The 57,671-nt window shown below is 55.2% G+C and carries 49 protein-coding genes and 3 tRNA genes (1 of these 52 cut by a window edge); 28 read left to right on the forward strand and 24 right to left on the reverse strand.

Going from position 1 to position 57,671, the window contains the following annotated elements:
• Positions 1-282 precede the first annotated feature (282 nt).
• Positions 283-1,803 carry a glycosyltransferase family 39 protein gene (locus tag B9A13_RS11795; protein ID WP_084235368.1) on the forward strand — a complete coding sequence of 507 codons (1,521 nt, stop codon included), beginning with the start codon at positions 283-285 and terminating at the stop codon, positions 1,801-1,803.
• A gap of 79 nt (positions 1,804-1,882) precedes the next feature.
• The gene (locus tag B9A13_RS11800) at positions 1,883-2,311 is read left to right on the forward strand and encodes a DMT family transporter (RefSeq protein ID WP_143806996.1); all 429 of its coding nucleotides are present in this window, start codon (positions 1,883-1,885) and stop codon (positions 2,309-2,311) included.
• Positions 2,312-2,643: 332 nt separating this feature from the next.
• Here B9A13_RS11800 and B9A13_RS11805 read toward each other — a convergent pair whose 3' ends face one another.
• Both B9A13_RS11805 and B9A13_RS11810 read right to left on the reverse strand, forming a co-directional pair.
• Positions 2,644-4,239 (reverse strand): ABC-F family ATP-binding cassette domain-containing protein, encoded by a 1,596-nt coding sequence (locus tag B9A13_RS11805; protein WP_084235370.1) that lies wholly within the window; start codon positions 4,237-4,239, stop codon positions 2,644-2,646.
• Between the two features lie 42 nt (positions 4,240-4,281).
• Positions 4,282-5,487, reverse strand: coding sequence for an MFS transporter (locus B9A13_RS11810; RefSeq protein WP_084235371.1), 1,206 nt, complete (start codon positions 5,485-5,487; stop codon positions 4,282-4,284).
• Positions 5,488-5,703: 216 nt separating this feature from the next.
• Between B9A13_RS11810 and typA the strand changes: the two genes are divergently transcribed.
• A complete protein-coding gene (gene typA / locus B9A13_RS11815) occupies positions 5,704-7,527 on the forward strand; it encodes a translational GTPase TypA (protein WP_084235372.1) in 1,824 nt (607 codons plus the stop codon).
• 145 nt (positions 7,528-7,672) lie between these two features.
• Here the strand turns inward: typA and B9A13_RS11820 are convergent, their stop codons facing one another.
• The 7 genes from B9A13_RS11820 to B9A13_RS11850 form a co-directional block, all read right to left on the reverse strand.
• Positions 7,673-8,242 (reverse strand): helix-turn-helix domain-containing protein, encoded by a 570-nt coding sequence (locus B9A13_RS11820; protein ID WP_084235373.1) that lies wholly within the window; start codon positions 8,240-8,242, stop codon positions 7,673-7,675.
• 198 nt (positions 8,243-8,440) lie between these two features.
• A complete protein-coding gene (locus B9A13_RS11825) occupies positions 8,441-9,481 on the reverse strand; it encodes a DUF7973 family transport facilitator (protein ID WP_084235374.1) in 1,041 nt (346 codons plus the stop codon).
• A gap of 122 nt (positions 9,482-9,603) precedes the next feature.
• Positions 9,604-10,620, reverse strand: a complete 1,017-nt coding sequence (locus B9A13_RS11830; RefSeq protein ID WP_084235375.1) for a beta-keto acid cleavage family enzyme — start codon at positions 10,618-10,620, stop codon at positions 9,604-9,606.
• 55 nt (positions 10,621-10,675) lie between these two features.
• On the reverse strand, positions 10,676-11,509 hold the full coding sequence (locus tag B9A13_RS11835) for an SDR family NAD(P)-dependent oxidoreductase (protein WP_084235376.1): 834 nt from the start codon (positions 11,507-11,509) through the stop codon (positions 10,676-10,678).
• 235 nt (positions 11,510-11,744) lie between these two features.
• Positions 11,745-12,593: an MBL fold metallo-hydrolase gene (locus tag B9A13_RS11840; RefSeq protein ID WP_084235377.1), complete on the reverse strand. Its 849-nt coding sequence runs from the start codon at positions 12,591-12,593 to the stop codon at positions 11,745-11,747.
• 21 nt (positions 12,594-12,614) lie between these two features.
• Positions 12,615-13,745 carry a cysteine desulfurase family protein gene (locus tag B9A13_RS11845; RefSeq protein WP_143806999.1) on the reverse strand — a complete coding sequence of 377 codons (1,131 nt, stop codon included), beginning with the start codon at positions 13,743-13,745 and terminating at the stop codon, positions 12,615-12,617.
• A 101-nt stretch (positions 13,746-13,846) separates the two neighbouring features.
• Positions 13,847-14,104, reverse strand: coding sequence for an HPr family phosphocarrier protein (locus tag B9A13_RS11850; protein ID WP_084235378.1), 258 nt, complete (start codon positions 14,102-14,104; stop codon positions 13,847-13,849).
• Between the two features lie 165 nt (positions 14,105-14,269).
• On the opposite strand from B9A13_RS11850, the gene mtaB reads away from it, so the two are divergent.
• A complete protein-coding gene (mtaB, locus tag B9A13_RS11855; protein WP_084235379.1) occupies positions 14,270-15,556 on the forward strand; it encodes a tRNA (N(6)-L-threonylcarbamoyladenosine(37)-C(2))-methylthiotransferase MtaB in 1,287 nt (428 codons plus the stop codon).
• Between the two features lie 222 nt (positions 15,557-15,778).
• On the opposite strand, the gene B9A13_RS11860 is transcribed toward mtaB, so the two are convergent.
• Together B9A13_RS11860 and B9A13_RS11865 are read right to left on the reverse strand one after the other, a co-directional pair.
• Positions 15,779-16,741, reverse strand: a complete 963-nt coding sequence (locus B9A13_RS11860) for a 3-hydroxyacyl-CoA dehydrogenase family protein (RefSeq protein ID WP_084235380.1) — start codon at positions 16,739-16,741, stop codon at positions 15,779-15,781.
• A gap of 261 nt (positions 16,742-17,002) precedes the next feature.
• Entirely contained in the window at positions 17,003-18,964 is a 1,962-nt protein-coding gene (locus tag B9A13_RS11865) for a sigma-54-dependent Fis family transcriptional regulator (protein ID WP_084235381.1), read from the reverse strand.
• Positions 18,965-19,449: 485 nt separating this feature from the next.
• Here B9A13_RS11865 and B9A13_RS11870 point away from each other — a divergent pair, with 485 nt between their 5' ends.
• From B9A13_RS11870 to B9A13_RS11925, 12 genes are all read left to right on the forward strand, one after another.
• Positions 19,450-21,828: a 3-hydroxyacyl-CoA dehydrogenase/enoyl-CoA hydratase family protein gene (locus tag B9A13_RS11870; RefSeq protein ID WP_159448131.1), complete on the forward strand. Its 2,379-nt coding sequence runs from the start codon at positions 19,450-19,452 to the stop codon at positions 21,826-21,828.
• 93 nt (positions 21,829-21,921) lie between these two features.
• Positions 21,922-23,106 (forward strand): thiolase family protein, encoded by a 1,185-nt coding sequence (locus B9A13_RS11875; protein ID WP_084235383.1) that lies wholly within the window; start codon positions 21,922-21,924, stop codon positions 23,104-23,106.
• Between the two features lie 48 nt (positions 23,107-23,154).
• A complete protein-coding gene (locus tag B9A13_RS11880; RefSeq protein ID WP_084235384.1) occupies positions 23,155-24,483 on the forward strand; it encodes a 2-hydroxyacyl-CoA dehydratase family protein in 1,329 nt (442 codons plus the stop codon).
• An 18-nt stretch (positions 24,484-24,501) separates the two neighbouring features.
• Entirely contained in the window at positions 24,502-25,653 is a 1,152-nt protein-coding gene (locus B9A13_RS11885) for a 2-hydroxyacyl-CoA dehydratase subunit D (RefSeq protein ID WP_143807001.1), read from the forward strand.
• A 6-nt stretch (positions 25,654-25,659) separates the two neighbouring features.
• A complete protein-coding gene (locus B9A13_RS11890; RefSeq protein WP_084235386.1) occupies positions 25,660-26,451 on the forward strand; it encodes an acyl-CoA dehydratase activase in 792 nt (263 codons plus the stop codon).
• Positions 26,442-27,221 (forward strand): acyl-CoA dehydratase activase, encoded by a 780-nt coding sequence (locus B9A13_RS11895; protein WP_084235387.1) that lies wholly within the window; start codon positions 26,442-26,444, stop codon positions 27,219-27,221. Before B9A13_RS11890 ends, B9A13_RS11895 begins: the two co-directional genes overlap by 10 nt.
• 108 nt (positions 27,222-27,329) lie before the next feature.
• The gene (locus B9A13_RS11900; RefSeq protein ID WP_084235388.1) at positions 27,330-28,340 is read left to right on the forward strand and encodes a ketopantoate reductase family protein; all 1,011 of its coding nucleotides are present in this window, start codon (positions 27,330-27,332) and stop codon (positions 28,338-28,340) included.
• An 18-nt stretch (positions 28,341-28,358) separates the two neighbouring features.
• Entirely contained in the window at positions 28,359-29,357 is a 999-nt protein-coding gene (locus B9A13_RS11905; protein ID WP_084235389.1) for a beta-keto acid cleavage family enzyme, read from the forward strand.
• Between the two features lie 127 nt (positions 29,358-29,484).
• The gene (locus tag B9A13_RS11910; RefSeq protein ID WP_242942854.1) at positions 29,485-30,657 is read left to right on the forward strand and encodes a CaiB/BaiF CoA transferase family protein; all 1,173 of its coding nucleotides are present in this window, start codon (positions 29,485-29,487) and stop codon (positions 30,655-30,657) included.
• Between the two features lie 79 nt (positions 30,658-30,736).
• Positions 30,737-31,519 (forward strand): enoyl-CoA hydratase/isomerase family protein, encoded by a 783-nt coding sequence (locus tag B9A13_RS11915; RefSeq protein WP_084235391.1) that lies wholly within the window; start codon positions 30,737-30,739, stop codon positions 31,517-31,519.
• A gap of 246 nt (positions 31,520-31,765) precedes the next feature.
• A tRNA-Arg gene (locus B9A13_RS11920) sits at positions 31,766-31,842 on the forward strand.
• Between the two features lie 104 nt (positions 31,843-31,946).
• On the forward strand, positions 31,947-32,708 hold the full coding sequence (locus B9A13_RS11925) for a pentapeptide repeat-containing protein (RefSeq protein ID WP_242942855.1): 762 nt from the start codon (positions 31,947-31,949) through the stop codon (positions 32,706-32,708).
• A gap of 106 nt (positions 32,709-32,814) precedes the next feature.
• On the opposite strand, the gene B9A13_RS11930 is transcribed toward B9A13_RS11925, so the two are convergent.
• The 4 genes from B9A13_RS11930 to B9A13_RS11945 form a co-directional block, all read right to left on the reverse strand.
• The gene (locus tag B9A13_RS11930) at positions 32,815-33,120 is read right to left on the reverse strand and encodes a hypothetical protein (protein ID WP_084235392.1); all 306 of its coding nucleotides are present in this window, start codon (positions 33,118-33,120) and stop codon (positions 32,815-32,817) included.
• A 9-nt stretch (positions 33,121-33,129) separates the two neighbouring features.
• Complete coding sequence (locus tag B9A13_RS11935) at positions 33,130-33,726, reverse strand: TetR/AcrR family transcriptional regulator (RefSeq protein ID WP_084235393.1); 597 nt, start codon at positions 33,724-33,726, stop codon at positions 33,130-33,132.
• Positions 33,723-34,316 (reverse strand): translation elongation factor Ts, encoded by a 594-nt coding sequence (locus tag B9A13_RS11940; RefSeq protein WP_242942856.1) that lies wholly within the window; start codon positions 34,314-34,316, stop codon positions 33,723-33,725. The genes B9A13_RS11935 and B9A13_RS11940 overlap by 4 nt, the downstream gene beginning before the upstream one ends.
• 269 nt (positions 34,317-34,585) lie before the next feature.
• Entirely contained in the window at positions 34,586-35,449 is an 864-nt protein-coding gene (locus B9A13_RS11945; protein ID WP_084235395.1) for a DMT family transporter, read from the reverse strand.
• Between the two features lie 255 nt (positions 35,450-35,704).
• On the opposite strand from B9A13_RS11945, the gene B9A13_RS11950 reads away from it, so the two are divergent.
• Positions 35,705-35,792: transfer RNA gene (locus tag B9A13_RS11950), tRNA-Leu, on the forward strand.
• A 53-nt stretch (positions 35,793-35,845) separates the two neighbouring features.
• Positions 35,846-35,922: transfer RNA gene (locus tag B9A13_RS11955), tRNA-Met, on the forward strand.
• Between the two features lie 295 nt (positions 35,923-36,217).
• Here the strand turns inward: B9A13_RS11955 and B9A13_RS11960 are convergent.
• The 5 genes from B9A13_RS11960 to B9A13_RS11980 all read right to left on the reverse strand — a co-directional run bounded on the left by B9A13_RS11960 (position 36,218) and on the right by B9A13_RS11980 (position 42,004).
• Positions 36,218-37,150 (reverse strand): L-lactate dehydrogenase, encoded by a 933-nt coding sequence (locus tag B9A13_RS11960; RefSeq protein WP_084235430.1) that lies wholly within the window; start codon positions 37,148-37,150, stop codon positions 36,218-36,220.
• Between the two features lie 601 nt (positions 37,151-37,751).
• Positions 37,752-38,738 (reverse strand): ABC transporter substrate-binding protein, encoded by a 987-nt coding sequence (locus tag B9A13_RS11965; RefSeq protein ID WP_084235396.1) that lies wholly within the window; start codon positions 38,736-38,738, stop codon positions 37,752-37,754.
• Complete coding sequence (locus B9A13_RS11970) at positions 38,735-39,550, reverse strand: ABC transporter permease (protein ID WP_084235397.1); 816 nt, start codon at positions 39,548-39,550, stop codon at positions 38,735-38,737. The genes B9A13_RS11965 and B9A13_RS11970 overlap by 4 nt, the downstream gene beginning before the upstream one ends.
• On the reverse strand, positions 39,543-40,301 hold the full coding sequence (locus tag B9A13_RS11975; protein ID WP_084235398.1) for an ABC transporter ATP-binding protein: 759 nt from the start codon (positions 40,299-40,301) through the stop codon (positions 39,543-39,545). Before B9A13_RS11975 ends, B9A13_RS11970 begins: the two co-directional genes overlap by 8 nt.
• Before the next feature lie 674 nt (positions 40,302-40,975).
• Positions 40,976-42,004 (reverse strand): ketopantoate reductase family protein, encoded by a 1,029-nt coding sequence (locus tag B9A13_RS11980; protein WP_159448132.1) that lies wholly within the window; start codon positions 42,002-42,004, stop codon positions 40,976-40,978.
• 289 nt (positions 42,005-42,293) lie between these two features.
• Between B9A13_RS11980 and B9A13_RS14155 the strand changes: the two genes are divergently transcribed.
• From B9A13_RS14155 to B9A13_RS12015, 8 genes are all read left to right on the forward strand, one after another.
• Positions 42,294-42,437 carry a hypothetical protein gene (locus B9A13_RS14155; protein WP_159448133.1) on the forward strand — a complete coding sequence of 48 codons (144 nt, stop codon included), beginning with the start codon at positions 42,294-42,296 and terminating at the stop codon, positions 42,435-42,437.
• A 387-nt stretch (positions 42,438-42,824) separates the two neighbouring features.
• Positions 42,825-44,036, forward strand: coding sequence for a CaiB/BaiF CoA transferase family protein (locus B9A13_RS11985; RefSeq protein ID WP_084235400.1), 1,212 nt, complete (start codon positions 42,825-42,827; stop codon positions 44,034-44,036).
• 122 nt (positions 44,037-44,158) lie between these two features.
• Positions 44,159-45,295 carry an acyl-CoA dehydrogenase family protein gene (locus B9A13_RS11990; RefSeq protein ID WP_084235401.1) on the forward strand — a complete coding sequence of 379 codons (1,137 nt, stop codon included), beginning with the start codon at positions 44,159-44,161 and terminating at the stop codon, positions 45,293-45,295.
• A gap of 45 nt (positions 45,296-45,340) precedes the next feature.
• Complete coding sequence (locus tag B9A13_RS11995) at positions 45,341-45,805, forward strand: MaoC/PaaZ C-terminal domain-containing protein (protein ID WP_084235402.1); 465 nt, start codon at positions 45,341-45,343, stop codon at positions 45,803-45,805.
• Positions 45,806-45,815: 10 nt separating this feature from the next.
• Positions 45,816-46,613 (forward strand): enoyl-CoA hydratase/isomerase family protein, encoded by a 798-nt coding sequence (locus tag B9A13_RS12000; RefSeq protein WP_084235403.1) that lies wholly within the window; start codon positions 45,816-45,818, stop codon positions 46,611-46,613.
• 492 nt (positions 46,614-47,105) lie between these two features.
• Positions 47,106-47,741, forward strand: coding sequence for a TetR/AcrR family transcriptional regulator (locus B9A13_RS12005; RefSeq protein ID WP_084235404.1), 636 nt, complete (start codon positions 47,106-47,108; stop codon positions 47,739-47,741).
• A gap of 372 nt (positions 47,742-48,113) precedes the next feature.
• Entirely contained in the window at positions 48,114-50,213 is a 2,100-nt protein-coding gene (locus B9A13_RS12010) for an acetate--CoA ligase family protein (RefSeq protein WP_084235405.1), read from the forward strand.
• 559 nt (positions 50,214-50,772) lie between these two features.
• Positions 50,773-52,191, forward strand: a complete 1,419-nt coding sequence (locus tag B9A13_RS12015; RefSeq protein WP_084235406.1) for a radical SAM protein — start codon at positions 50,773-50,775, stop codon at positions 52,189-52,191.
• Positions 52,192-52,307: 116 nt separating this feature from the next.
• Here the strand turns inward: B9A13_RS12015 and glf are convergent, their stop codons facing one another.
• From glf to B9A13_RS14490, 4 genes are all read right to left on the reverse strand, one after another.
• Positions 52,308-53,480: a UDP-galactopyranose mutase gene (gene glf, locus B9A13_RS12020; RefSeq protein WP_084235407.1), complete on the reverse strand. Its 1,173-nt coding sequence runs from the start codon at positions 53,478-53,480 to the stop codon at positions 52,308-52,310.
• Positions 53,477-54,391, reverse strand: coding sequence for an NAD-dependent epimerase/dehydratase family protein (locus B9A13_RS12025; RefSeq protein WP_084235408.1), 915 nt, complete (start codon positions 54,389-54,391; stop codon positions 53,477-53,479). Before B9A13_RS12025 ends, glf begins: the two co-directional genes overlap by 4 nt.
• 38 nt (positions 54,392-54,429) lie before the next feature.
• Entirely contained in the window at positions 54,430-55,521 is a 1,092-nt protein-coding gene (locus B9A13_RS12030; RefSeq protein WP_084235409.1) for an NAD-dependent epimerase/dehydratase family protein, read from the reverse strand.
• Positions 55,522-55,660: 139 nt separating this feature from the next.
• On the reverse strand, positions 55,661-56,596 hold the full coding sequence (locus B9A13_RS14490) for a L,D-transpeptidase family protein (protein ID WP_084235410.1): 936 nt from the start codon (positions 56,594-56,596) through the stop codon (positions 55,661-55,663).
• Between the two features lie 144 nt (positions 56,597-56,740).
• Here B9A13_RS14490 and B9A13_RS12040 point away from each other — a divergent pair, with 144 nt between their 5' ends.
• Positions 56,741-57,226 (forward strand): GNAT family N-acetyltransferase, encoded by a 486-nt coding sequence (locus B9A13_RS12040; RefSeq protein ID WP_084235411.1) that lies wholly within the window; start codon positions 56,741-56,743, stop codon positions 57,224-57,226.
• A 341-nt stretch (positions 57,227-57,567) separates the two neighbouring features.
• Positions 57,568-57,671, forward strand: partial view of a DUF7973 family transport facilitator gene (locus B9A13_RS12045; RefSeq protein WP_143807003.1) — the 5' portion only. It continues 1,000 nt past the right edge of the window; 104 of the gene's 1,104 nt are visible here — the first part of the coding sequence; its start codon is at positions 57,568-57,570; the stop codon falls past the right edge of the window.

Below are 57,671 nucleotides of genomic sequence, written 5' to 3' on the forward strand. Positions count from 1 at the left end.
CCTTTGGGCGGAACCGCAAGCGATGCCATATACCACGAAACGCTTCGCGTTTGTGGTATAATAACCCCGGGCAACTGAGGGCGGTTTTGCTCTTTTAGCCGTGTTTCGTCTTTTTTCATCGGAATGAACTGCGGTTATAGTATAATAACCTCACGGTGCGGATTCTATCATAAAACAGCAGCCGTTTATGATGGAATCCGCCGGCCGGCCGGTCCGCGGTAAATTTTTTCGCTTTATCCGGGGAAAGGAAGTGTTCGCGCGTTGCAACCGCATCGGAGGTATATGGACTTCCTGCTCCCCGCCGGGCTCATTTTGCTCGGGGTACTGGTGCGCTGCCTGTTTTTCGGGAGCGTACCCGTGGGCTTCAACCAGGACGAAGCTTCGGCGGGATACGAGGCCTTCGCCCTGCTGACTTCTGGAATGGACCGGGTCGGCAATCCCTGGCCTGTGCTTCTTACCGCGTGGGGCAGCGGGCAGAACGCGCTGTATACCTATCTCTCCATTCCCATCGTCGCCCTTCTGGGCCTGAATGTCTTTTCTGTAAGGCTCCTGGCCCTGATCGCAGGCTGCGCCTCCCTTCCCCTGTTTTACCTCGTGACGAGACGCCTGGGCGGAGCCGGTCTCGGCCTCGCGGCCCTTTTCCTTCTGGCCATAAATCCCTGGCACATCCTGATCAGCCGTTGGGCGCTGGAGTCCAATCTGTTCCCCTTCTTTCTCCTTCTGGGTCTCTGGCTTCTGGTGAAAGGCTGGGACGAGCCCAGGATTCTTCCTTTTGCGGCTTTTGTCTTCGCCCTGTCTTTGTATTCTTACGGAACCGCTTTTTTCTTCGTTCCGCTCTTTCTTCTTTTTTGTCTGCCCTTTTTCCGGAGAGCGGGCAGGCTGCCCGCCGGAGTCTTCTGGCTTTCCGCCGCCGTCTTTGCCGTCGTCGCCTTTCCCATCGCGGCCTGCAACGTCATCAATCTGTTTTCCCTGGATTCGGTGAGGATCCTGGGCTTTACCCTGCCCCGCCTCACGCAGCCCAGGACGGTTGTGACCACCATATTCAGTGCCGGCCGGCCTCTTTCCGCGGCCATGGACAATTTTACCGCTTTCCTGAAGCTGATGGTCTTTCAGGAAGACGGCCTTGTCTTCAACTCGGTCCCGGATTTCGGCACGATTTACTTCTTCTCCCTCCCCATTGTCCTCTGGGGTATCTTCGTCTCCTTGCGCCGCGGCCCCTTTCGCCGCTCCGCCCCCGGGTTTCTGTTTCTTTTCGCCCTTCTCGTCTGTATCCTGTGCGGTTTTCTGATTGACGTGAACATCAACCGCATGAATATGATCTATATTCCCCTCATTTATTTCTGCGCCGTCGGGCTCCACGACCTGGTTCTACAGTTCCGCCGCTTCGGACTGGTGCCCGTCGCCGTATACCTCGTTTCCTTCTGCCTTTTTATATCGGTGTATTTCACCTCCTATCAAAAGACCATGTCCCAATGGTTTTACCAGGGTCTCGGCGAGGCTGTGGAATATGCCGAAACCGTGGACGCGAAGAGGGTTTATATCACGGACGCCCCGGAAATGCCCTACATTTTTGTCCTGTTTTACGAAAAGGTTCCCCCGGAGGAGTTCATTCGGACGGTTAAATACGAAAATCCCGGAGACGCGTTTCAGCAGGTCTCCTCCTTCGGAAAATACACCTTCGGCCGGTTTCCTGAGGACGCGGAAGGGGTTTATATCGTCCACCGGAGCGAAGTAAAAAAACTGCCTGAAAACTGTGTGACCACTCAGTTCGGCAATTACGTCGTTGCCGTTCCACAAAGCTGATTTTTCTGATCATTTCGGCGCGCCGCTCGCCGGAAAAGCGGCAGCCGGGAGGAAAAGCCTGCCGGCGGGGAGCTTTTTTATGAAAGGAATCGTATTTGCGGTGATGGCCGGAACCTGCGTGGCGCTTCAGAGCACCTTCAATTCCCGTCTGAGCGAAAAGATCGGCGTCTGGGAATCCAACGCTGTGGTCATGGCCGTAGGGCTCGCCGTCGCGCTGATCCTTGTCTGGTTTCTGGGCGACGGAAGCATATCGAATATCCGGGAAGTGAATCCCCTCTACCTCACGGGTGGGATTCTTGGTGTCATAATCGTCTTTTCCGCCATCCGGAGCGTCTCTTTGGTGGGGATCGGCTTCTTTCTCATCGCCTCCTTTGCAGCCCAGATTGTCGTCGGCTTTCTCGTGGACAGCTTCGGGCTTTTCGGCCTGCCAAAGGTCGCCTTCAGCCCCGCGAAGCTCGCCGGCATCGCCCTCATCCTGGCCGGCGCCTTCCTCTACCGCCTGAAGTAGCCTTTTCGCCGGTTCAAGTATATTCCTTTCCTGATGAAAAATACCGGTTCAAACGCCAGCGGCGTCTGTACCGGCACTCCAGTCTGTCAAAAGAGTCCTCGTCCTTTTCGCCACCGGCGAAAAACTTTTGCGGATTTCGTGTTGCGTTCCGTGACCGAAATCCGCAAAAGATGAAATCTCTATGTCTTGCGGGAATTCACTTCTCGCAAGACATACATTGCGCGCCTTCGCAAAGGCGCGATCCTTCTCCCGCTTCCGTCGGAAAACGGAGTTTTTCGACGGAAACAGATACCGGTTCAAACGCCAGCGGCGTCTGTACCGGTATTTGTTTTTTATTGTCCCTGATTTGCCTTGCTCTCCAGGTATTCGTCGTAGGTCGTGGTACGGTCGGTGAACGCTCCCGGGGCAAAGTCGAAGATTCGGTTTGCCACGGTTTGTACCAACTCGTGGTCGTGGGATGCGAACAGCACGTTGCACTTCACTGCCTGCAGCCCGTTGTTGAGAGCGGCGATGGACTCCAGGTCCAGGTGGTTCGTCGGCTGGTCCAAGAGCAGCACGTTGGCTCCCGAGAGCATCATCCGCGCCAGCATACACCGGACCTTTTCTCCCCCGGACAGCACCTTCACGCTCTTGTAAACATCCTCGCCCGAAAAGAGCATCCGCCCGAGAAAGCCTCTTAAATAGCTCTCGTGCTTGTCTTCGGAAAACTGACGCAGCCAATCCATTACGGTGTCCTCGCAGTCGTTGAAGAAAGCGGAATTGTCCTTGGGAAAATAGGCCTGGCTGGTGGATACGCCCCATTTTACCGTACCCGCGTCCGGCTCCGTCTCCCCCATGAGGATTCTGAACAGCAGCGTGTGGATCTGCTCGTCCCCCACAAAGGCGATCTTGTCGTCGTGCCGTACCGCGAAGGAAACGTTGTCCAGGACCCTGACGCCGTCCACCGACTTGGTGAGACCCTCCACGAAGAGGATGTCCTTCCCCACCTCCCGCTCGGGCTTGAACCCCACCCAGGGATACCGGCGGGAGGAGGCGGGCATCTCTTCCACGGTGAGCTTATCCAGAAGCTTCCGCCGGGAGGTGGCCTGCCGGGACTTGGATTTGTTGGCGGAAAAGCGGGAGATGAACTCCTGCAGATCGCGTATCTTCTCCTCGTTCTTCTTGTTCTGGTCCCGCAGAAGAGACTGCATGAGCTTACTGGACTCATACCAGAAATCGTAGTTGCCCACATAGAGCTTCACCTTGCCGTAGTCGATGTCCACGATATGGGTGCACACGGTGTTGAGAAAATGCCGGTCGTGGGAAACTACGATTACGGTTCCCGGAAAATCCAGCAGAAAATTCTCCAGCCAGATGGTGGAGGTGATGTCCAGGTTGTTGGTGGGCTCGTCCAGGAGGATGATGTCGGGATTGCCGAAAAGCGCCTGGGCCAGGAGCACCTTCACCTTCTGCCGTCCGCTCAGCTCCTCCATCGTTTTGCCGTGGAGCTCCACGGGGATCCCCAGTCCCTGGAGGATGCGGGAGGCGTCCGACTCGGCCTCCCAGCCGTTGAGATTTGCAAATTCCGCCTCCAGCTCGGATACCAGAATGCCGTCTTCGTCGGAAAAATCCTCTTTGGAGTAAAGCCTCTCCTTTTCCTTTCCGATCTCGTAAAGGCGGGGATTTCCCATGATGACGGTATCCATCACCGGATAGGCGTCGAACTGGAACTGGTCCTGCTTTAAAACCGACATGCGGGTGCCCGGCAGCCTGTCCACCGTCCCTCCCGTGGAATCAAGCTCTCCAGCGAGAATCTTCAGGAAGGTGGATTTTCCCGCTCCGTTGGCGCCGATGATGCCGTAGCAGTTTCCCCGGACGAACTGGAGGTCCACATGGCTGAACAGGACGGTCCCGCCGTATTGTAAACTGACGTCGCTGACTGTGATCAATGATAAATCTCCTTTATTTTACTGTTTGCGGATTTCTTTCCGTTACTCGATCTTCATCCTCCGGGATAATAGAAGGTTCAGGGTGGCAAACACGGCGTCCGCCATAAATATGTATTTGTACCCGTGGGCTCCCGTGGCCGCCCAGAGAAGTCCCCCCAGAGTGGGGACGGTCATAGCCACCACATGGTCCAGGCTGACCCCCGCGGAAAGGGTGGGCGTCACGTCCTCGGGGCAGATGGCGATTTTCTTCACATAGGTGGACCGTGCCATTTCCACGACGCTCATGGAGCTGTCAAGGATATAGCAGGCGCTGACGATGGCAAGGGCGATTGCGCGGGGAAGAAGATCTTCCGAAAAGGTATATCCGAAGCAGATGACAATGAGGATCACCGCTTCCACGGACAGTACAAACCGCTCTCCCCGCTCATCGATGGCTCTCCCCACGATGGTCCGCGTCCCGATGCTCACAAGAGCGATGATCACGCCCAGGATGGCGAAGATCGGAGGGTCCAGCCCGTAGACCTGGATCAGCACCCAGGGAGCAAAGGTGAGAAAGATCTGCTTCCTGGCCCCGTTTACCAGGCTCAGGGCATAGTACAGCGAATACTTTTTCCGGAACACCAGCTTGACCTTCCGGGCCGCCGGCGGCGTCCGCTTCATCATGCGGAAAACGAAAAAGGCGCACGCGAAGAGGATTCCCGCGATGACAAAGGCGCCGCTGTAAGTCAGGCCCAGAAGCCTGAAGCCGACCCAAACCACTCCGTACCCGATAATGGTGGCAATCAGCGCATAGGCGCTGTAGAGTCCCAGCCGCACGCCGTAGGATTCCTTCTGGGAAAGGCTCATGCCGATGGTGGGGTTGAGCGGCAGGTACATATGCAGTCCCATGCTGTAGATCATAAGCCATACCAGCATGACCCCGAAGCTGGGAGAAAAGAGACCCAGGCCCACAAGTCCCAGCGCCGAAGCTACCATGGCCAGTGCGGCCATGCGCACGTCCCCCAGAAACGCCAGCGCTCCCAGCACGAGGACCACCAAAGTCCCTGGAAGCTCCCGGGGAAACTCCACGACCCCACGGGCTTCGGCGGTGAGCATGAAGATATCGCTGAGGTAATTGTTGAAAACCGTGGTGTATATGCCGGTGGCGGCTCCGATGAACACGCCGGCCAGTACATACAGGGAAAAGTCCCGGTCTTCCCGGAAAGAGGTTTTCACTCTCGCCGCTCTGCCCGCCAAAAACTGCTTCAAGCTATCATTCCCTTTTTATAGAACTGTAAAAGTGCCCGGAACACGCCGGTTCTTCCATCATACAGAAAAATTGGGTGGAAATCAATTGCCCCTTCTTTGAATCGGCAATAAATTTTACCCTTTTCGTATAAAAAAAGAATTGTAATATTAAAAAATAAGAAGTATAATGCTATTTTGGAATTTTATCATCGGAAAGCCTAAAAGGAGGCCCCTGTTTTGCAGAACACTCAGCTTCGCAACGTCGCCATTATCGCCCACGTGGACCATGGAAAAACCACGCTGGTGGACGAAATGTTCAAACAGAGCGGCGTTTACCGCGACAATCAGGTCGTCGTCGAGCGCGTTATGGACTCCAACGACTTGGAGCGGGAACGCGGCATCACCATATTGGCGAAAAATACCTCCATCCGCTACAGCGGCGTCAAAATCAACATTGTGGATACTCCCGGCCACGCGGATTTCGGCGGCGAGGTGGAACGGATCCTGAAAATGGTCAACGGCGTCATCCTGCTGGTGGACGCCGCCGAAGGCCCCATGCCCCAGACCCGTTTCGTGCTCCAGAAGGCCCTGGAGCTGAAGCATCGGGTCATCATTCTCATCAATAAGATCGACCGGCCGGACCGCAGGGTGAAGGAAGTGATGGACGAGGTTCTGGAGCTTCTCATGGACCTGGACGCGACCGAGGAGCAGCTGGATTCCCCCATTCTCTACTGCTCGGCCCGTCAGGGGATCTGCTCCTTCTCTCCTGACGAAGCGGGCACGGACCTCCGTCCCCTGCTGGACACCATTGTGGACTATATTCCCGCCCCCTCCGGCGACCCCACGGCCCCCCTCCAGATGCTGATATCCGCCATCGACTATAACGACTACGTGGGCAGGATCGGCATCGGCCGCATCGAGCAGGGAACCATCCGCCAGAATCAGGACATTCTGGTCTGCGATTATCACGGGGAAAAGCCCAACCGGAAGGCCAAGGCGGTCTCCCTCTTTCAGTTCGAGGGTTTGAACCGCGTTCCGGTGACCGAGGCCGACGCGGGCAACATCATAGCCCTGTCCGGCATCGCGGACATCGCCATCGGGGACACCGTATGCGACGTGTCCAGTCCCGCGCCCCTTCCCTTTGTCAAGATTTCCGAGCCCACGGTGGAAATGACTTTTTCCGTTAACGACAGTCCTTTTGCCGGAAGGGAAGGAAAATTCGTCACCTCCCGGAACCTCAGAGACCGGCTCTTCCGGGAAACCCTCAAGGACGTCTCCCTCCGGGTGAATGAAACCGAAACGACGGAGGCCTTCAAGGTTTCCGGCCGCGGCGAGATGCACCTTTCCATCCTCATTGAGACCATGCGCCGGGAGGGCTACGAGTTCCAGGTCTCTCCTCCCAGGGTCTTGAACCGCATGGTGGACGGCGTTCTCAACGAGCCCGTCGAGCTTCTGGTGGCGGATATTCCGGAGGACTCCGTGGGCCCTGTCATCGAGAAAATGGGAAGCCGCAAGGGCGAGCTGGTCCAGATGACCCCGGTGGGAAACCGGATGCGCCTGGAGTTTCTCGTTCCTTCCCGCGGGCTTTTCGGATACCGCAACGAATTTTTGACCGACACCCGGGGCGAGGGGATCATGAGCGCCGTCTTCAGCGGCTACGCCCCATATAAAGGGGACATCAGCCGCCGCGCCACGGGCTCCCTCGTCGCCTTCGAGACTGGCGAGGCCGTCACCTACGGGCTTTATAACGCCCAGGAGCGGGGCGCCCTCTTCATCGGGCCGGGCACTCCCGTCTACGCCGGTATGGTGGTGGGCGTGTCCCCCAAGTCGGAGGACATCTCGGTGAACGTCTGCAAGAAAAAACAGCTCACCAATATGCGCGCTTCCGGCAGCGACGATGCCCTGCGTCTCGTCCCCTTCCGGAACTTAAGCCTGGAGCAGTGCCTGGAATTTCTGGCCGACGACGAGCTTCTGGAGGTCACCCCGAAGAATCTCCGCATCCGCAAGCGGATTCTGGACCACGCCCAGCGCATGAAAGCCCTCAAAGGCAGCGGAAACTGAATAACAGCAATAGAAGCATGCCGCAATACGGTTTGGAACCGTATTGCGGCATGCCTTTTTAAACCTTTCGGAAAACGTTTCAGGGAAAGGAATCTGCTTTGAAGAAATGTCCTCGCCCTTGCGGCGCTGCGCATGCCGTAATCCGTCAAAAAGACGGGGGAGAACCCGCCCCAAGGAAAATACCCACCTTGTCGCCCGTATTCACCCAAGTATGCAGGAGGCTGCTTTCATAGTAAAGGGTATCGCCCGAATCCACGTTGAACTTCTCTTGCCTCCCTGTTTCGGGGTCGGTCAAGGTGACCTCGAAGGAACCCTCGATCACAAAGCAGAATTCTTCTCCCACATGCTGCATGGGGCCGATGGAGCACTTGGGCTGCACACGGAAATACGCGGGAATGATCACCTTGTTTTGTACGTCCTGCGCCAGAAGGAGCGCCTCGACCCCTTCGAAGTTGTAACCCAGTTCCGGAGCGCTGGCCAGATGGACCAATCGGCCGGAATGATCCGGCTTGTCCACAAGATCCGCCATTGTCCTGTGATAGATCTTCAGGAGCTTTTGCAGGTTGGAATAGCTGATGCCGCTCCGGCCGTTTTCCAGCATGCTGAGAAAAGCCGAGGAACATCCCATCTGTTCCGCAACCGCCTCCAGCGTGGCTCCTTCGTCTTTCCGGATTTTTTTCAGTTTGCTTCCCAGGGCCCAGATGTTTTCATTCATTCCGATTCTCCTAATTGACGCTTAGTATTCTATAGATGCTTAATATTAATCATTATACAGGAAGCAGAACCATTTGTATACTTAAAATTTAGAACAAAAATGAAATTGATTTTTCCGGCGCGGTGATAGAAAACGCCGGCAGGCTCTGGCAATAACCAGAGCCTGCCGGCATAGGGGACATTATATAGTATGGTGGTCTCAGGGTACTTTCACGTATTCCGCATGCTTTTTGGATTTCATTTCCGCGCTTTGTACCATGCCGTAAAGAACGGCCGCCGCAAGAATCGCGGAGGGAATGATGTAGGAGTAGGCTCCGGTCAGGCCGAAAACTCCCGTAAGGGGCAGAACCGTAAAGAGGACGACGGATGTGAATGCGATCCCGGTGGCGGGCGGGTCCACCCAGCAGTCTCCGTACACGAAGAAGAGCTTTGCCACCAGATCGCCCATGAATGCGGCAATCATACCTCCGGCAAGTCCCCAGATCAGATTGCCCCCGCTGATCAGCAGGCCGTAGGATGCGCAGAGGCTGATATGGTGCGTCACGGGGATTTTGACTCCGATCTGCACCCAGATCAGCGTGATGACGGAAAGGAAAAAAGGAATGTAAATGGCGTACGGCGCCGCCGCCGCATCCTGCATCATCCAGTAGGTAAGGCAGGCGGACCCGCCGCCGGCGGCGAGGCCGATCATGGTCTTTTCCGCCGCGGTGTTGACGTAGGGAAGCCACATGCCCGTAGAATAGACGCTCAGCCTGCCGCCAATCTTTTTGATATCAGCGGGCGTTTCCCCGAACACTTCTTTGAGTCCGCGGTCTCCGAAAATTACTTTGGCGATAATGGCAGAGGCGAAAACCGTAAGCGCCACGGTATCAACTTTGCCGGGAAATACGGCGGCAAACCCGTAGTTGAGAACATAGCCCAGCATCCCAACGAGTCCGCCGATCACCAGCACCACCGGTTTTTTCAGGCTCACGAGGGCGGTGAAGATGTCTTTTCCCGCCTCAAGATATCCCATTTTTCTTGCGAATGCCGCCGCGCCAACGCCTCCGGCAAACATGATATGCGGCCCGTAGAAGGATCCGAACGGGATAACGCCGAGCCAGTTGAACGTTGCTCCGCACATTCCGGCGGCCACTCCGCCGATTCCGACGATCCCGACGAAGATAAACGCCGTCAGGCCGCCGAACGCCGCGCCGAATGCTCCTCCGCAGAACGCGGCCAGCAAAGCTGTCAGATTCATGCCGGTACCTCCTTCTTATTTTTGTTGATAAAGATGGATGCGCGGTCAGCTGAAACAACCGGCCGCGCATCTTTCCCGTGCTGGACGGGCAGATCAGAACCGCTCTTTTCGCCGCAACAGTTCTATTTCTTTTCCGGCAGCCCGATCATCTTGCGGTATTCGTTGGGGGTCGCCACGTCGCGGCCAAGATATCCCAGCAGCTGCTGGAAGCTTTTGAAGTGCTCGGCGTTGTTTGCGATCTTCTCGTTCCTGTGGGGCCATTTCCACACGGTGTCTTCCATGCCCACGCGGATATGCAGTCCCAGAAGGGCCGCGAAAGTGGCAAGATAGCTGGAGGCCCGGCCGGCGGCGCAGACCATGGTCACCGCCTGGTCGTCGATTTCCATGATACGGTTGTTCATATGCATCAGGCTTTCCACCATCGCCTTCTGGTTCGGCATGGGGCTGCCGCCGGGAAGATTGGCCAGGATGATGAAGTGATACGGCTTCTGCAGAAGCCCGGTCTTGATGAGATACCGATTGGCGTTGTCGATGTCGCCGTCGCAGTAGACTGCGATCTGGGGCTTGACGCCGAATTCCTGGCAGAGTCTCGTCTTTTCGATCATGACGTGGGGCGGCTTGCAGAACAGGGAGTCGCCGCAGTATGTAGCGACCGTGTTGATGGGGGTAACGTCCAGAAGCCCCGACTTGAGGCAGTCGATCATTTTATCCCACTCGCCGTTCTGCATGGGAACCATGCAGCCGTCGAAAACCGTCTGGGGAAATTCCTTTCTCAGGGGGTCGATCACCCTGTGAAACAGCTCCGGATCCAGCGTGTTGTATCCGTCCTTGTCCCGCACGTGAATGTGGACGATGGGTGCGCCGGCAAGGCAGGCCTCCCGCGCGGACTGGTAGATTTCTTCCGGCGTAATGGGATGGTTGGGATTGGTCCGCTTGCTGTAGAAGGAGCCCGTGATGGTTGTGGAAACGGCGATTTTGCGGGGGATGTTCCAGGCCGGCTGGACGTCGATTCCGATGCCGTACTTGGTGCCTACGGGATCGGTGATTTCCGGCAGCCCGTAAGGCATCCAGATACACTTGAACTCTTCCTGTTTCTTCAGTTCTTCAATATATGCCCAATTTACTTTGTCGGTCGCCATTGAATAACCCTCCATTCATTCTGTTGATCGGTGTCACGCTATGTATGCTTCCGGTTCAGATGAGCTCTTCCAGTTCCGGCATTAAAAGCGCGTAGTCCTTAACCATCGTGGCCGCCAGGGTCTCGCCGCCGTCCACCGGGAGCAGCGCGCCGGTGATAAAGTCTGCGTCCGGGGAGGCGAGAAACAAAGCCGCATTCGCCACGTCCTTCGTCTCCCCCCACCTGTGGAGCGAGATCATGTCGGTAACCCTCTGCCGGAATTCCGGATTGCCGTAGCTGTACGTTGTCAGGGAGGTTTTGGAATAGGTGGGGCAGATTCCGTTAACGGTCACACCGACTCCGCCGTACTCGATGGCCAGACACCAGGTGAGGTCCGCCAGGGCGCCCTTAGTGGCATTGTACGGGGTTTGCCCGGGCGTTCCTCTCAGGCCCGCTGTGGAAACCATGTTGACGATTTTCCCGCTTTTCTTCGGCACAAAAGTCTTGAGAGCCTCTTTACAGCACATCCAGGTTCCTCTCAGATTCACGGCAATGACGGCGTCCACGTCGGACATCGGAATCTTGTAGAACGCGCCGCCCCGGAAAATTCCGGCGTTGTTCACCAGGATATCGATGGTTCCAAAGTGATCCACCGCTTTTCCGAAAGCGGCGATGACGTCTGTTTCCTTTGAAATGTCGCACTTGACAAAAATAGCTTCCCCGCCCCTGTCGCGGATGAGCTGATCGGTATAAACCTCCGGAGTATCGTCATACCCGCCTGTCAAAGCCTCGTGCTGAATATCCAGACATACAACCCTCGCGCCTTCCTGCGCAAATTTGAGAGAGATTGCGCGCCCGAATCCGGATCCCGCCCCGGTGACTACCGCGATCTTTCCATCCAGTTTTCCCATTTGTTAATCCTCCTTTATTATTTCTGGTATTCTTTATTTATCTGTTGTGCTTAAATTATAAGTAATCATTAAATCATTGTCAATACCTTTTTGAAAATATATTTAAAATCCGAGGCGGCATACGGTTGTAGTCGTATGCCGCCTCGGATTGGTCAAACAGAATAAATACTATGGAATACGTTAAACGGTGCGCTTTCCTGTTGCCGGCCGCGCTCCGTTATAATCGCGCTTATTCTCAGATCTCCGCTGTGTCCCCGGTCTGGAAATAGTGGAGCCGGTCCCCCAGGTTCTTCTTCAGCTCTTCAAAGGCGGCCAGTCCCGTGCAGTGCCCGGTATAGACCTGATTAACGCCCAGCTCGATGAGCCGGCCGCACACAGCCTTCACATATTCCGGCGTGCAGTTCATAAGATGCGTCCCGTTTGCCTGATCGGTCCTCATCATATGAAACCCCCCGAACACGTGAGTGATCCGTTTCCCGGGAAACTCACGGAGCGCGTTAGTCGTGATGTTGGCGATGCCCCTGTGGCTGCAGCTGTTGAACAGAACCAGCGAGTCTCCGTTTTCCATCACGAGACTCTGCTCGTGGAGATACCGGTCCGGCACAAGCTTCCCGTCCAGCTCCTCCAGCAGGTTCCTGCTGTGGCCCGCGTACCGCGGATCCTCCTCCCCGTCGGGGACCAGCCAGACCCCCGGGTCCAGCGATACTTTGCCCTCCACAAAACGGAACCGGTCCGGAAACTCCTCGAAAATCCCCTTCCGCTGGCCGATATACCGCGCCGAGTCGCCGTCCTCGGCGTAATACTGTCCGTTCTGCGCCTCCTTGCGGATATAGACCTTCGCCTTGTGGTTTACGGAAAAGAAGTCGTCCATCCCGCCGATGTGGTCGTAATGATCGTGGGAAATGATCGCCGTGTCCACATCCTCCAGGGGGACCCCCAGCTTGAGGGCGTTCCGAAGAAAGGCGCCGTGGGCCCCGGTGTCCAGAAGATACCGGCGCCCCCGGTATTCGATGTACAGCGACAGCCCGTGCTCCGATTCCAGGTTTCCCGGAGCGCAGTTTTCCACCAGCGCGGATATCTTCAATAAAATCTTCCCCTTTCGTGGTTATCTGGCCGGCAGCAGGGTCTCCTTCGCCTTCTTCAGCGCACGGCAGAATGCGTCGATATCCTCCCGCGTGTTTTCCGGGCAGAAGCTCACCCGTATGGCGCCTTTTGCCGTCTTCGGCGGCAGTTTCATGGCCGCGATTACGTGGCTGGGCTTTCCTTTGTGACAGGCCGAACCCGCCGAAACGCAGACGCCCTCTTCCCCCAGAAATCTCACCAGTGTTTCGCTGGGATATCCCGGCAGAGAAATGCTCAGGATATGAGGCGCCCCTCCCCGGCCGATCCTCTTCGCCTCGGGGACCTCCGATGCCAGCCTTTCCAGGGTGTACGCCTTCAACGCCTCCATAACTCGGATGTGCTCCTCCAGATGCTCCTTGCCGTAACGGCAGGCTGCGGCGAAACCCGCGATCTGGGCCGTTGCCTCCGTTCCCGGACGAAGACCGCCCTCCTGCCCGCCGCCGAAAATAAGCGGACGCAGCCGGACGCCTTCCCGGATATAGAGCGCCCCGATCCCCTTGGGTCCGCCGATCTTATGGGCGCTGACGGAGATCAGGTCCGCTCCCAGGTCCTTCGCCGAAAAGGGCACCTTTAAAAACCCCTGCACCGCGTCGGTGTGCAGCAGCGCGCCGCTTCCTTTCCGGCGCAGGACTTCTGCTATTTCCGGGATCTTCGTCACGGCCCCGGTCTCGTTGTTCACCATCATGGCAGATACCAGAAAGGTGTCCTCCCGCAGCGCCTGCTCCACCGCCCCGGCGGAAACGCCCCCGTCGTCGTCCGGCGGCAGGTAGGTGACCTCGAAGCCCCGTCCTTCCAACTCCTTGGCGGTATTCAATACCGCCGAGTGCTCCACGGCGGTGGTGATGATATGCCCCCGGCGGCGCCCCTGGGCCGTTCCGAACAGCGCCCAGTTGTCGCTCTCGGTGCCTCCCGAAGTGAAGATCAGTTCCTCCGGCAGGCACCCCAGTGCCTCGGCCACAATCGATCTGCTTTTCCCGACAAGTGCAGCGGCCCGCAGTCCCATGGGGTGCAGCGAGGATGGGTTTCCGTAATCCTCTGTCATGACCTTTGCCATGCTCTCCGCCGCAACGGGATACGTCCGGGTGGTGGCCGCGTTGTCCAGATAGAAAATCATACTTTCAGGGATCTCCTTTTCTTGTTCTGCGCGCTGCTGGTTACCTCCGGCTGCACCCTGCTGCCGGGGGTAATGGGGCATCCTTCCCCGGTAAAGTAAGATTACTCCGCTGCCTGCTTCTGCTCCGGGAGGGCAAACTGCTTAACCGTCTCGTAAAACCGAGCGGCCTGCTCTTCCGTGCCGTGCACCTCTACATGAATGGGCTTAGAGAGATCGATGCTGAAAATGCCCATGATGGACTTGGCGTCCACCACATACCGGCCGGACACCACGTCGATGTCGCAGTCTTGCCGGGTGGTGGCGTTGACAAAGAGCTTGACGTCATGGATCGAGCCCAGGACGATGTCGAAAGAACGCATATGCATGCCTCCCGTTTCATTTCTGTACAGGCCGGGAACGATTGTGTATAATGGTTACGCGCCGTCCCGTTATGCCCTCATTATAAAGCAACTGCGCCATGAAATGCAATTGCTTTCCATTTTACAGAAAAATCCCCTCGGTCCGGCGGCGTGAAAGAGGAACCAATGAAAGTCGGAATCTACACTCTCGGGTGCAAGGTAAACCAATTTGAAACTCAGGCCCTGGAAAGCGAGCTTGTTTCCCGGGGCCATGAGCTCGTCCCCTTCGACGCTCCGGCGGACGCCTATATCGTCAACACCTGTACCGTCACCGCCTCGAGCGACAAAAAATCCCGTCAGGCCATCCGCCGGGCAAAGCGCCAAAACCCTGACGCTTTCGTGGCCGTCTGCGGCTGCTATTCCCAAATAAGCCCCGGCGCCGTCCGGCTTCTGGACGCAGATCTCGTTACGGGAACCGGAGACAGGTGCGCTTTTATAAAGCTCCTGGAGGAAGGCTTCGCCTCCCGGCTCCCCTTGGTGCATGTCCCCGACGTCATGCGCCGCGGGCCCTTTGAAGCTCTGCCCGCCGGCGGGCTTTCCGGCCGGACCCGGGCGATGCTCAAGGTGGAGGACGGCTGCGTCAATTTTTGCTCCTACTGTATCATACCCCACGCCCGGGGACCGGTCCGCTCTCTGCCCATGGACGAGGCGCTCCGGGAGACCCGGAGGCTCCGGGAAGAGGGTTACCGGGAGCTGGTGATCACCGGGATCGAAATCTCCTCCTACGGCGCCGATTTTCACGACGGCACGGGGCTTGCCGATCTCACCGGTGCGGTCTGCCGGGAGGCGGGGGACGTGCGCGTCCGCCTGGGCTCGCTGGAGCCCAGAACCCTCACGGAGGAGTTCTGCGCCAGGCTCGCTCCCCTTCCCAACCTCTGCCCCCAGTTTCACCTTTCCCTCCAGAGCGGCTGCGACGATACCCTCCGGCGGATGAACCGAAAGTATGACACGGCCCGGTTTTCCCGCTCCGTGGAGCTTCTGCGCGCTCATTTCGACGATCCTGCGGTAACCACGGACCTGATCGTGGGCTTTCCCGGGGAAACCGAGAGCGAATTTGAAGAAACCCTGGCCTTTATCCGAAAATGCGCCTTTTCCGCCATGCATATCTTCCCCTATTCCCCAAGATCCGGCACCCCCGCCGCCGAAATGGAGAACCAGGTGCCGAGGGCCGTCAAGGAGGAGCGTGCCCGCCGCGCTCAGGCTCTGGCGGAAACCCTCCGGGACGGATATCTCTCGCGTTGTCTGGGCCGGGTTTATCCCGTCCTGTTCGAGTCGGAGGCTGGGGGCGTCTCCCGGGGCCATGCCCCCAATTATGCCGAGGTGGAGGTCCTGTCTTCGGGCCTGCACAACCGGGTTTTGCCCGTCCGGATGGAATCCGCGGAAAACGGCATCCTCCGGGGAAGGCTGTTATAATGAATTACGTGGGGAAGACCTGTGTTTCAGATCTTCCCCACGTGTCTGATACTAATTTGCGATAGAAACGATGAAAATAAAAATCGAGGCTGTTTTTCGTCCCGCAAGGCAGACGACGCCGGCGGGTTCTATACCCGCCAAAGAGGATAACAACCCGGGGCGGAAGCCAGGCCGATTTTATCATTGTGTTCATCGCATATCCGTATTATTTCAGAAGGTATATTACAGCTTCTTGTGAATCCTCAGGAGTTCCACCAGGGTCTGGTCCCTGAATCTGGCGACCTCGGCGCTGGTGTTGCCGAATTCCTTATCCCGGTTTTTCATTTCTTCCAGTACGCCTGCCATGGCCTTATCGCTCCAGCCGTCCGGAAGGTCCTTGGCATCGGACATGTCGTTGTACCAGAGGCCAATGGTCGGGCGGATGAAGTCCAGCAGATGCTTGAGCCCGCCTTCGCCCCCTCCCAGATGCCAGATCAGGTTGGGGCCCAGGATGCCGTAACGGAGGCCCGGCCCGAACAGGCAGGCTTTGTCCACGTCCTCAACGGTGCACACGCCCCGGTTTACGATCTCGATGACCTCCCGGTACAGCGCCGCCTGCAGGCGGTTGGCGATGAAGCCCAGGATCTCCTTCTTCAGAATGACGGGTTCCTTGCCGATGGCCTTGTAGAGTTCGCACGCGGTCTCCAGCACCTCGTCTTTGGTCTTTTCGCCTTTGGCCAGCTCCACCAGGGGAATCAGATGGGGCGGATTGTAGGGGTGCGCCCCCACGCACCTGTCGGCGTATTCGGAATATTTGGAGATTTCCGAAATGAGCAGGCCCGAGGTGCTGCTGGCGTAAATCGCATCCCGGGGAGCGACCTTGTCGACTTGTGCCAGTATGCCCTGCTTGATTTCATAATTTTCCGGTCCGTTCTCCTGAATGAACTGGACGTCGCCCAGCGCTTTCATGTCGGTCGTCAAGGTGACCCGGTCCAGTGCCGCCTGGACCTCCTCCTTGTTGAAGACGCCGCACTCGGAGAGAAAATCCAGGTTGTCCTTGATGTTTTTCTTCGCTTTTTCCAGCATGGGCTCGCTGATGTCGTACAGAACCACGGGGTATCCCTTCATGCAGGAATTGGTGGCCCAGCTGGAACCGATGGTTCCCGCACCTATGCAGGCGACTTTCTTGATGCCGGATATGCTCATTTTTCTTCCTCCCTGTTTTAGATTGGAGCCCTGACCCTCGTCTGTTGGGAATGCCTCTCCAAACGGCGATTGCCTTGCCTCCTTCTAAGCCTTTGCATTTTTATTATTTAAGCAATATACATGCCAAAAATATAACGGCAACCATACGCCCGGGGGCACCTTTTCGGTGCCCCCGGGCGTTTCCGTTTGCTTATGTTGTTAAAGAAAGGGGAAATATGTTCGCTCCGGCAAACGGACCGAAAAACCGAATCTCTCCGTCTGTCAGTCCGTTTTCATGTTGTATTTTTTCATCCGTTTGTACAGGCTCTGCCGGGAAATGCCCAGTGCCCTTGCGGTATTGGTTTTATTGTAAAAATGCTTCTTCAGCGTATATTCCAGAAGCATCCGCTCGTCGGTAAAATCGATGTCGGCGCCGGAGGGAGGCTGCGGCTGGACCTGCGGGGACTGCCGGTCCGGTTCCAGATAGTGTGCGATGAGACTGTAGTCGATCCGCTCTCCCGCAGCCAGCTGGATCCCGCCCTCCAGCACGTTTTGAAGCTCCCGTATATTCCCCGGCCACGGATAGTCCGTCAGGCGCTCCACCGCATTGGCGGACATGGTTTTGGGAGATTTCCCGTATCGCTTGCAGATGACCTTTAAAAAATGCCGGATCAGCAGCGGGATGTCGTCCGCCCGCTCCCGCAGCGGGGGAATGACGATCCGGATGACGCCCAGCCGGTAATAGAGGTCTCTTCTAAACCGGTTGCAGGCGATCTCGTTTTCCAGGTTTTTATTGGTGGCGGCGATGATCCGGATATTCACCGGGATCAGCTTGTTGCCCCCCAGGCGGATGATGCTCTTTTCCTCCAGCACCCTCAGCAAAGACGCCTGCAGATCGATGGGCATGTCTCCGATTTCGTCCAGAAACAGCGTCCCCTGGTTGGCCAACTCGAATTTCCCGATATTGCCTCCCTTTCGGGCTCCGGTAAACGCCCCCTCCTCGTATCCGAACAGCTCGCTGGCAATGAGTTCCCTGGGGAGTGCCGCGCAGTTGATGGCCAGATACGGGTTGTTTCTCCTGGGGCTGTTGTTGTGCATGGCTTGGGCGATGATATCCTTTCCCGTACCGCTTTCCCCCAGCAGCAGGACGTTGGAATCCGACTGGGAGGCGGACTGGGCGATATTGATGATCTCCCTGAACCTCGTATTTTCCCCGATGATGTTGTCGAAGGTCATCTTTGCGCTGCCGCCGATCCACTTTCCCACGATCCGGTTCATCTGCTCGCTTTCCCGGATGATCACCACGGACCCGGCGTCCGCCGGATTCGAGCTGTACAGAGGGGTGCAGGTGATATGGCAGCTGATCTGCCTCTTGCCCAGGTACAGGTGCATCAGGTTGTCTGTGGTCTCCTGTCCCCGTGTCACCATGTTGATGAAGTACTCGTTCCGGATGTTTTTCCCGAAAACGCTCTGCACGGAAAGGTTGGAAATCCGGCAGTTTTCCAGGCCCAGCATCTTCTGACAGGACTTGTTCAGATAGGTGATGCTGCCGCTTAAGTCCACCACCATCACGCCGTCCGTGATGGAATCCGTTATTACCTGATGGTAGTTGGAAACCCGGTTAAGAATCATGGTGGACTGGATGTGATCCGCCGCCATGACCACCATGCCCAGAGTGTGCCTGTCGATCCTCTCGTAGGGGGCGATAAGGCCGATGCTGCCCACCACGCGGCCGTTGTTGATAATAGGGGCGAAGGAGGATGTGGTGGTGACGGCCGACAGGCAGAAATGCTCGTAGGAACACACCGATATGGGCTTTGCCAGAGAAACCGACAGCGGCAGCCCGTTGGTACCCACCTTGTCCTCCGTGGATATGAGGCCTGCCACCACGTTGGTCCTCTGGGACCATTCCGTCGCCTCCTTGTCTCCGATTACGCTAAGGGCCACGCAGTTGGCGTCGTTTAAGCCCACGACGAATCCCGTTCCCTTAACGAATTCCGACAGGCGGTTCATCACCGGAATGGCGTTTTCCATCAGGTATTTCGAATCTTCACACGCTTTTTTGAATTCCTCCGGAGAACAGATGCTGGTAAGGTTCCGCAGAAACTGGGGCACCTGGTAGGAATAACATCGCTCCCAGGAATCGTAGATTTCGGGGCGGAGCTGTTTGCGCGCCTCCGGGTTTTTATGGAGCTCCTTCCATACTCTTTTAACGTCGCTCCAGGACATAGCGCTCTGTTCCATGATGGCCGTTGGGATCGCCCCCCGTCATAAGATTTGGCTGAAAAATACAAAGTGTAACCCAATCAACCGGATAAATTCCCGGATCTGCGCGGCAAATCGGGGCGGTTTGTCAGGGGTGGTTGACACTATGGTAACACGCGGTTGACAAACAGTAAACAAGAACTGAAAAAGGGCCATCCGAATCGCAGAAAAAAACGAAGCTCCGGTACAAAATGTACACCCAAACAAAATCGGTGGTATCAAAAACTGCCGCCGGTTTATTCCCGCGGAGCCGCGCCGGTTCGGCAATCTGCCGCAGGCGGAGTCTCCCGCCGCGGCTTCGCCGGCCGCGGAGGAAAGCGTTCCCTTTTTACAAGCCTTCATAAAAAATAAAGCAAACGGCGTGCCGGAAGCGCTCCGCAGGCGGGTTCTTCCCTTGGCATGATTTTTGCTCAGTGTAAAAAGCAGGCCTTGGACTAGGAGCAATGAATGGAGGTTTACGAATAGTGAACAAAATCAGAAAGGTCGCGGTACTGGGCTCGGGAACCATGGGAACGGGAATCGCCGCCCATCTGGCAAACGCCGGAATCGCAAGCTGTCTGCTGGATGTGGTCCCCCGGGAACTGCTTCCGGCCGAAAAAGACCGGGGTCTGGACGAAAGCAGCCCCGCCTTCAGAAACCGGATTGCCGAAAACAACAAGGCAATGCTGCTCAAGGGCAAGTCTTCCGGTCTGATGGATAAGAAAGACGCTTCTCTCATCACAGTGGGCAATATGGAGGACAATCTGGACTGGCTGGGCGAATGCGACTGGATCGTCGAAGTGGTGACGGAAAATCTTGCTGTGAAAAAATCCGTTCTGAAAAAAATCGTCCCCTTCGTAAAACCGGGTACCATCGTAAGCAGCAACACCTCCAGCATGAGCATCAACGAAATCGCGGAGGACATGTCTCCGGAATTCAGGCGGTACTGGCTGGGCACGCATTTTTTCAATCCCGTGCGGTATATGAGGCTGCTGGAGATCATACCCGGGCGGGACACCCTGCCGGAAGTGGCCGGGGCGATGGCTCGCTTTGGGGAAACCGTGCTGGGAAAGGGGATCGTGTGGGCAAAGGACACACCCGCCTTCGTCGCCAACCGCCTGGGCAACTACACCAATCACGACGGGCTCAAGCTGGCCGCCGAACTGGGTCTTTCCATGGAAGAGGTGGACGCCGTCTGCGGCTCGGCCATCGGGCGCCCGGCAACGGGTGTCTTCGCGCTGTATGATCTGGCCGGGCTGGATATCGGCGTGGCCTCCGTGGCGGGAATCCATCGGGGGATTCAGGATCCCGAGGAAAAAAAGCTTTTTGCCATGCCCGGCTTCTGTTATGAAATGATGAAGCGGGGGCTTTTGGGAAACAAGACGGGCGCGGGCTTTTACAAACGGGTGGGAAAGGAAAAGCTTGCCCTGGACCTGGACACCTTCGAGTACCGGCCCCTGAAAGAGGTCCGGTTCGACAGCCTGGACGCCGCAAAAAAAGCCCGCACTCTGCCGGAAAAGCTCACCGCTTTCTTTGAGGGGGACGATAAGGCGGCCGAATTTGTCTGGAAATATATCAGCCGTCTCTTTCTTTACGCCGCCGCCAAAATCCCCGAGGTCTCCGACAATATCCTGAATCTGGACCGGGGCCTGTGCTGGGGCTACAACCATTCCAAAGGTCCCTTCGGGCTCTGGGACGGGCTGGACCTGGAAAAGTACATAAACCGGATGGAGCGGGAAGGCGGCGCGGTTCCCCTCTGGGTGAAGGAAATGCTGGCGGCGGGAATCCGGTCCTTCTATAAGAGCGAAGGCGGCAGGGACTATTATTACTCCATCCCGGACAAAGGCTATCTGCCGGTCCCGGTCCCGGAGGGAATTCTCTCTCTCCGGAATCTGACGGAGAGCGGGGCCGTCATGTCGGGAAGGGCGGGGACCCTCTGGGACATCGGTGACGGAGTGCTGTGTCTGGAGATGAAGCGGGGAGCCGTCCTGACTCCGGAGCTTTTGGAATTCATAAAAGCTGCTCAGGCGGAACTGGCGGCCCGGTGGAACGGCATGGTAATCTGCTCCTCGGGAGCGAATTTTGGCTCCGGTCTGGACCTGGACGCCCTCGGCGCAAAAATTCAGCAGGAGGACTGGGAAGGCATCGACCGCTTCCTGGCGCAGGCCCAGGCGGTTTTCCGGAACAGCAAATACTCTGCTAAGCCGGTGGTAATGGCCGTCAGCGGCCAAACCAAAGACGGGGCCTGCGAAATGGCCATGCAGAGCACGGCCGTCCAGGCCCTTGCGGAAACCTACATGGGCATCGCTCCCATAGCGGCCGGCCTGGTCCCGTCCTTCGGGGGACTCAGGGAGATCGTGCTGAAAAGCGCGGCAAGGCTGGAAGGGACTACCGCCTCGCCCATCGACATGATCGGGCCGTATTTTCAGAACATGATTTCCGGCGCGGTCTCCGGCAGCGCCAAGGAAGCAAAAAGGCTGGGATATCTCCGGGAAAGCGACGGCATCACTCTCAACCCCGACCTACTTCTCAGCGACGCGAAAAACCGGGTCCTTCGTCTGTGCCGGGAAGGGAGCGCCGCGGGAAAGAGCACCGTCCCCGCTCCCGGGCAGACGGCCCTGGCCCTTCTGAAGGCCGGCGTCATGCAGATGATGGAAGCGGGAATCGCCAGCGAGCACGACTATAAAGTCGCCTGGAAAATCGTGGACGTAATGGCCGGAGGGCAGGTCGTCCGGGAGTCCCCCATTACGGAGGAATATCTGGATTCTTTGGAGCGGGAAGCGTTTCTCCGCCTGTGCAGGGAGCCGAAAACCCAGGAAAGGGTCGCGCAGCTTAAAAAAACGGGAAAACCGCTGCGCAACTGAAACGCCGATTTTGAAAGCCTCTTTCCGGCCAGCGGAAAATTACGGGAAACGCACCGGAAAAATTCCGGAATGTTTGATTAGGAGGGAATCAATTTGCGAGAAGCTGTCATTGTAGCCGGAGTTCGCACGGCGGGCGGCAAAGCTCCCAGGGGGACGCTCAGGGACGTCCGGCCCGAGTTTCTGGGAAAGGTCTGTATAGAAGAGGCGATCCGCCGGCTGGGAGACGGTTTTCAGCCGGATATGATCGAAGACGTGATCTGGGGCTGCGCGACGCCCGAGCAGGTCTGCGGCATGAACACTGCCCGGATAACGGCCCTGTACGCCGGGATTCCGGACAGCGTCCCGGCGGTCACGGTAAACCGTTTCTGCTCCTCGGGACTGCAGGCCATCGCCTTCGGCGCCGAGGCCGTTATGAGCGGCCGCTGCGACGTGGTGCTGGCCGGCGGCGTGGAGCACATGAGCCTTATCAGCATGGGCGGCGTCATCCGCCCCAACAGCGATATCCTTGCCGACCCGAAGCTGCGCACGGTGTACACCAGCATGGGACAGACGGCGGAAAATGTGGCCCGGCGATATGGCGTCGCCAGGCAGGAACAGGATGAATTTGCGGTAAACAGTCACCGAAAGGCCGCCCAGGCTATGAAGTCGGGAAGATTCAAGGAAGAGATCGTTCCAGTTCCGGTGAAGATGACCACTCTCGACGGAGGGGGAAACCCGGTGACGAAAGAGTTTCTGTACGATTATGAGGAAGGCATCCGCTATGACGCGACCCTGGAATCCCTGGGAAAATTAAAGCCCGCCTTTGTGCCCGGCGGGACCGTCACCGCCGGCCAGTCTTCCCAGATGACCGACGGCGCTGCGGCGGTGATCGTGATGTCGGCGGACAGGGCGCGGGAACTGGGCCTGAAGCCCCGCCTGAGATTTGTGACCTTCGCGGTGCACGGCTGCGCGGTGGACGAGATGGGCATCGGACCGGTTTTCGCCATCCCCAAGGCTCTGAAAAAGGCGGGGCTGACCCTTCGGGACATCGGCCTGATCGAACTCAATGAGGCTTTTGCCAGCCAGTCGCTCTATTGCATCCGTGAACTGGGGCTCGACCCGGAGATCGTAAACGTCAACGGCGGCGCCATCGCCCTGGGCCATCCCATGGGCGCCACCGGCTGTAAACTGAGCGTCACTTTAATGCACGAGATGGAAAGGAGAAAGGTGAGATACGGCATTGTAAGCATGTGCGTCGGCGGCGGCCAGGGAGCGGCCGGAATCTTTGAGCTTTGCTGAAATTCCCGGATTGATTTGAGACAAACAATCGGAAAATGGAGGAGTAACATGAATGCACAAGGCATAGCGGGTCTGAAGTACCTGGAAAAGGAAATCGCCACCTGCGAGCGGAGAATCGCGCGGATCAAGGGCGATCCCGATCCCACCAAGCCCAAATCCAACGTCCTGCTCTACGAACTGGAACGCGACTTTAGGATCGAACAGCGGGAAGCCTATCTTTCCGGAAAACCCCTGGGCCTTTTGGGACTTGGCCCTCTGACCAGAGCCATGGGAATGGTGCCCTGGGACGCCATCATGGCGGCGGACAGGACCCACGGCAGCGAAGCCACCCGGTATTTCAACATCATCCGGAAAGGCGGCATGCCGGAGCACACCTGCGACCGGTGCTCGGTGCTGATCCCCATGATGAGCGAGGGCGACTTCCCCAGGCCCAGTTATCTGGAGACCTCCAATTTTGAGTGTATCCCCGTGTACCTGGCCCACCTGATTATGGCGGAAACCATGGACGTGCCCCATTTCCATGTCGACCGCCCCTTTAAAAACTACAAGGGCGAGCTGGACGACGCATCTTTGAAATTTGTGACCGATCAGCTGTATCAGATGATCGAGGACATTGAGGCCAAAGTCCCCGGATGCAAATACGACGAGGACTACATGATCGAGCTTCAGGAGTATAACCGCCAGTATCTGCAGTATTTCCAGCAGCTCTGGGAGCTGAAGGCCGCCATCCCCTGCCCCCTGAGCGGACGGGAGAGCTTCCGGGAAGTGCGCCTGGCGGACATGTATCCCGATCCGAAAAAAGCAGTGGAATACATGCGCCTGTACGTGGAGGAAGTGGGAGACAAGGTGGCCAAGGGCGTCAGCGCCGCGCAGCCGGAAGAAAAACTGCGCCTGCTCTGGTCGGTTGCCGGTCCCTTCTACGCCGATCCCTTCAGCTGGCTGGAACAGCGGGGAGTCGCCATTCCGGCGGCCGAAATGACCATCTACAACGGGTGGTTTTCCAAGCGCGAGGCCATCTGGGGAGACCCCTGGAAAGGCAGAAAGCTCACTCCCATTGAGGAAGAGGCGCGGCAGCTGGACTTCACATGGGGACGCCTGGGCCAGCCCTGGGTGGACACCCATATCAATTCCTGCAAGGACCTCCACCTGGACGGTATCATTTACTTCATGCAGTGGGGCTGCCCCACCAGCAACAACATGGGCAAAGTGGTGGCGGACACCGCGGAGAAGGAGCTGGGGATCCCCACCCTGCTGGTGGAAGGCCGGATGCTGGAAAGCAGCATTTTCGATTCCAAGGATTTCTTCTCCAAGCTGGAGGATTTTATCGCGGTCGCCGAGGCCCGGAAAAACGACCGTTCCAAACAGAAAAATTCGTAGAAAGGGAGGGATCAAACCGTGGGATTGAATCAGGAAATGGAAACCAGGCTGCAGACTCTGATCCGGAGCAACCAGCCCGAAAATCGCATGAAATGGCTCAAAGAGTGGAAGGCCCAGGGGAAAAAGGTGATCGGGCTCATGGATATTTACGTGCCCGAGGAGGTCATCTCCGCGGCGGGGATTCTGCCCTGGCGCATCACCGGCAGCTGGGACGACAGCGATCCTCACGCGGCCCTGTACCGCCCGGAAATGAGCTGCCGCTATTGCTCTCATGTGCTGGAGTCGGTGCTGAGCGGAACTCTGGATCAGCTGGACGGCTTCGTGTGCATTCCGGTGGACGACGACTTTAAACGGCTGTGGGATGTGCTGCATTATCTCAAAAAACCTCCCATGACTTACATCATGTATCTGCCCCATTCCTATTCCGAACTGACACTGGGCATGTGGAACAAGTCCATCCTGGAATTGAAGCAGGTGCTGGAAGACTGGACCGGCAAGACCATCAGCGACGACGCTCTTTCTGAGCAGATCGCGATTTATAACCGCATGCGCGGCCTTCTCCGCCAGGTCTATGAGCTTCGGAAACGGCCGGTTCCCGCCCTCACGGGCGCGGAGGCCCTGGGCCTTGTCACCGCGGCCAGGATCATGCCCCGGGAAGAATTCAGTAATGAGCTGGAAGCCCTCCTGCCCTACCTCCGGGAGCGCCGGGGCACCTTCAGGGACAGCAGCTGCAGAGTGCTCGTGTGCAGCGAATATCTGGACAATCCGGCTTACGTTCAGCTGGTGGAGGACTGCGGAGCGGCTGTGGTGATGGACGAATTCGACACCGGATCGAAGTACTTCTGGGGACAGGTGGAGGTGGGTTCTCAAAACCCGTGGGAAGCACTGGGCAAGCGTTACATGGACCGGCCCGGCACTTCTCGGATGGAAAACTGGACCGAGCAGATCGGACAGATCAGGGATTGGGTGAAAGAATACAACGTCCGGGGGATCGTCGAGCTCCGCCAGCTGTATTCTCTGCCTTTGGCCTACCGGTTCCTGATCATGAAAAAGGAACTTGCGGCGGCGAACATTCCCTATGTAAGCCTGGATCGGGAATACCACCTGGCTCAGACCGGGATGCTGTCCACCCGCGTGGAGGCATTTCTGGAAATGATCAAGGGAGGATAACGGGGCATGATCACTGCCGGAATAGACGTCGGTATGGAAACGGTCAAAGCCGTGGTTTGGGACCCGGACAGGGCAAAGGCTTACTCCTGTGCCTTGCCTTTAAATCAGGCTCCAGTTTCTCAGACCGCCCGGCAGGCGTTTCAGGCGGCGGCGGCCAAGGCGGAAGTGGCGCCGGAGGCGGTATGGAATATCGCGGCAACCGGCAGCGGCAGGGAGGCGGTGGAGTTCGCCCGGTCCTATCTGGGCGAGGCCGTCTGCTGCGCCCGGGGCGCGGGGGCTGCGGCCCCCTCCGCTGTCACGGTGATCGACCTGGGAGCGGACAAATGCCTGGCAATCAGATGCCGCGGCGGGCAGCTGCAGAAAAGCCTCCGGAACGACCGGTGCGCCTCGGGCAGCGGAAAGTTTCTGGAGATCGCGGCGGCTCCCCTGGGCGTCGGTCCGAAAGAGCTGGGGCAAATGTCCCTCGGGAGTCGGAACTATATCGAGATCAACAATAAATGCGCGGTCTTTGCCGAATCGGAGATCATTTCGCTCATTCACGCGAAACGGCGCCCGGAGGATATTGCAAAAGCCGTCTTCCGCAGCCTGGCGCGAAGGATCTATACCATGGCCATCAAGCTGGACTGGGAAGAAGAAGTGGCCATGGTCGGCGGCGTCGCTTATAACCAGGGGATGGTCAAGGCGCTGGAGGAAGAACTGGGGTGTAGGGTTTTCGTACCCAAGGAGCCTTTGGTGACGGGCGCGCTGGGAGCGGCCCTGCTGGCTGCCGGAGACAGGGGGGAAGGCGGATGCTTGTAGCGGGAATAGACATCGGGTCCTTAAGCGCCAAGGCCGTCCTCATGGACGGGGAAGAGCTTCTTGGCGGGAAGGTAATCTACACCGGACCGGACCCGGTGGAATCCGCCGAGCAGGTGCTCCGTCAGGTCCTGGCGCCGCAGCACCTCCGTCGGGAGGATATCCGGTACATTGTGGCCACCGGGTACGGCCGGGTCAACGTCCCCTTCGCCCAGTCCACGGTGACGGAGATCTCCTGTCACGCCAGGGGGAACCACTACCACTTCCCCGGGGTGCGCACCATCCTGGACATGGGGGGCCAGGACTGCAAGGCCATCCGCAGCGACGAAAACGGCAGGCTTACGAATTTCGTCATGAACGACAAATGCGCGGCGGGAACCGGGAGGCATCTGGAGCGGGTGGCTTCCACCCTGGGGCTGAAGCTGGATGAAATCGGGGATCTGTCCCTGTCGTATACCGGGGAGCCCTGCCTCATCAGCAGTACCTGCGCCGTGTTTGCGCAGACCTCCATCGTCGGTTTTCTCCGGGCGGGGTATCCCATCAACAACATATTGGCCGGAGCCATAGACGCAGTGGTCGACAGGGTCCTCGCCCTGATGGACGCCGTCGGCGTCGAGGAGGAGCTTTGCATCAGCGGCGGCGTTGCGAAAAACTCGGGGGTGGTGAGGCGCGTGGAGGAGCGCCTGGGGATGAAGGCCAGGATCGCCCCGGAACCGCAGATCGTGGGCGCCATCGGAGCGGCCCTCTTTGCCCGGGATCGGGCAAGGCGCTGATTGCCGGGTCTGAAACCGACGGTCCATTTCGTATATACTGCAGTAAAAACAGCTCCATGGAACAAACGGCGGAAATGGGACTCAAATCCGAAAGAAAGGAACATCCATATGAAGCGACTGGCAATCATGGGAGTGGGCTCTCTGGGCACAATCATGGGCGCGTATATCTCAAAAGCCGGCAGGCAGGTGGATCTCGTCGACGCAAACCGGGAACACGTGGCCGCGCTCAATCAAAACGGTGCCACCATCGTGGGCAACGTCCAGATGAACGTACCGGTAAAGGCCCTGACTCCCGATCAGATGGAAGGCACCTACGACATCGTCATCTATATGGTCAAGCAGACCTACAACGACTCGGCTTTTCCGCAGCTGCTGCCCCATGTGGGAAAGGATACCATCATCGTGGCCTGCCCCAACGGGCTGCCGGAAGAGATCATGGCGGATTACTTCGGAAGGGAAAAAATCCTGGGCGCGCCGGTGGGCTACGGCGCGGAATACATCGCACCAGGCATCTCCAAATCCACCACGGTCTATTCCAAGATGTTTATGGAGCTGGGCTCCTTAACCGGTGAAGTCACGCCGGCCGTGACCGAAGTCCGGGAAATCATAGAACTGATGTGCCCCGTCCATATCACCACCAACCTGCTGGGCGGCAGATGGTCCAAACTGTATCTCAACGCAGCGGGCAGCGGAATGTCCACCGTGCTGGGCTGCACCTTCGGCGAGATCTATGAAAACGACACGGCCCTGAACATCGCCGTGGAGCTGGGCAAGGAATGCATTGAAGTCGCCCGGGCAAACGGGGCCACGATGATCCCCATGAACGGGATGGACTTTGACAGGGACTTGTACTTCACGGACGAGGAAGACAAGAAAAGGGTCATTGCCATCTGGAGGTCGGACTTCTTTAAGGCTTACTCCACCGGCACCGCCAGCATGCTCCAGGACATCAACAGGGGAGCGAAAAAGACGGAAATCGACGCCATAGACGGCGTCGTGTCCCAGCTGGGGCGGAAAAAGGGCGTCCCCACCCCCCGGTGTGACAAGGTGATCGAAATCGTAAAGCGGATGGAAACACGGGAGTTGAAACCCGGATTTGAAAATCTGAAATTGTTTTAAAGGAAAGGAAGTATCAGTATGGCGGATCTGAAAAAAGAAGTACTGGGCGACTACAGGGAGACAATGGAGTATGCAGGCCGGCTTGCCCGGTCCGGTCTGACCAAAATGACGCCGGTGATCATCTCCTGCGCCATCACCGGAGGCATCCACGGAAAGGAAGCCAACCCCAATCTGCCGGAGAAGCCCGAAGAGCAGGCCGCTCAGGCGTATGACGCTTACAATGCCGGCGCGAGCCTGGTGCACATCCACGCCAGAGACCCCAAAAACTGGTCTTTGATGAGCCAGAACACCGAAGATTTCATGAAGGTCAACACCATGGTACGGGCCAAATGCCCCGATATCATCGTCAACAACACCTGCCTGGGCGGCAGAATGGTCAGCGAGCAGGCCCGCACCATTTCCGAACAGCTGTGGGTCTCCATCGGAGCCCGGCCGGAAGTCGCCAGCGTGGACATCGTGGCCACCTGCCAGAAGGTGACCGTCGGCGAGAGAAAGGCGCCTCTCAGCAATCCCCGCCCCGCCGCCGAACTCCCCTTCGACTACATCATGACCCAGGACGACGCCGTCCGGACCGTTCAGGAGATGGAGAAATTCGGGGTAAAGCCCGAGCTGGAGCTCTTTGAAATGGGCGACGTGCGGTATATCTACAATATGGCCAAGGCGGGGGTTCTGAAGGGGCCCTACTGGATTCAGATGATCTTTGGGGGAACCGGGATCTATCCCTCCCCGGAATTCATGATCGCCGCCGCCAACATGCTGCCTCCCGAGTCTCTCCTGAGCATCATCGGAATCGGCGCGTGCCAGACGGCCGTCATTACCCAGGCCATGCTCCTGGGGCACCACATCCGGGTCGGCCTGGAGGACAACGTGGTCTACGGCCCCGGTCAGCTCGCCACCAGCAATGCTCAATTGGTGGAGCGTGCCGTCAGGATCGCCCGGGAACTGGGCAGACCCGTCGCCACGCCGGCTCAGGCCAGGGAAATCATGGGTCTCGGAGCTCCCAGACAGTATTCATGATCAACCGCCTGATGCCGCAGGCCGCAGCGTCTGCGGCATCAGGCGGCCGCATAAGCAGCTAAAGTTTCGCAACCTAAAAACCAAGAGAAAATGAGATGAGGAAACTATGCCAGGAGCACTCAGCGGATTGAAAATACTGGATTTTACCACCCTGTTGCCGGGGCCCTACGCGACCATGTTTTTTTCGGATCTGGGAGCGGACGTTTTGAAGGTCGCCTCGGCCAGCCGTCCGGATATCGGCGAGCATTCGAAGCCTTTTTTGCCCGGAACCGACGTATCCGCGTCGGTTGCCTATCTGGGGCGGAACAAGCGCTGCATGACCCTGAATCTGAAGGATCCCCGCTCCGCCGAAGTCATACACAGGCTTATCACCCTGCAGGGGTATGACATCGTGATCGAACAGTTCCGGCCGGGCGTAATGGCAAAGCTCAATCTGGGATATGAACAGCTGCGCAAAATTAAGCCGGACCTGATCTACTGTTCGTTGACCGGCTACGGTCAGAGCGGACCCATGACCGACCGGGCCGGCCACGACATCAACTATATCGCCCGCTCGGGCATCGCGTCCTACTCCGGAAAACGGGGAGAAGTGCCTCCCCTTCTGGCGATGCAGGTGGCGGATGTGGCGGCGGGTTCCTGCAACGCCGTCATCGGCATTCTCGCCTCGGTCATCTACCGCAGGGAAAGCGGTCAGGGGCAGTATATCGACGTTTCCATGACGGATGGGATGATGGCCTTTAACACCTTTTTGGGAGCGTCCTTCCTCACCGACGGAAAAGTGCCCCGACCCGAGGATAATTTCGTCAACGGCGGCTCGCTCTACGACTATTACGAAACCGGGGACGGTGAATATCTGAGCTTCGGCGGTTTGGAACCGCAGTTTTCCAGGAACTTTTTCATCGCCGTGGGCCGGCCGGATCTCATTTCCGGAGGGGTCACGCCTCCGGAGCTTTCCAAAGTGAAAGAAGAGATCCGGGAAATCCTCAAAAGCAAATCCAGGGATGAATGGATGCAGATCTTCGACAGTACCGACGCCTGCGTGGAGCCGGTGCTGAATCTGGAGGAGCTGGAGCGGGATAAACTTGCAAACGCCAGGGAGATGATTGTCCGGGTTCCTGCTGCCGATGGCCGGATGGTGAAACAGCTGGCCAATCCCATCAAGTTCTCCAAAACGAAGCCGGAATACCGGTTCACCGGCGGCAAGCCCTCGGCCGGCATCGACACGCGGGCCGTCATGGCGGAACTGGGCTATTCCGAAGATGAAATCCTGAATTTTACAGATACCGGCCTTTTTGACTGAGAAGCGGACGGAGTCCGGTGTGCCGCACCCTTCCGGTATGCCGGGTCGTAGCGTTCCGCCGGGAAAGGATGAAACAAATATGGAGCAATTCGTAAAATACGAAATCCGGGAAAACGGCATATGCGTTGTGTCTGTGAACCGCCCGGAAGTGTTCAACGCGCTGAACATGGAGGTGTACGGCCAGCTGGAGGGCACTTTCGACCGCCTCGGAGAAGATCCCGGCGTCCGGGTGATCATCCTGCGGGGCGAGGGAGAAAAGGCCTTTGCCGCCGGTACGGATATCAATATGATGATGGGTTGTACGCCGGAAGAATTTTTAGAGCGCACCTGGACGGTAAAGCGGGTCCTGGATAAAATCGAGAGCTTCTCCCAGCCGGTGATCGCCGCCGTGAACGGCATGGCCCTGGGCGGCGGCTGCGAGCTTGCCATGGCCTGTGATATCCGCATCGCTGCGGACAGCGGGAAATTTGGGCAGCCGGAGATCAATCTGGGCCTCATCCCGGGCGGCGGAGGCACCCAGAGACTGCCCCGGCTGGTGGGAATCAGCCGGGCCAAACAGCTGGTGTACACCGGCGATGTCATCGGCGCCCAGCGCGCCCTTGAGATCGGCCTCGTGGACCAGGTCGTTCCTTTGAAGGACCTGATGGCCGAGGCAGAAGCCCTGGCCCTGAAAATAGCCGCAAAATCAAAGGTCATTATGGCCCTTGCGAAAAATGCCCTCAATTCCGGATTTAAAGAAGATCTGGTTGAAGGTCTGGAGTCCGAGGTCCGGTGCTTCAACGCCTGCTTTTCCACGTATGACCGCGCGGAAGGCATGCAGGCCTTTGTGCAGCGCCGCAAGCCCAGATTTGAAGATCGTTAAGGCATTTTCCGACAGCCGGGAAACGCAGCGCACCTGCCGGGCTGCGTTTCCCGGCTCCAGCTTTGCGCAGCCGCGGCCGAAGGTTCTGAATGCGCGGTCCACAGCACGATTTATCCCAAACCGTCCAGTTGACAAGACAGACGGTTTGGGATAAAATAACCCGTGCCGATTTAATTTCTGCAAGCCCGCAACGTCCGGCGGAAAGCGCTCGGCCGCAGTTTCTCAGATGGTTCCAAAACTTAATATGTCTCCGTAGCTCAGCAGGATAGAGCGTCCGCCTCCTAAGCGGAAGGTCGCGCGTTCGAATCGCGCCGGGGATGCCAAACAGCATAGCTTTCCATCAAGGGAAAGCTATGCTGTTTTTATGTGTAACAATATTGTATTATGAACACAAAGGAGATAATAACTGCGATAGGAGATATGATCCATGAAGATCCATGAAAACAGCATTAACGATGCTGTTTTTAAGCCACTGCGGATTGACTGCTCACACTGTAGCGGCTTATGCTGTACAGCATTGTTCTTTTCAAAGACAGATGGTTTCCCAAAAGATAAAATCGCAGGGAAATCATGTACAAATATGCGAAAAGATTTCTCCTGTAAAATCCATAAAAATCTGATGAGCAAGAAAATGAAAGGGTGCATCGGATATGATTGTTTCGGGGCGGGGCAAGCGGTCACCACATCCATTTACATGGGCGACACATGGTTGTCTTTACCGGAAAAAGCACAGCAAATTTTTGATGTCTTTCTGATAGTATTTCACCTGCATCAAATGCGGTGGTTTTTAACCGAATCCAAAACCATAACGCTGGCAAAAGATTTATGGTCAAGGATAGACCAGTTAATTGAGCAAAATATCAATATCTGTGCCGGCCCGCCAGAAATCATTTTGGAATTTGATCTGAATAACTATAAAGATCAGGTCAACGATGTTTTAAGAAGGGTTGGAACCCTGGTAAAATCGAATTTTACTTGTCAAGCGTTCAATAGGCATAGCGATTATTGGGGTAAGGATTTCAGCCGTAAAAATCTTGAAGGCGCAGATTTGAGTATGACATTACTGATGGAAGCAAATTTTTCTGGATGCAGCTTTTTAGGCACAAACCTTTTAGGTGCGGATATCAGAAATTCCAATTTTGAAGATGCTGATTTAAGAGAAGCAATTTTTTTACACAAATGCAGATAAATTCTGCTCACGGAAATGCGAACACCTTGTTGCCCGCATATCTCTTGCGACCCGGTTCTTGGCTTTAATCCAACCTTCCGGAAAACATAATAGGACAGGTTGCCGTTCACCTTGAAAAAGCTTGTTTCGCATCAATCAGCCCTTCATCGTATGCTCTTCTGATAATAAGGTATTCGCCGCGTCTGCCGAAATACAGGGCGCAGTAATTCCTCTGTATCTGCGTACCGTGGAACAAATAGTGCTCCATGATCTTCACGCCTTCCTCAGTATCGACATGCCCCAGCGCAAAATCAATGAACTTCGATTCGGCCAAAGTCATGCTTTTATTCAGATGCTTCATGATTTCCCCAATTGATGTTTTGGTGCCCTCTTTTGCCAGGCTGATATAATATTGTAATATGGTTTGCCCCATAAAATCACCTCATATGGCCGATAATATCTGTGCTCCGTCAGAAAAAATATTACTGATATAAAACAGCATAAATTGCTTCTGAAAACTGTTGTCGCCCAGCATCCTGTTTCGATACTCGGGACTCTGCTGATAATAAACCACGCCCATATCGATGTAATGAAAAATCATATCTCTGTTCATGCTGCTCTTTATGAGACCGTTTTCAAGCCCTTCGTCAATCAGCGCCAGCATAGCCTGCCTGTATATTTGCAAATACAGATCATATTCGTTTTCCAACGCGTTATTATATTTTACAAGTTCTCTGCACAATTCAAATTTTCCGCTGTTTGTAAAGTTGCTGATAATATCCAGGAAATCATATAGTTTTTTGATCAGCGCCTGTTCAGAAGCTGCGGTATTTCTCAATTGTTCCGTATAATCTGAAAAAATGTGCTTGCCGACTTCATGATACAGGGAATCCTTATCCGCAAAATATTTATATATCGTGACTTTGGATACGTTTGAATTTTCCGCAATATCGTCCATCGTGATTTTCCTGACACCGTCACGGATGAACAGTCTTATCGTTGTATTTAATATCTTGTCTGCTTTTTTGTTCATGGTCATTCGCCCACCTCATAGCGGATAAAACGCTTAATTGTAACATTTTCTTTCAATATTGCAATACACTCCACAAGAACATCGTTCACACTCCTGTTTGAATCCTTGAAATAAGGCTGGTCAAGCAGGCAGTTATTCTGATAGTATTTTTTCAGCTTTCCCTCCACAACAGCGGGAATCGCGGTTTCGGGCCTATTTTCATTTCGTGCCTGGGCCTCGAATATGTCTTTCTCTTGAGTAATTGTCTCCGGCAACAGATCGGTACCTGCAATACAGACGGGATTCATTGCCGCGATATGCATTGCCAGGTTGTGCGCCAAATCTTTGAAAACCTGTGTGGAGGCGGCAAATTCCGTTTCGCAGTTTACCTCAAGCATTACTCCGATACGCCCGTTGGAATGAAGGTAAAATCCCACGATACCTTCTTTGGTCAGTCTGACCGCTTTCTTCTTTGCGATGGAGATGCCTTTTTCACGCAGAACAACAATTGCTTTCTCAAAATCTCCGTTTGCTTTTTCCAGAGCTGTTTTAGCGTCCATATATCCGGCGCCGGTTTGTTCGTGCAGTTGTTTTACTGCATATGGCGTTATAGGCACGACGACATCCCTCCATACTTTCTGTACTGTATTTACTATATTAGTACATTTATTACCGTTAGTCAAGGGGACATTTCACCTTTACTCTTACCCGAAAAGCACCAGTATGCCCTTTTACTATATCGACCGGAAGGCTGCCTGATACCCCGTTCATCCTTACGAAGCACGACAAAGTCCGGCAGCCGTTATAGGTGCGCTTGGAAACGAAAAGGCAAGCGGATACGCTGTCCGCTTGCCTTGATACGATATCCGCTGTATAAAGGATAGAGTTAGACGGCCTGAATTTCCGCCTGTGCTTTGCGGGTTTCATGCCGGTTCCGCCAGATCTCCCGCCCGACCACCGCCGCAATGATGGTCGCGCCTCCGGCAACCGTCCACGGTCCCGGAATCTCTCCCTGAAACAGCATCACCCAGACCGGATTCAGTATGGGCTCTCCGATGGAAAAGATGACGATTTCCAGTGCGCTGACATAGGCGACGGCTTTGGTAAACAGGATGTAGGAAAGCCCCAGCTGGAATACTCCCAGGACAAGCGCGCAGATAATATTGGGGGCCGATATTTCGACTCTCCCCATAAACGGAAGCATCAGCAAAAAGCAGAGAATATTGCCCCAGAACACGCTCTGCGCAGGGTCGTTGTCCTTTTCCATGCGCATAAACACGCTGAGCGCCCCGAAGGTGACGCCGGAAAACAGTGCCGCCGCGTCCCCCAGCCAATTCCCCGTGCTCAGACCTTCCTTCACCAGCAGCGCGACGCCCGCCAGGATCGCGATAATGGAGATTACATCCCACCGGTGGATCTTTTCCCGCAGGAAAACCCACCCCAGAATCGCGGAGTAAATGGGACCCGTGTACTGCAGCAGGATGGCGTTGGCCGCCGTCGTGTTTTTATTCGCGATGGAAAAAAACATGACCGTTAAGGAATAGCTGAGAATCGCCATAACGCGCCATTTTGTAAAGTGTATGTTCGGCTTCTTTATGTATGCCAATATGGTGAGGGCCGCGATCAAACTTCGAATCCCTGCGACCTGCGGTCCGTTCCAACTCATGTATTTCATCAGAACCCCGGCCATGCTCCACAGCGCCGAAGTCAGCACCAGGAGCACTATGCCCCTGCGACGTTCATACCCCATTGTATTCCCGCTCTCTTAAAATTTCAGCTTATTGTACCACATCCGCAATTCGCTGTCACTCGGTTTTCTTTGTGTGGCCGGGAGAATATTCGGTTACCCGGGCGGCGGCGCGTATCGCCTGCTGCCCGGATGAATCCCGCAGCGTTTCTTTTACCTGTTCTTCTCACCGATTGGCACGGATCATCCGATTCTTGTTCCGGCCCTTGACAAACGTCTTCCCACGTGCTATTCTATTATGGCACAATGGTTCGATTCGCCGGAGTGGCGGAACAGGCAGACGCCCGGGACTTAAAATCCCGTGGGAGCATATCCCGTACCGGTTCGAGCCCGGTCTCCGGCACCACACCTTTTTTCGCCGGGAACCGGATACCCCCGGGAACCTTGTGTCCTCTATATCGCGGAGTGGAGCAGTCCGGTAGCTCGTCGGGCTCATAACCCGAAGGTCGTAGGTTCAAATCCTGCCTCCGCAACCATTGAAAATACAGGCTTTGAGAGGAATCTCAAAGCCTGTATTTTTTGTGTTTTCCTTCAATACGGCGTTTATTTTGAGCTGTTGCCGCGTGCAGCCGCACAGGAAAACATAATGAAATTATGACGGTACTTTTTTATAATTAAGATCACCGCAATAAAAAAGCACATTTTAATACTTTCGTTTACTTGTGAGTATCTGTTTATCGCGGTGCTTCTTTCAGCGTTTTAAAATGCAGGGCATTTTTAAATCATAGCTTCCCTGAAATTTTTGAAAAAGTTTTCCGTTCAGATTTCATTTTACATGCGCGGAAGATGATCTGCACGCTCGACGTATTGTTGAATAATCTGACAGGAGTGTTTGAGCTGCTCGCTTTCGTCAGGCGACAGGCTGATTTCGACGATCCGTTCCACGCCGGATCGGCCGATTACGGCCGGCACGCCGCAATGCACGCCGGTGATTCCATATTCGCCCTCCAAAAGGACGGAAACGGGCATTACCCGCTTCTCATCGTTGAGGATTGCTCTCGCCATAGCCGCCAAAGCAAAGCCGATGCCGAATTCCGTCGAGCCTTTCGCATTGATGATATCTATGCCGATATTCCGGGTTCGTTCCAGAACGTGCTCCTTTGAAATGTCCTCCAGCCGTTCAAAAGGGATCCCGCCCACCGTAACGCAGGAAAAGGGGATCATGGAGGAATCCCCGTGCTCACCCATGGAAATGGCGCTGATACTGCGGCGGTCTATGCCGGTGAGTTCGCTCAGGGTCCTAAGCAGCCTCGCCGTATCCAGCAGCGTTCCGGTTGAAAAAACCTGCCGTCGCGGTTTGCCAAGCTCTTTGCGGATACAGTCTGCAATAACGTCGGCTGGGTTGGTGATTGAAATCACGATACCGTCAAAAGCCGCTTCTTTCAAATGTGCGGCAACATCGCGCACCATCACGATGGAATCATCCAACATATCAAGCCTCGACTGCCCAGGCAGGCGGGGTTTGCCCACCGAAACAACCGCGATTTCGGCGCCGGCACAATCCGAATAATCCCCGCCGCGAACCACCACCGGCGACTGCATGAAGGAAATGCTGTCGGAAACGTCCATCGCCTGCGCGGCGGCCTTGGGAGCGTCGCAGTCAATCAGCACGATTTCGTCCGCCACATGCTCCATTGCCAGCGCAGACGCACAATGGGAACCAACGTGCCCGGCGCCGATTATGACGATTCTTTTTTTATTCACGGCTTTCACCCTTTCTTCCTCTTCCGGGAAAAAGAAAGCACTCCTGATTCCTGTACAAAACCAAGGGCGAATGCATTACGGTGCCGCCTTGCCACAGACTCCTTAGCGGAGCCCCTCAGCGATATGCCGATGTATCCCCGACAATCTAAATATGCCTCACGTCACAGAATACCCGGCTTTCACCTTTGACTGCGCCCTCTATCGTTCGTTAGTAACTCATTTTTGTCCGGATTTCAGTATTTTGGACTCTCTGAAAGAGCATCATTGCCGTTTTCTTCGCTTCATGGGTTATAAAATTTGGTACATTATAACATCGGCTTTACGGCTTGTCAAATTCTGCTCTCTCGCCGAAGTATTTAACCTGCTGGCTGATGTTTATTGCAGTCATACGCCATGAAAAACGGTCTGGGATTGTGCCGATTTGCTTTTCCGATCCTTTTAACAGTCTGGGATCATCGCAGATGGATAAGCTGCCGGAGTTTATTTATAATCCGAAGGTCACAGCTTCAACTCCTGCCTCCGAAGCCGCTGAAAAGCCCTGATTCGAGAAGAATCAGGGCTTTTCCCTCCGGCACGAAAAGCCTGTTTTGAATGTTATGTATTACTGGATGGCCGCTTCCGCATAGCTGTTGTCAACCAGCTTACTGAAGTCGACGCGCTGGTCCAGCTCACCGGCAGTTTCCATTACGGTTTCCAGGCGCTCTAAAGATTCCTGTTTCATAACGGGGGTTCCGTTCCATGCATCGATATCCTTATAACGCTGGGCCACCATAGTCAGTACGTCGATCTTGGTGTCGGGGAACTGATCCGCTATCGCTTCGGCGATCTCCTGAGCGGTGTGTTCCTGGACCCATTTCTGGCCTTTGGCAATCGCGTTAACGAAGCTTTGCACAACGTCGGGATTCTTTTTCATGTAGCTTTGCGTGGCAAAGAAAGCCGTATAGGGAATTTCTCCGCTTTCCTGACCGATGGAGGTAAGTACATACCCTTTGCCTTCCAGCTCTACTTCCGTGGCAGTAGGCTCAAACAGGGTAACGTAATCGCCGTTGCCGCCGGTAAAGGCGCCGGCCATCATGTTAAATTGGACCGAGGTATCCACCACGACATCCTGATCGGGAACAATGCCGTTTTGGCGCATGACGTACTCCAGGGTCATTTCGGGAACGCCGCCCTTGCGCCCGCCAAGAACGGTTTTGCCCTTCAGGTTTTCCCACGTAAAGTCTTCGTCGGTGCGGCCGACCAGGAAGGAGCCGTCACGCTTGGTAAGCTGGGCAAATACCACGGGGTAGTCCTCACGGCCCTCATTCAATACGTAGATGCAGGACTCCGGACCGGCCAATCCGATGTCGGCCTGCCCCGCCAGAACAGCGGTCATCACCTTATCGGCGCCGCCGCCGTTGGTCAGCTCAACGTTCAGGCCCTCCTCGGTAAAAAATCCAAGATTCAGTGCTACATACATTGGGGCGTAGAATACGGAATGGGTTACTTCATTCAGGCGTACCTCGGTCGTTTCTTCTTTCTTACCGCAGCCCGTAAACAGGACCGTCATCAGTACAACACCCAGGACCAGCGCAAGTAATCTCTTCATACTGTCACTCCCATATACTTTTTCATTGCTATTTCAAGCCACAGGATGCACTGGTACATAAGTGCAGCCGCCGCAGCCAGAATCAGAACCGTAGTCATGACCAGGTCCATTTTAAAGACCTGAGAGCCGTAGACGATCAAATAACCGAGGCCTGCCTTGGAAACCAGAAATTCTCCCATGATTACACCGACCCACGACAGGCCGACGTTTACCTTCAGGGCATTGATCATAGTAGTAAAGTTTGCCGGCAGTACCAGTTTGAATAAAATCTGCCGTCGGGTGGCGCCTAGGGTACGCATTAAACGGACTTTTTCCGGATCGGTATCCAGAAAGCCGTTGTGCATGTCAAGGATGGTAACAATCAAAGAAATGGCCAGCGTCATTGCGATAATAGAGGATGGGCCGGCGCCGATCCAGACAATGAAGATGGGGCCCAGCGCCGTTTTGGGCAGGGCATTTAGCACAACAAGATAAGGGTCCAGTACCCGGGACAGGAATTCACTCCACCACAGCAAAACGGCAATGACGGTGCCGGTCAGGGTCCCCAGCAGAAATCCAACCACGGTTTCCATCACAGACGTGCCCACATGAAGCCACAGATCGCCGGATCGGTACAGGTTCATAAAGGTATTCCACATTCTTGACGGGCTGCTGACAATAAACGCGTCGATGACGCCCATACGTGCGGCGATTTCCCAGCCGACAAACAGAGCGGCTAATATGCCGATACGCAGTGCGGTGATGGCGGTTTTCGTCTGTTTCCTCTTTTTTAAGTACGCTTTCCGCTGTAGGGAGATGGCGGGCTCAGACATTGGCATCCAGCTCCTTCCAGATGATATTGAAATAGGTTCGGAATGCTGGATGATCCCGCCGCTGCATTGGAGGTATTTCCGTCAGTTCTTCAAGAGTATGTATCGCTTTTACAGCAGCCGGCCGTTTGCTTAAAACAATAATGCGATCGGAAAGACTTATGCTTTCAGAGATATCATGGGTGACCAGCAGTGCCGTCTTGTGTTCCTGGCGGATAATGGAATAGATATCGGCGGATACGGACAGTCTTGTTTGGTAATCCAGGGCTGAAAACGGCTCATCCAGGAGCAGTATTCTTGGGTCGGTTGCCAGTGTGCGGATGAGCGCGCACCGCTGACGCATACCGCCGGACAGCTGAGAGGGTATCTTGTGAATAAATTCAGCCAGCCCGTAGCGCTCCAGCAGCTCGCGGACATGCTCCCGCCGTTCCGGTGTGTTTTGGTGCTGAAGCTCCAGCCCCAGGGTAACGTTGGACCAGATGGTTCTCCACGGAAACAGCTGGTCTTTCTGCGGCATATAGCCGATCTTGGAAGACGGCGCTGTAACTGCATCGCCGTCTACAGTTACCGTGCCTGCTGCGGTTGGCTCAATCCCGGCAATAACTGACAGCAAGGTGGATTTGCCGCAGCCTGACGGCCCCACGATGCTGACAAATTCTCCGTCGGAGATTCCGAAGCTGATCCCGCGCAGTGCATCTATTTCCCCATCCGGTGCCTGGTATGTCATGTCGACATCAACTAATTGTACAAACATAGCACCGGTGGCTCCTTCTGTACGGTAAGGTGGGGGAACGCAAACGTTTATCTGATTTATCATATGGTAAAGGCCCGAAAACGTGCGGTATTTCAGTTGTGAAATACGCTTCTGCCGGCTGCCGGGTAAAGCCGGGGAAAACCTGTGTCCATGTCCCGATACCTGTGAATATCCCGGCAGGACGGTTTGGCGGCACTCTGCAGCAGGGTCTTCGGAGACTTCTCTCAGCGATGTGCCCCCGGGAAAACAAAGAAGCCGGCTCTCTCCATCCGGAGAGGGGCGGCTTCTTGCGTTATGGGACCGCAAGCCTAAAATGGATTACTTTTGGGGCGGCGAATTATGAAACGCGCCGGAAAAAACTGAAATAGAATGGGAATCCAGAATGCTGAGTATCGAGTGTCGGCAGACCCTCGTAACTGGAAACGGCCCCAGAATCAACAGATTCCGAGGTCGTTTCTGTGATTATAAGAATTCAGGATATGCTTTTCACGTCAGTATCATTCGTTCATTATGTTACCGCGGCTATTTTCTGTATCCGCCGGCCCCGCTATCCGGCGGACGGATCAGGAGCCTGCAATCCCAATGGATTGCAGGCTCCTGATGTTAAAAATACGGAAGTATATTCCCGGGGGAATGAAATAAGACTTTCTATTTTGAATGCGGCGCAGAGAAAATCAGAACTTGATGAGCTTGGCGTTGGCCCGTTCATAGGGCATTTTTCCGGCTTCGATTTTTTTAATCATATCTCGCAGCTGGTCGTTCACGGGAGTGTCAATGCCGCCGGCGTCTCCCGCGTCACATACCGCGCCCGTTATGCCGTCCACCTCGCAGCGCAGATCGCGCTTGATATCCTGCAGCATCGACGCGATGGTGGGGGCGGCCGGCATCAGATAGCCCACCGCTGCGTCGGTGATCACTTTCATATCGGGATCGTCCCCCGGGAAATCGTAGAATTCCTCAAAATGATACTCTTCGCCGCCAAAATGATAGGGTTCCATTTTAACGCCACCGGCTTTGGCGGTCAGAACGCACTCGCGGCCGATATAAGCTACGAGGCGCATAAGCTCTGGATCCTGGATAATCTCGCCGAAATTACAGCCCGTGATGGTGGATACGCCGCTGAAGCAGGCGTTTAAGGTGAGCTTACACCAGCGCAGGCCCATGAGATTGTCAGAGACGGTTACTGCATTGCCGGCGCTGAGGATCTTTGCGACTTCCTCCAATTGGCTGGTATGTTCGCCGGTATAAGTGCCTATTGTACAGAACATCTTGTCGGGGGCGACCGTCAAATAGGTGCAGCCCGGGCCCTGGAAAATGCCGCCCCAGGCAATGGGAGCGCCCATTACACGCTCTTTGGGAAAATATTTTGCCACGCCGGGTTCCGGAAGACCGTTCTGACAGGTGACGATGATGGTTTTGTCATGGCTGTGCGCCAGCATTTGCGGAATAGCAACATCATTATAAGTCTGCTTTGCCATATAAATAAACAGATCGAAAGTGCCTTCCATGGCATCCGCGTAGCATGCCTTGACGGGAATGACCTCGTCAATGGCCCCGATGATGTGTGCGCCGGTCTCGTTCAATACGTCTACATGCGCCTTATAGGCATCGACCAGGATGATATCGTAGCCTGCTTTGGAAAGGAATGCGCCCAGGGTGGTGCCGAGAGATCCCGCTCCCATTAGTGCAATTCTGCTGATCAAATTCAGTTCCCCTTTCATCTTTTAATCCATCCCATTATTTCTTAAATGGAAATTTCATCAAGCTGCGATATAAAAACATCCGTTTTGCTTAATCATTTAACACAATTATTTCCCCTGCGTTTCTTTATAATTTATATATTATTTTATTGTGCTTAAAAACACAAATTTATTTACAGACGGCGGCTGTACTGATTTTCCATCACAATAATGGATACTGGCAAATAATAAAAAGTTCCCCCTTCGTAATCTTGCGATTGTGCAAAATGAAATGCATACGGGAGGTGAATTTATGGGATTTGCGAATTGCTTCGAAGGAAATACGCTATTGGGCATGGCAAAGGCCATATCGGATTCGTGCCTTCCGTATATGATCCGTTTTACCAACCGTTCTTCTGCGCTCAATCCGGCCGGATTTGCCCCCAAGCCTCTCTGATTCAACAAGATGATGGGATTTCACATGCTACTAAATGCATGCAAAAACGGAGGTCCCGGATTCAGTCCATAAGCGATTTTTGTTCCGCAGTTTATAAAATAATAAACAGCTTGACTTGGGAGCAACAAGTGTTATACTTTCATTAAACGCATTTGTTGAATGTCTTTAATGAAAGCATTTAACGGATCAGATTGTAATACGGCGCGGATCAATATCTTCGGAACAGGGGGGTGTGGAAATATGACGGTAGCCGGATTGCCGGCAGGGCAATGAATCTGCAGCGATTATACCAAACATGAACGGGGGTGCATCGGATTATTGGACTGATAAAACCAAAGCTGCAAGCGTATTGGATGTTTCTCGTGATAAAAATAAGGAGGTGCCACTTTGAAGAAACCATTGTCAGGCTACCGCGTAATTGAACTGAGCACTTATGTTGCAGCACCCACCGCAGCCAGACTTTTGACGGATTGGGGCGCTGAAGTTATCAAGGTTGAGAGTCTTGCGGGCGACGTCTGGAGATTTTATGGGCCGGCCTGCAAATGTCCCGCCACCGAGCAGGAAAATCCGCTTTTCGATATATACAATGCAAACAAAAAAGGGATCGCCCTGGATATGAAGGACGCAAAGGGAAAGGAAATCCTGTTCCGGCTTCTGGATACTGCGGATGTATTTCTTACAAACAACCGGCCGCAGGCGCTTCGTAAAATGGGAATCGATTACGAATCCATCAAAGAAAAATACCCCAGGCTGATTTACGCTTTGCTTACGGGCTATGGTCAGGCCGGACCGGACTGCGACATGCCCGGATTTGACGGCGTTGCGTTTTTTGCCCGTTCCGGACTGCTGGCGGATATGGCCGAGCCAAGCGGGTACCCGGCAAGCCCTCCGGGCTGCGTCGGTGATTCCAGCACCGGGAACACTTTATTCGGCGGCATTTGCGCGGCGCTGCTCGCCCGCGAAAAAACGGGCCAGGGTGATTTGGTCGAGATCTCTCTTTTTGGAAATGCGGTTTGGCTTTGCGGCACGATGATGACGGTTACGCAGGATCAATATAACGATCCTTATCCTAAAAAGCGTACCCAGATGCAGCCGATATATACGTTTTATCAGTGCAGCGACGGAGAATGGATTTCTCTTGCCATTTTGGAATTCGAGCGCTATTTTAAACCGATGTGCAGGGTCCTGGATGTGCCCGAGCTGGGCGAGGATCCGAGGTTCTGTGATACCGTGACCGCCCTGAATAACCGTGCGCAGCTGATTCCTCTGCTGGAGAAAGCTTTCAGCAAGTTTAGCTACGCAGAGGCCAGCGCGCGGCTTCGTTCCGTTGACATCGTCTTTGACCGCCTTCGTCACTATAAGGAGCTGTGCAAAGACGAACAGGCGATTGCAAATGACTATGTGCGGACGATTTCGTTTGACAGCGGAAATACGGCGGTCCTTCCCATGGCTCCCATCAAATCGCGCAGCGTCGGCAAGGCGGACTGGAAGCGTGCTCCCTTGCTGGGCGAGCATACGGCTGAAATTCTCAGGGAGCTTGGATATACCGCCGACGAGATTGCGGCAATGAAAGAAGCAGGGATTATTAAGACGAAATAGACTATCAATTGTGGAAAACAACCGTGATTCAATACACATGTCCTGTTTTCAGGCCATATTTATCAGTCTGAGCGAAACAGATTGCCTGTATAATTCGTATTGATTATGAAAGGATGACCAAAATGGGATATCTATTGACCGAACAGCAAGAAGAACTGCGAAGCATGATAGACGAATTTTATACCAAAGAACTGGACCCGCTGATTCCTGAGTATGAGGAGAAGGGCGAGACCCCCATGCAATTTGTGAAGCAGGGGATTCAAATGGGCCTGCACGCCATGGACATTCCCGAGGAATACGGCGGCATGGGACTGGACGATCGGACCACCACGATCCTGGTAGAGGAAATGGCCCGGCATGATGCCGGCGTCAGCTCAGCTTTTACCATTACCGCCATGGCGATGAAGTGCGTGCTGGAAATGGGCAGCGAGGAACAAAAAAGACGCACGGGAGCCCTGATTACAGCCGGAAAAATCGGAGCCTTCTGCCTGACCGAGCCCCAGGCGGGTTCCAATGCCGCCGCTTTAAAGACCAGCGCGGTCAGGGACGGTGACCACTATGTCATCAACGGTACCAAGACCTTTATTACCAACGGCGGTATCGCGGATTTCTTCATTGTCATGGCCATGACAGACAAAAGCAAGGGCGTCAAGGGCATTTCGGCTTTTATTGTGGAAAGGGGTCCCGGCGTGTCCTCCGGAAAGCATGAGAATAAGATGGGCATGCGGCTCTCCAACACCACCGAAGTGGTGTTTGAAGATGCGGTCGTTCCCGCTGAGAATCTGCTGGGCAAGGAAGGTTTTGGCTATATTACGGCCATGAAGGCTCTGGACGGAGGCCGCGCCTCCGTTGCGGCCTCCGCCATCGGAATCGCGCAGCGGGCCCTGGAAGAAGCCGTCAAATACGCAAAGCTTCGGATCGCGTTCGGCCAGCCTATCGGCAATTTCCAGGCCGTTCAGTTCATGATCGCCGATATGGAGGTTGGTATCGAAGCATCGCGCGGTCTGGTGGAAAAGTTCCTGGAGAAAAAGGAAAGGGGACTTCCCTATGCTAAAGAAGGCGCTATGTGCAAACTCTTCGCCACGGATACGGTCATGAAGGTCACGACAGACGCCGTTCAGATTTTTGGCGGATACGGATACAGCAAGGATTATCCGGTGGAGAAGCTGATGCGCGATGCAAAGGTTTATCAGATATTCGAAGGCACCAACCAAATCCAGCGGATGGTCATTGCAAAGTTTACCGACAGCGAATATTGATTGCTGCGTTCCATCTTCGGATGTTTACCTGGGAGGTTGACGAAAATGACAGAATACAAGGCAACCGGAAAGTATTACGAAGATTTCAAAGTCGGCGATGAATTCTGCACGGTGTCGCGCACCATTACGGAAGCAGACATTGTAAACTTTGCGGGAGTATCGGGAGATTTTATCCAGCTGCACACCAGTGAGGAATACGCAAAGGGCACTGTACACAAGGGACGTATCGCCCACGGGCTTTTATCGCTGGCAATTTCAACGGGGGAGGTCAGCCAATCCGGCTTGTTTGACGGCACGATCCTTGCTTATCTGAACACCAGTGTTGATTTCAAGTCCGTCGTCCGGATCGGCGACACCATACGAACCATCATAAAAGTAGTGGAGTTGAGAGAAACCAAAAAACCTGGAGTTGCAGTGATGAAAACAGCGGGCCAGGTATACAACCAGAACGATATCGTAGTCCTGGAACATACCGATACCGTCATGATTATGTGCAGGCCCACAAAATAGGGAGGCTGCTATGTTAAAGAAACCGGAATTTACGCACTTTACATTGGAAGAACAAGAGGGAATCGCGATATTTACGATTTCCAGGCCCGAAGCTCTCAATGCTCTGAACCAGGCCGCCTGGACCGATCTTCTGAATTTTGCGGAATACCTGGAAAAGGCGGAGCATCTGCAGGTGGGTATCATTACCGGTGCCGGTGACAAATCGTTTATTGCCGGAGCGGATATCAACACCCTGACCGGCATGGTTCCCATGGATGCGGTCAATCCGCCCTGCACCGACCTCGGCCAGGCACTGATCCTGTTGGAAAGCTGCTCCAAGCCCGTGATTGCGGCCATCAACGGCTATGCGCTGGGAGGCGGTTTGGAGGTGGCGCTTGCGTGCGATTTCCGTATCGTATCCGAAAATGCCGCCCTGGGGCTGCCGGAAGTCGGTTTAGGTCTGATCCCGGGCGCTGGCGGGACACAGCGTCTGTCCAGATTGGCAGGCATTGGAATCGCCAAGGACATGATACTGGCGGGCAGAACCCTGTCGGCCCAGGAGGCGGTTACGCACAATCTGGCAATGAAGGTGGTCCCCCGGGAAGATTTACTGGCAGAGGCAGTGAAGCTTGCAAAATCTCTTGCCAAGAAAGGTCCTTTGGCTCTGCGGTTGGGTAAGCAGGCAATTAACCGCTCTTTGGATGTGGACCTGAAGACGGCGCTTTATATTGAGAACCTGACCTTCGGCATGCTCCTGAGTACGGATGACAAGCGGGAGGGGACCCGCGCCTTCATCGAAAAAAGAAAACCTGCCTTCAAGGGAAAATAACCCCGCCTGTTTAAAAAGCCCCGCGCACGGTGCAAATGAAAGTCGCATCGTTTTTCCCGGCGGCCAGTCACATGGTTTTGATCTTTCCATCAACGGCTTATGTCAATTTTGGATCGAATCGGTACTAAAAAGCGCCTGCGGCTGCCGCGCAGGGTAAGGCACTTGCTTTCCGTGCGCAGCCGGATCTCATTCCATGCGCCTTTTCATTTTCAGTGCCGGCTGTTGCATGAAAAACAGCCGGCACTGAGAGTGTCAAAAACTTTCGCTGTGGGAGAAAAAACGGGACGGGCTTCTTGCTCGTTTTAAGGATTTAAACCTCTGCGATACCATTGCCGCCGCAGCAGAATGTCGGAGCGGCGGGATGGGTCGTTCACCCTTGTTTGACAGTGCCCTTTGAACTCGGTATAATGAATTGGCATATTTTGAAAAAGCGTATTGCGTGTGGGTATATCGCATTTCAGTTCGTTTATTTTATAATAGTGAGGGTAAAAAATGAACCGTAAAACCAAGGAAAAAACCAGGCAGGAACAGGCGGAGGAAACCAAAGAGCGAATCCGACGGGTGGCCTTGGAACTGTTTTCGACAAAAGACTACGGTACCGTTACGGTCAGTATGATCTGCCGCGCCGCGCACGTTTCAAACGGTCTGCTGTATAACTACTTCCCATCCAAAGAATCCATACTCCTGGATGAATTTTACAAGGCCGATCAAAGATACCTGGAAATTGAACGGAGTTTTTATGAGGGCCAGCCGGCAAAGGAAAGAATGCTCCTGCTTATGCAGGCAATCTGGGGAAGTGTGTGCCATTCCGGAATCCTCAGCCAGCGCGCCATTCGGGTTGCGTATATCAATATCCTGAAGAACGGCGTTTCTGAGGCTTTGAGTCTTGACCGCCCGGTCTGGGCGATAACGAGAAATATCATTCATTATGCAAAAGAACGGGGAGAACTGCGGGCGGGGTATTCCAGTTTTGATGCCTCGCTGCTTTTTACGATTTTAAGTATAGGCTTTGTTTCCACGAGTCTTTGGGATATCGTGCAGAAAGACGTAGATGGATATGAAAAGGAGTTTTTCCATGTGATCGATCTTGCGCTGGACGGAGTTTTTCAAAACCCGGACGGCTTATGAATACTTGCTCCATTGCTCCGGGGGATTTCATGCTTCTATTTTGCCAAAGGGAATGCCGCACGTTTAAATTGAACCTTCGCCGCCAGTCAAAACACTTCGGAATCGTGAGATTCCGCGGTGTTTTTCTGTTTTTTGGTATCTTTTAATGCGGGAGAGCAAAAATCCCGTATGCGGATGAATGGATGTTTGAGAATATTGGAGCAGATTCAGCCCACAGCCGGATTGTATGGCCTGGTGCAATGGAATATAACTGCAATACTGAACATATTCATTATTTAACTTGTGGCTCAATGGAATATATAATATAATAATAGTATCTTACTTTTCCCTTAATCAACTGCCCAATAAAAATCGTTTTAAGGAGGTATCGATATGGATTTGAAAAAGGTGTTCAAGCCGAAAAGCGTGGCAGTTGTCGGAGCAAACGACAGGGAAGGCAGCTTCGGGTATTTTGCCGCGAAATACGCGCTGGCAGGAGAAGGCGCGGACAGGGTGTATTTCGTACATCCCGAAAGAAAGGAACTGATGGGCAAACCCTGCTATCCTTCTTTAAGCGCCCTGCCCGAGGTGGTGGACTGCGCCGTTCTCTGCACGCCCGGCGGCACGGTACCTTCCCTCATCGACGAGGCCGGAAAACTGGGCGTCAAAGGCTCTGTGGTTTTTGCCAGCGGTTTTTCCGAGGAAAAAGAAGCGGAAGGCAAACGGCTGGAAAAAGAACTGGTCTCCCTGGCCCGGAAATACGATATGGCGGTGATCGGTCCCAACTGCGTTGGAATCATGAACAACATAGACAAGAAAATGCTCTGGGGCGTGGAGACGACCTACGAATTCAGCGGCAATACCGGCGTGGGGGTCGTGGCCCAGAGCGGCTTTATCACCAAATATTTGTCGGAAGCGGGCTTCGGCATGTCCTACATGACCTCCTCCGGCAACGGAAATGTTGTCACCATCGAGGACGTGATGGATTTCTACGCGGAAGACGGGGACGTCAGGGTCATCTCCGTGTACCTGGAAGGAATCAAAAAGCCCGCGGTTTTCGCCTCGGCTTTGAAAAAGGCGGCGCAGAAAAAGAAACCCGTCATCATCCTGAAAAGCGGCAGAAGCAAAAAGGGCTCCGCGGCCACGGTGTCCCATACCGGAAACCTTTCGGGAAGCGGGCAGGTGTACGACGCCGTGTTTGAAAAGTTCGGCGTGGTGGTTGCCGACGACTTTGTGGACCTCATCGCCCTGACGAAGATGTTCACCCATCTCGGCGGCAGGCTCCCGCGCAAGGCCACCCTGGCAAGCCTGAATCTGTCGGGAGGCGAGACGGCGGTGTGCGCGGACCTGTCGGAAAAGTACGGCTTGGTTCATCCCGAATTTGACGAAGGCATTAAGATACTTCTTACACAGCTCCTTCCTCATTTCGCCACCCCCAATAACCCTCTGGACGCCACCACCGGGATCATGTACGACGCGGAAAGCAATAAAAAAATCTATAAAGCCCTGCTGCAAAGCGAGGATATCGGCATCGTGACCACAGGTGTCAGCATAGAGGCGGAAAAGGCCCGCACCTCCGACACGCAGATCGACGGCATATGCGCAGCCGTGGACGAGGTAACGCTCACAAAGCCGCTGATTGTCCTCCCGTCTTTTGAAGGCGGCAGGAACCCCGAATACATAAAAAGGCTGGGGGAAAGGGGCATTTTCGTGCTTACGGGGGGAGAAAAGGGATACAGTCAGATCGCTTCCCTCATAAAATTCTCCCAGTACGACTGCGCAAAGAAAACGCTGGAGCTGGCCCTTTCGGACACGGACGTAAAAGCGACGGAGACGTACGCGCTGAGCGAATTTGACAGCAAGGAAGAGATAAAAAGATTCGGCGTCAGCATACCCGCCCAGGCGGTTGTGTCCTCCGTGGGCGAACTGGAAGCCGCCCTGGAAAGAGATTTCGGATACCCAGTGGTGCTGAAGGTAAATTCCGCCGACATCCTGCATAAAACGGAGGCGGGCGGTGTAAAACTGAATGTCCAAAGCAAAGAGGAGGCCGTCGCGGCCTATGAAGAGATTCTGAAAAGCTGCCGGGCCTATGATCCCAAAGCGAAAATCGACGGGATTCTGCTTCAGGAGATGGCGCCGAAAGGGCTGGAGATCATTGTCGGGGTCAACAACGACCGGCTCTTCGGCCCCATGCTGCTGGTGGGACTCGGTGGTATCTTCGTGGAAGTGTTCCGGGACGTCGCCCTGTATCCGGCGCCGATCAACCGGCAAGAAGCTCTGGAAATGCTGACCAGGCTGAAGGCATATAAGCTGCTTGCGGGGTATCGGGGAAGCGCCCCCCTGGATATCGGCGCCCTTGCCGATCTGCTGGTCGCCGTCGGCGATTATGCCGTGGCAAACCGGGATACGCTCAAGGAACTGGACTTGAACCCGGTGTTTGTCTATGAAAAAGGCGTAAAAGCGGTAGATACGGTGATCGTAAAGTATAAATAATATTCCGCCGAACAAAAGCTTTGGGATAAGACGCCGCCCTCGCGGGAAACCATATTGACCGGAAACCGGCAGGAGCGGCCCCGATTCTTGTCCAATCGGAGCTGCTCCTGCCGCTCGAATGTAAATTGGTTTCTGCCTCATCGATTGGAAGAAGGAGGCCCTGATTTCACATAAAATCAGGGCCTTTTCTTACCGATGCAGCCGATTTATGGAATTATAATAGATTTCAATAAAAATGTTAATACAACAGGTGAAACAGTATGGTTGTCCCCCCGCCGGAGGCGGGGGGACAACCATACGTCTTGTTTAGTCTTTTTATCGGATAATGGAATTATAATATATTATATTCTATTATTATATGAATAATATATTGACTTTTGTAATACGAAGTATTATAGTTTTCATTACCACATTATATGATATTGTTAACTACTATGTGGAGTCGCAATTACCAGTGAAACGGCGGACGGAGCTCCTTTTCTGCCGGATGATCTCCGCCGGATTCCATACACCCGATGGAAAGTAAAAAAGCAATATAAATGGAAAGAGGAAGATATATATGCGTTTACCCAACGGTGTCACGAAATTTGCCATCCAGGAAGCGGTCGATTACATCACAAAAAATCCGGATAAGAATCTGCCCAAGCTCATAGGATGGGTGGACAAATTCTCTAAGGGCGAGTTCCCGGATCAGCGGAAGACCGTCCGCGCCGTTATCGAAGATCCCAACCATCCCTATCACAACTACCTGATGTATCTTCTGCACGATATCGATAAGGACTGCCTGAAAACCTTTTTTGTGAATTTTATACTCAACGCCAGCCTCATCGGCTGGAGAAGGCAGGATTACTACCGGGACAAGTATAACTGCAATGTCCCGTGGGCCATACTGCTGGACCCCACCTCCGCCTGCAATCTTCACTGCACCGGGTGCTGGGCCGCCGAGTACGGCAACAAGCTGAACCTTTCCTTTGAGGAGATCGACAATATCATCACCCAGGGCAAGGAACTGGGCGTCTATTTCTATATTTATACCGGAGGCGAGCCCCTCGTCCGCAAGAAAGACCTTATCGCCATCTGCAATAAGCACCCCGATTGCGAATTTCTAAGCTTCACCAACGGCACGCTCATCGACGAGGAGTTTGCAAACGACATGCTGCGGGTGAAGAACTTTATCCCGGCCATTTCCATAGAAGGCTTCGAGGAGGCCACCGACGGCAGGCGCGGCCAGGGCACCTACCAGAAGGTCATCCGGGCCATGGAACTGCTTAAGTCCAAGCGGCTTCCCTTCGGCATCTCCTGCTGCTACACCCGGGCAAACATGGATTCCATCACCTCCGAAGAATTCTACGACAAGATGATCGAGATGGGAGCCCTGTTTGTGTGGTATTTCCACTATATGCCGGTGGGAAACGACGCGTCGGTGGACCTGCTGCCCACTGAGGAGCAGCGGAAGGAAATAATCCGCCGCATCCGGGACTATCGCGACCGCAAGCCGATCTTCGCCATGGATTTTCAAAACGACGCCGAATACGTGGAGGGCTGCATAGCGGGCGGCCGCCGGTATCTCCACATCAACGCCAACGGGGATGTGGACCCCTGCGTGTTCATCCACTATTCCGACTCCAATATCCGCGAAAAAACGCTGCTGGAAGCCCTAACGTCTCCGCTTTTCATGGCCTATCATGATGGGCAGCCCTTCAACGACAACATGCTGCGCCCGTGTCCCATGCTGGAAAACCCGGAAAAGCTGCGCGGGATGGTCTCCAAAACCGGCGCCAAATCCACCGACCTGCAGTCTCCGGAATCGGCGGAGCACCTGTGCGCCAAGTGCGACGCATATGCCGCCTGCTGGGCGGCCGCGGCGGAAGAACTCTGGGAGGGCAGCCCCAATCAGGAGCGTTTTCTTGCAAAGCAGGAGCGCCTGGGAAAAGAGACGGAAGCCCGCCTTGCCGGGAAAAACGCCGCCGTCCGGTAAGAAAAACTTTAAAAGCCGTCCTGAAGCCCGCTCCGGCCATACTGCCGGCTGCGCGCTTCCCAATCGGTCCCATCACCGAAAAAACCCTGTAACTGTAGAGTTACAGGGTTTTTAATTTACAAATCCCCGCTGCGCTTCAGCTCCCGGCTCAGGCGCAGGGCACGCTCTATGGCCTGGTCCATATCGTAGTACTGAAAATCGGCCAGTCGGCCGCACAGGCGCAGGCTGTCGATTCCCTCTGCCGCCCGCCGGTACTTTTCATAAAGCGCGGCGCTCTCTTTGGTATGAACGGGATAATACGGCTCCCGCCCCTCTCCCGACGGCAGCGGAAATTCCTTGGCCGTGATTGTCCCGCCGCGCGCCGCCTGTGGGGGGAACTTGCCGTATTCGGTGATACGGGTATATCCCTTCGCTTCCGGATAAGCCACGATGGGCGCCGGCTGCGCGCCGTCCGCCGTGTGCCGTTCCCACTCAAATCGCAGCGATCGGTAGGGCAGGCGGCCGAAGCGGTACCCCAGCAGCTCGTCCAAAGCGCCGGTGTAAAAAACGGTTTTGTCCGTCGGAACGCCGCTGATCCGCAGCAGGCCGTGCTCCGGGTCGGCCTCGAAAACGGAAAGCGCGTCGGTTTTTAGCCGGATGCGGATATTGGGGTGTGCCGTCATCTCTTTCAGCACGGCGGAAAATCCTCCCGCCGGCATCGCCTGATACGGGTCGTCGAAATATCCGTCCCGATAGGAAAAGACCACCGGGACCCTCGCCAGCACCCCGGGATCCACGCGCTCCGGCGGAATACCCCACTGCTTGGCGGTATAAAGGCTGTAGTCATGCCGGAAGAGAAACTCTCCGAATCCGCGCACCGCCGCGTCCGGGGAGGAGAGCAGCTCGAGAACTGCCGCCTGCCCTCGCCCCGGAAAGGCGCTTTGCAGGTGCGCCTTGATATTCTGCGCCTCTGCAGGGCTGAAATAATCGTCCGCGGTCTGAAAATTGAAGGGTGATGGGGTCGTTTTCCCCAGCATTTCAACGCGGCAGGTCAGGCGGTAGGGGATCCACTCGCCGAACTGCGTGATGTATGCAAACAGCTCTTCCTTATCGGTGTGAAACGCGTGGGGCCCATAGATCTGCACCCGAATCCCCGTCTCCTCGTCGACGCGGTCGAAAAGATTGCCGCCGGCCTGCTCCCGGCGCTCCAAAATCAGAACCTTTTTCCCGGCTTCGGCCATCTCCCGGGCAATCACGCAGCCGCAGAGCCCGGCACCGGCGATAAGGATGTCGAAGTCCTGCGGCATCATCCGTTCTCCTTGATCCAGCGGAAGGTGCGTCGCACCCCCTCGGCAAAGGAGATCTCCGGGGAAAATCCGGTATCTTTGACCAGGGCTGCGGTGTCGAAGGCCTCCGGGGAAAGCTTGGCTCCGGTATAGGGCAGACTGCCGAATTTAAGCTCCCGTCCGGGCGCCAGAATCCCTCCCAGTTCCTCTAAATATTCTCTCAGCGGCCGCGGGAGGCCGCTGCCCACGACGTAGGAACAAAAGGGCCGCCCCAGACAGCCCAGGAGGCGGAGGGCGCGCGCCGCGTCGGCCGCGTGGATGAAATCATACAGCTGCGTGCCGGCGGTGAATTCCAGCGGCTCGTCCATGAGGATCTTCCGTATCGTATCGTTAATCAGACGGACGGACCTCTCCCCCTCGCCGTAGGCGTTGGTCAGCATGGGCCAGACGTGCTCGATCCCCAGCTGGGCGCAGCGTGTTTTGGTGGCGCAGTGGGCAAAAAACTTGCCGGCACCCGCGAGGGAATCGGGGGAGGGCCGGCTGCCCTCCAAAGCCATGGCTGCGGCGGTTTCACGCTCCGCGATGCTGCCCATTCCCACAAATCGCCGGCACCCCAGCGCGGCGGCGGCTTCCGCCGCCTTCACCGCTCCCGCGGCGTTGTTCAGCTGAGACTCCGCGCTGCCCCGCGCAGGCCCGGATACCCCTGTCCATGCCAGGTGGTAAAAAACCTCCGGATCCGCCCCATTCAGCATTTTAGGGAGCAAACGATAGTCCGCCATGCCGCAGCGCAGGGTATGAACCCCCGGCATGCGGATATCCCTTTGCTGCGGGGATTCGGATACTGCAGCGTAAACCTCGGTGCCCTGTGCGGTCAGTTCTCTGACCAGCCAGCTGCCCACAAATCCCCCCGCTCCTGTAACGACCGCGCTTTTCATACCATCCCTCCTCCGCAGCCGGAGAACGCCTTTGCCCGTCACCAGACCAGCTCGCCCTCAGCGCTTGCCTTGATATGCTCCAGGAAATAGCCTACGCCCTGCACAACGTCGATTTTCGGCCGGTATCCCAGCAGCCGGCGCGCCTTTCCGAGATCGGGGCAGCGGCGGTTAGGGTTGTCCGTGAGATACTTCTCGTCAGAGTGCTTTTCAAAGCGGATGTTTCCGGTATAGCCGAAGATCTCCCGCCCGGCCCGGAGATAGATTTCCGCCAGCTCTGCTACGGACAGCTCCGGCCGGTCCATACCGATGTTGAAGGTGTCGTATCTGCCATATAAAGCAGCCTTGATAAAGCCGGGTACGGAATCGGAGATATAGCAGAAGGTGCGCGTCGGCGTACCGTCCGAGTAGATTTCGATGTCCCGGTTGCGCCTGACCGCGTCCGCAAAGTCGGCGGGTACCCGCGCGTCGTTTAAGCGCATGCCCGGGCCGTAATTGTTGAACGGGCGGACCACCGTCAGCGGCATGCCGTATTTTTCCGCAAACAGGGAGCAGAGCGTCTCCCCGAAGCGCTTTCCTTCGTCGTAACAGGCCCGCGGCCCGTTGCAGGACACGCTTCCCCGGTAATCCTCCGCGGTGGGGATATGCGCGGGATCCGGGTCGCCGTAAATCTCACTGGTAGAAAAATACAGCATCCCCCGGATGTTTCTGCTTTTATAAAACTCCAGCAGCATTCGCAGTCCCCAGACGTTGGCGTCGATGGTCTCCACGGGATACCGCCGGTAAAACACGGGGGAGGCGATGGATGCCATATGGAAGATATAATCCGCCCGCTCCGCGCCTGCAGCATCCCCCAGATCGTCCGACGCGATGTCGAACCTGCGCAGCGTTACCTGACCGGCGCCGTCCATTTCCTTCAGCCAGTTGGGGTAGCCCATACGGAAGCTGTCAAGGCCGATGATCTCGCGGATCCCCAGCTCCTCCCGGTAGCGGGTGAAGAAATTCAGCAGATAAAAGCCGAAAAATCCCGCGCAGCCGGTAAACAGGAGCGTAGTGCCGGCAAATTTAGCCCGTTCGCCGGCGGTTAAGTCTTCGTAAATCCGGGCGAGGTCCGCCCTCACAACAGCGTTCATTGTTGACACCAGCCCTTCTGTATCGCCGGCCCGAAAACCGGAGCGCCCGGGAAATCTCCCTCCGCCGGAACCAAATCGTCGGAGCGCCGTCCCGCTCCTCGCGGCCGAATCCCAATGCGCGCGCGCCGCCCTTCGTTTTTCACCGATTTGCAATCAAAATATGCGGGTCCTCCTGGGGAGACAGCCAGCGGAGGATCTCCAGCATGTCGTCCTCCCCAACGCAGATACACCCGTGACCGGACTTGCTGCCGCAGTGCAGGAAGATTGCCGAGCCCGCTCCGGCCACCGTATCCGGGTAATAGTTGTACTCAATCACCAGGGCGTAGGCATAGCTTTTGGGGTATTCCGAAAGATGTTCCGCGCTGCTCCAGTCCTGCCGTTCCGTGCCCTCCACCCACTGATTGTAGAAAACGGAGGAAGGGTCGTCCACCCAGTACACGTTCTCGGTCACCGGCCTGTATTCCAGCTCGGTTTCCGGCTTCGGGCTGTTCCCGAAGGCAAACCCCAGCCTGAAAAGCCCCGCGGGCGTGCATTTATCTCCCTCCCGCTTGTCTTCCGTCACGCCGTTTTGACCCAGATGCCCGTCGAAGGAATACCGCAGCGACCAGATGCCGTCCGAATTCTTGTCGTAGCAATAGATCTTTGCATCGGAGCCGTCGGCGGCCGCCAGAATCACCTGGCCGAAGGTCATGTCTTCAAAAGACAGCCCCATGCTGTCCGCCAGCCTGCTCAGCAGCGGAGGCTGGCCCGCCGTTTTTTTCCCGCCGCTTTCGGATGTCGGAATGTCTGATGAAGGTTCGTCGGTTATGAAAGAAGACGGCGTGACGGGGGACATGGTACGGCTCGGTTCGGCGGATGGATCGGGCGATGCGGAAGCCGTGATGGCCGCAGGGACGCTTCCGGTATCCGTGACGCCTGCTTCCGATGCCGCCGGCTTCCCGCCGCAGCCGGACAGAAGCAGGGCCGCAAAGCACAGCAAAAACAGGTATAAAAGGATTCTCCTCATTTTGTTGAACTGGCCCATCCCGCTCTCACACCCGTCTGTGAAGGTTTGAATCGATTGCTTTGATTCCATTATGTCCTGCCCGGGACTGCGGTGTCAACTTGAAATACCCGCCACCGGACAAAAAACAGCAAAAACGCTCTGTATTGTAAAAAGTGGGCGATTGCGATAAAATGGTTCGGTGGAATATTCCGGCTGTACGGAGGATAAAACGGGATGGATGTCAGAGCGGCGTGTCCGGAGGATCTGGACGCAGTCATGAAAATCTATGAATCCGCCAGGCGCTTCATGTCGCGCAGCGGCAATCCGACGCAGTGGGGCGCAGCATATCCGGAACGGGCGCTTCTTGTGGATGACATCGGTAAAAAGCAGTGCTACGTCTGTACCGACGGGAAGGGGATTCGCGCGGTCTTCGTTATGCGGATCGGCGAGGATCCCACCTACACGGTCATTGAGAACGGCGCCTGGAAAAACGACGCGCCTTACGGAACGATCCACAGGCTTGCCGGAGACGGCACAACCGCGGGGGTCACGAATCTGTGCATAGAGTTCTGCCGGGACAAAATTCGGAATCTGCGGGCCGACACCCACCGAGACAACCTCATCATGCAGCACCTTTTGGAAAAGAACGGATTCGAACGGTGCGGCACGATCTATGTGGAAGACGGAAGTCCCCGAATTGCGTATCAGTCCGCCGGCTGATTGTTACACAAATTATTGTGGTTATCCAGCTGCCCGCGCAAACCATAGGTTTGCGCGGGCAGCTTTAATAGAATTGTTCATGTGCCTTTGAAAAACATCTTCTCATTTATCAATCTGGTTGCTAGACTTAACAAAACCGCAAATAAGCAAATAAGCTTAATATATAATTATTAAATTAATTATATATTATTTTTTTCTTGACATTTACTTAATTATTATGATATAAATTTAGCAATGCAGATATTGCCGGCATATGCAGGGGGTGATGTTATAACAAATCAAAACATGATAACCGCGGGATATCATCTGCTTTCACTCATTTTGCAGTTTAAGACGCCTGTATGATCGATTCTATTCGATTGGCAGCGCACTCAATTAAAAAGATAACGGAAGGGAGTACCTACATGGACCTTATAGCGTTACTCGCCGCTTTTTGCGGCGGAGC

Origin of the sequence: Papillibacter cinnamivorans DSM 12816, assembly GCF_900176335.1 — a bacterium.
GTDB classification, from domain to species: Bacteria; Bacillota; Clostridia; order Oscillospirales; family Oscillospiraceae; genus Papillibacter; species Papillibacter cinnamivorans.

Bases quoted from the DNA above. Each gene is read 5' to 3' on its own strand.
- B9A13_RS11795 (WP_084235368.1), top strand. From the start codon at position 283: ATGGACTTCCTGCTCCCCGCCGGGCTCATTTTGCTCGGGGTACTGGTG.
- B9A13_RS11800 (WP_143806996.1), top strand. From the start codon at position 1,883: ATGAAAGGAATCGTATTTGCGGTGATGGCCGGAACCTGCGTGGCGCTT.
- B9A13_RS11820 (WP_084235373.1), bottom strand. From the start codon at position 8,242: ATGAATGAAAACATCTGGGCCCTGGGAAGCAAACTGAAAAAAATCCGG.
- B9A13_RS11825 (WP_084235374.1), bottom strand. From the start codon at position 9,481: ATGAATCTGACAGCTTTGCTGGCCGCGTTCTGCGGAGGAGCATTCGGC.
- B9A13_RS11830 (WP_084235375.1), bottom strand. From the start codon at position 10,620: ATGGCGACCGACAAAGTAAATTGGGCATATATTGAAGAACTGAAGAAA.
- B9A13_RS11835 (WP_084235376.1), bottom strand. From the start codon at position 11,509: ATGGGAAAACTGGATGGAAAGATCGCGGTAGTCACCGGGGCGGGATCC.
- B9A13_RS11845 (WP_143806999.1), bottom strand. From the start codon at position 13,745: ATGATTTTCTATCTGGACAACGCGGCCACCACCCGGACGTATCCCGTT.
- B9A13_RS11850 (WP_084235378.1), bottom strand. From the start codon at position 14,104: ATGCGTTCTTTCGACATCGTCCTGGGCTCGATCCATGACGTCAAGCTC.
- mtaB (WP_084235379.1), top strand. From the start codon at position 14,270: ATGAAAGTCGGAATCTACACTCTCGGGTGCAAGGTAAACCAATTTGAA.
- B9A13_RS11860 (WP_084235380.1), bottom strand. From the start codon at position 16,741: ATGAGCATATCCGGCATCAAGAAAGTCGCCTGCATAGGTGCGGGAACC.
- B9A13_RS11865 (WP_084235381.1), bottom strand. From the start codon at position 18,964: ATGGAACAGAGCGCTATGTCCTGGAGCGACGTTAAAAGAGTATGGAAG.
- B9A13_RS11880 (WP_084235384.1), top strand. From the start codon at position 23,155: ATGAATGCACAAGGCATAGCGGGTCTGAAGTACCTGGAAAAGGAAATC.
- B9A13_RS11890 (WP_084235386.1), top strand. From the start codon at position 25,660: ATGATCACTGCCGGAATAGACGTCGGTATGGAAACGGTCAAAGCCGTG.
- B9A13_RS11895 (WP_084235387.1), top strand. From the start codon at position 26,442: ATGCTTGTAGCGGGAATAGACATCGGGTCCTTAAGCGCCAAGGCCGTC.
- B9A13_RS11900 (WP_084235388.1), top strand. From the start codon at position 27,330: ATGAAGCGACTGGCAATCATGGGAGTGGGCTCTCTGGGCACAATCATG.
- B9A13_RS11905 (WP_084235389.1), top strand. From the start codon at position 28,359: ATGGCGGATCTGAAAAAAGAAGTACTGGGCGACTACAGGGAGACAATG.
- B9A13_RS11915 (WP_084235391.1), top strand. From the start codon at position 30,737: ATGGAGCAATTCGTAAAATACGAAATCCGGGAAAACGGCATATGCGTT.
- B9A13_RS11925 (WP_242942855.1), top strand. From the start codon at position 31,947: ATGAAGATCCATGAAAACAGCATTAACGATGCTGTTTTTAAGCCACTG.
- B9A13_RS11930 (WP_084235392.1), bottom strand. From the start codon at position 33,120: ATGGGGCAAACCATATTACAATATTATATCAGCCTGGCAAAAGAGGGC.
- B9A13_RS11935 (WP_084235393.1), bottom strand. From the start codon at position 33,726: ATGACCATGAACAAAAAAGCAGACAAGATATTAAATACAACGATAAGA.
- B9A13_RS11945 (WP_084235395.1), bottom strand. From the start codon at position 35,449: ATGGGGTATGAACGTCGCAGGGGCATAGTGCTCCTGGTGCTGACTTCG.
- B9A13_RS11965 (WP_084235396.1), bottom strand. From the start codon at position 38,738: ATGAAGAGATTACTTGCGCTGGTCCTGGGTGTTGTACTGATGACGGTC.
- B9A13_RS11970 (WP_084235397.1), bottom strand. From the start codon at position 39,550: ATGTCTGAGCCCGCCATCTCCCTACAGCGGAAAGCGTACTTAAAAAAG.
- B9A13_RS11975 (WP_084235398.1), bottom strand. From the start codon at position 40,301: ATGTTTGTACAATTAGTTGATGTCGACATGACATACCAGGCACCGGAT.
- B9A13_RS14155 (WP_159448133.1), top strand. From the start codon at position 42,294: ATGGGATTTGCGAATTGCTTCGAAGGAAATACGCTATTGGGCATGGCA.
- B9A13_RS11990 (WP_084235401.1), top strand. From the start codon at position 44,159: ATGGGATATCTATTGACCGAACAGCAAGAAGAACTGCGAAGCATGATA.
- B9A13_RS11995 (WP_084235402.1), top strand. From the start codon at position 45,341: ATGACAGAATACAAGGCAACCGGAAAGTATTACGAAGATTTCAAAGTC.
- B9A13_RS12000 (WP_084235403.1), top strand. From the start codon at position 45,816: ATGTTAAAGAAACCGGAATTTACGCACTTTACATTGGAAGAACAAGAG.
- B9A13_RS12005 (WP_084235404.1), top strand. From the start codon at position 47,106: ATGAACCGTAAAACCAAGGAAAAAACCAGGCAGGAACAGGCGGAGGAA.
- B9A13_RS12010 (WP_084235405.1), top strand. From the start codon at position 48,114: ATGGATTTGAAAAAGGTGTTCAAGCCGAAAAGCGTGGCAGTTGTCGGA.
- B9A13_RS12015 (WP_084235406.1), top strand. From the start codon at position 50,773: ATGCGTTTACCCAACGGTGTCACGAAATTTGCCATCCAGGAAGCGGTC.
- glf (WP_084235407.1), bottom strand. From the start codon at position 53,480: ATGATGCCGCAGGACTTCGACATCCTTATCGCCGGTGCCGGGCTCTGC.
- B9A13_RS12025 (WP_084235408.1), bottom strand. From the start codon at position 54,391: ATGAAAAGCGCGGTCGTTACAGGAGCGGGGGGATTTGTGGGCAGCTGG.
- B9A13_RS12030 (WP_084235409.1), bottom strand. From the start codon at position 55,521: ATGAACGCTGTTGTGAGGGCGGACCTCGCCCGGATTTACGAAGACTTA.
- B9A13_RS14490 (WP_084235410.1), bottom strand. From the start codon at position 56,596: ATGGAATCAAAGCAATCGATTCAAACCTTCACAGACGGGTGTGAGAGC.
- B9A13_RS12040 (WP_084235411.1), top strand. From the start codon at position 56,741: ATGGATGTCAGAGCGGCGTGTCCGGAGGATCTGGACGCAGTCATGAAA.